This window comes from Pseudomonas sp. KB_12 (genome assembly GCF_052114545.1).
GTDB lineage: Bacteria > Pseudomonadota > Gammaproteobacteria > Pseudomonadales > Pseudomonadaceae > Aquipseudomonas > Aquipseudomonas brassicacearum.
In genome coordinates this window covers 1-56,312 of record NZ_JBFREY010000017.1, presented here as the reverse complement: position 1 = coordinate 56,312, position 56,312 = coordinate 1, and the positions used below count along the sequence as shown (strand labels likewise).

The following is a 56,312-nucleotide window of genomic DNA, read 5'->3' as shown; positions in this document are numbered from 1 at the left end:
CGGCTTTTTTTTTCAAGGAGGTACCAGATTATCGCATGGGCGGTTTTGTTGCCGTAAGGAACTCATTTGATAATCTTAGTAATGTTCTTCATCTGGCGGAGTTGGTAAATACATGCGGTCACTGCAAATTATCTGCATACGATGAGGATTTCGACTTTGCTATTTTTTCTGGGGATTATTGCCGTGCTCTAATAAGAAAGTCAGATGGTTTTTTTTCTATGGCAATACCATTTCATATTGTTGATGACGGGGAGAAAGTCTCTTTTAACTTTGATCTCGTGGGGATCGAGGTGAGTGGTAGTTTCATATCTATTATGCGTAATGCAATACTTACATCTAGGCAGGGAATACCATGTCATGATGAAATAGTTTATTCGATAGCTACAGATTTCGGATTTGAAATTGCCGATGCGTTATTGTATTACGATGCGTTTCTCGCTTTGATTGCGGATGATCATGGGTACTTTCGATTTGATGATGATCCAGATAACGAAAATGGCGAAATTCACCCCAGATACCATTTTGATTTTTTTTATAAAAACACTTCGTCTATTAAAATCGGTACTGATAAAGCAGTAGATATTAATTGCTTTTATTCTCTTTTTGATGGGGCTTTGCCGAAGAAATATCTTAGAGCGTGATTAGTTATTAAAGACGGACATTCAGGCCTTTTTTTCAGCTAGAGGAAACCTGCGAGTCTGATAACCCGTGTAGGGAGGCGGCCCCTAGGAAGGTCCCATGATTCCAGGCTTCGCCCAGCTGGCCTGAAGTCGCTTACTAGGTCAGAGCGGATGATCTGGATCACGAGCGAGCCAAAAGAGACGCGCAACTCCGTGGTGGTGGCGCGTACTGCTCCGCTGAAGGCCACAGTCTGGCATGGGGCACGGGGGCTTTCAGATAGCTGGAAATTGGGTGTTCCATGTGTTCCACCAGGGCTGGAAGCTCCGGTTTACAAGGGTTTCGCTGGTGGAACACCGAAAATGAAAAAACGGCACACAAGCTAAGTGGTACACGTTTGGTGTTCCGCCTAGGGGCTCCGGTTTTGGAATATCACCGCTTCAGCGGTGATAGGTACGGGTCACGCTACTAACAATTCCTCGATAGAAAGTGCCTGTGCCATTTCAAGGATTTTGCGATGGGTGATGTGTTTGGGACCCATTGGGGCCTGCAAAGGGACGTTGAGATCCTCCAAGTTGCTATAGCGACGCCCGAGCGCTTTCTCTGTCGCGGTGAACTGTGCGGCGACTTTAGTAAAGTTTTGCGCCGCCTTGTCCAAGCGTTCTGCCCAGAGTAGGCGTGCCGCGTTCAACTGATCTTGACGATAATCTGCAAGGCGCTGCTTCGCGTCTGAGATCGCAACATCCAATTTCTCGATCTCGGTCGTTAACGTAGCCAGAAGCGTATTGAGTCCACGTTTACCTTGAGCGGCTTGTGTCATTGCTTCCGATGCTTGCTTGAGAGCGTTTTCGGCACGCTCTTCGGCTGCGTCGTCACCGTCGGCCAATGCTGCTGGGTATGTGTCGGCAGCACGTTGTTCAGCGGTTTGAGCCTTTTCGATTTCGCCGCGTTGTTCCCGTTGTGCTTTCTCAAGCTTGGAAGAGATTTTCGTGCGTTTATCTTATGGCTTCTTGAGCTCGCCTTTTCTCTTCATGACTGAGGCTTGCGGCTTCACTTCAGCCTTTGAAATCCGACAAAACAAACGAAGTACAACTTGTAAGATAAACCTCAACCCTCTTCAACGACGGCATCACCTCGCTACATGACTCGGTCCGCTCCCCCTCAGCCTCTCGAATCAGGCTAACGGTATATCCGCCCTCGACCCGCCGCAGGGTGCCGACATATTTAACTGCACGACCCTGTTCGTCACTCAACGACGTAGCGATCAGGTCCTTCTCCGGCAAGGGTTGCTCCGTTCGCGTCATCAGTGCCTTACGCTTCGTGGCGTAATCCTTCGCGGCGAGCGCGCCGACAATCGCGACGGCGATCCAGAAGAGCATTTCCAGGTTGCTCACCATTCGCCGTTTCGCTTCATGGGTTTCGGTTAGCCAACTGCCTATCGCTGCGATGATGTCGTCCATGGATTGCCCGCGTAGGAGTGTGTTCTGGCTGTTAAGTCTGCAACGCGGAGCGTCGCGGGATGCGTTACCACGCGGAGCGTGGGAACGAGCGCTGGGGGTTATAGAATATCTTTCACGTAACTGTTAAGCGCGATGAGCGGAGCATGAAGGTCGTCTATCGTCTGCACTGCGTTGAAATCCGCAGCCAAACGATGCAGTTCTCGGCCCAGCACTGTATCCATCCCGCCAATCGCCCCTAACGCTAAATCCAGGCATCGACCGATTTCGCCCTGAATCCCAGCCACATCGCCCCGTCGTATCAACAACTCAAACACCTCACGGTCGCAACTGCCCATCAATGGATCATCCCGCAGAATCGGGCTGTGGCCTTCCGTTTCATAAGCCAGCTTGAGGGAGTAAAGAGCGACCGTTTCCAGCAGCAATTCCATGGGGTGAAATCCTTAGTGACTGGGTGGGGAGGGTGGGGTGATGGTTTATGTCTTGGATTTGGCTGTTCGGGGTATTGGTGAGGGTGGTGACTTTTTTGTGAGCGCTTCGCGCTCAAGCGGGAGCAAGCTCCCTCGCCACAGGTTCTTCTCCTGCCACAGGATCTTCCCCTACCGCTGGTTTTTCCCTGCTACAGGTTCTTCTCTACCACCGGGGTGCTTCCTTGTTCCCAGGTTCTTCCTTGCCACAGGTTCTTCCTCTCCATGGGGTTGGCTATGGGGGGCCGCTTCGCGGCCCAGCGGGGATAAATCCCCTCGCCACAAAGAGGGGCGGGTATAAATCCTCTCACCACAAAGGGGAGTGGGGTGGGAATAAATCCCTTCACCACACAGGGGGGTGGGGATAAATCCCCCTCACCACAAAAGCGCGTGGGGGTTGGGTGGGATCTGCATTACCCGCAGAAAACCACTTTCCTACAGACGAAAAAAAAGACCTTGAATTTCAAGGTCTTTCTTTAAGATGGTGCCCCGAGGGAGACTCGAACTCCCACTCCTTTCGAAAACGGATTTTGAATCCGCCGCGTCTACCAATTCCGCCATCAGGGCTCAATGGCGGCGAAGTATAGAGAGGTGACTACCGTTGGTCAATCACGTTTCATGGTGAATTTTTGATATTTCCGCTAGACTTTCCGGCCCTGCTAGACGAACCCCATCATGCGTGTTGCTGACTTTACCTTCGAACTCCCGGATTCGCTGATCGCTCGCCACCCTCTGGCCGAGCGTCGCGCCAGTCGACTGTTGACCCTGGACGGGGTCAGCGGTGCCATGGCTCACCGTCAATTCACTGATTTGCTTGAGCATTTGCGCCCGGGCGATTTGATGGTGTTCAACAATACCCGGGTGATTCCGGCGCGCTTGTTTGGCCAGAAAGCCTCCGGCGGCAAGCTGGAGATTCTGGTGGAGCGGGTGCTGGACAGCCATCGCGTGCTGGCCCATGTGCGGTCGAGCAAGTCGCCCAAGCCCGGTTCGTCGATCTTGATCGACGGCGGCGGTGAGGCGCGGATGGTGGTGCGGCATGATGCGTTGTTCGAGCTGGAATTTGCCGAAGAGGTGTTGCCGCTGCTCGACCGTGTCGGGCACATGCCGTTGCCTCCTTATATAGACCGCCCGGACGAAGGTTCGGACCGCGAGCGTTATCAGACCGTGTACGCCGAGCGCTTGGGGGCGGTGGCGGCGCCGACGGCGGGGCTGCATTTTGATCAGCCGTTGCTGGAGGCGATTGCCGCCAAGGGCGTGGAGACGGCGTTCGTGACGCTGCACGTCGGCGCCGGGACGTTCCAGCCGGTGCGCGTGGAGCGCATCGAAGACCACCACATGCACAACGAATGGCTGGAAGTGAGCCAGGAAGTGGTCGATGCCGTGGCGGCCTGTCGCGCGCGCGGCGGGCGGGTGGTGGCGGTGGGGACCACCAGCGTGCGCTCCCTGGAAAGCGCCGCGCGCGATGGCGTGCTCAAGCCGTTCAGTGGCGACACCGATATCTTTATCTACCCGGGCCGGCCGTTTCATGTGGTCGATGCCCTGGTCACCAACTTTCATTTGCCTGAATCCACGCTGTTGATGCTGGTTTCGGCGTTCGCCGGTTATCCCGAAGCCATGGCCGCCTACAAGGCCGCCGTCGAGCATGGATACCGCTTTTTCAGCTACGGTGATGCGATGTTCATCACCCGTAACCCCGCGCCCCGCGGACCCGAGGAAACAGTATGAGTCGCACCTGTCGCATGTCCTTCGAGTTGCTCGCCACCGATGGCAAGGCTCGTCGCGGTCGTCTGACCTTCCCCCGCGGTACCGTGGAAACCCCTGCGTTCATGCCGGTGGGCACCTACGGCACGGTCAAGGGCATGCTGCCGCGTGACATCGAGGCGATTGGCGCGGAAATCATCCTCGGTAATACCTTCCACCTGTGGCTGCGCCCGGGCATGGAAGTGATCAAGGCTCACGGCGACCTGCACGATTTTATGCAGTGGAAAGGCCCGATCCTGACCGACTCCGGCGGCTTCCAGGTGTTCAGCCTGGGCGCGATGCGCAAGATCAAGGAGGAGGGCGTGACCTTCGCTTCTCCTGTGGACGGTTCCAAGGTGTTCATGGGGCCGGAAGAGTCGATGCAGGTGCAACGCGACCTGGGCTCGGACATCGTGATGATCTTCGACGAATGCACGCCGTACCCGGCCGATGAAGACGTGGCGCGGGTGTCCATGGAGCTGTCGTTGCGCTGGGCCCAGCGCTCGAAGAACGCCCATGGCGAGAACACCGCGGCGCTGTTCGGCATTGTGCAGGGCGGCATGCACCGCGACCTGCGCATGCGCTCGCTCGAAGGCCTGGACAAGATCGGCTTTGACGGCCTGGCGATTGGCGGCCTGTCGGTGGGCGAGCCCAAGCACGAGATGATCAAGGTGCTCGATTACCTGCCGGGCGAAATGCCGGCTGACAAACCTCGTTACCTTATGGGCGTTGGCAAACCGGAAGATCTGGTTGAGGGTGTGCGCCGCGGTGTGGACATGTTCGATTGCGTGATGCCAACCCGTAATGCCCGCAATGGGCATCTGTTCATCGACACTGGTGTGCTGAAGATCCGTAACGCGTTCCATCGCCATGATGATTCGCCGCTGGATCCGACCTGCGATTGCTACACCTGCCAGAACTTCTCCCGCGCTTATCTGCATCATTTGGACAAGTGCGGCGAAATGCTCGGCAGTATGCTCAATACCATCCACAATTTGCGCCATTACCAGGTGCTTATGGCTGGTTTGCGCGAGGCTATTCAACAGGGTACATTGGCCGCCTTTGTCGAGGCCTTCTATGCCAAGCGCGGGTTGCCTGTACCGCCCTTGGACTGAGTTTTCCGATCCCTAGATTCAATACTTGCAACTGGAGTGCTAAATGAGCTTTTTTATCTCTAATGCCATGGCTGACGCGGCTGCACCTGCTGCTGCCGGCCCTATGGGCGGCGGTTTCGAGTGGATTTTCCTGGTCGGCTTCCTGGTCATCTTCTACCTGATGATCTGGCGTCCACAGGCCAAGCGCGCCAAAGAGCAGAAGAACCTGCTGAGCAACTTGCAGAAGGGCGATGAAGTGGTCACCACCGGCGGCATCGCAGGCAAGATCACCAAAGTGGCCGATGACTTCGTGGTACTGGAAGTGTCCGACACTGTTGAAATGAAGTTCCAGAAGGGCGCTATCGCGGCCACGCTGCCAAAGGGCACGCTGAAAGCGATCTAAGTAACAACTTCTATTCAATCGACGGGGCGCGCAAGGCGCCCCGCGTCATAAGCGGGCGGCGTGATGCTGAACAAATACCCTCTGTGGAAATATGTACTGATCCTGGCGGTGCTGGCGGTCGGTCTGATTTATTCCGCTCCCAATCTATACCCGGATGACCCGGCCATTCAGGTCAGTGGCGCAAGCACTGCGCTGCAGGTCACCCAGGCCGATCTGGACCGTGCGAGCGCTGCGCTCAAAGCGTCCAATATCGACGTCAAGGCTGCGTCCCTCGCCGAAAACGGCAAGGGCGGCCTGTTGCGTCTGGCCAAGGCCGAAGACCAACTGCCAGCCAAGGACGTGGTGCGCAAGGCGTTGGGCGACGATTACGTTGTGGCCCTGAACCTGGCCCAGACCACCCCGCAATGGCTGCGCAAGCTCGGCGCGCATCCGATGAAGCTGGGTCTGGACTTGTCCGGTGGTGTGCACTTCCTGCTGGAAGTGGACATGGAAAAAGCCCTCGACGCGCGGATGAAAGTCTACGAAGGCGACGTCAAGAGCTTGCTGCGTAAAGAGCGCGTGCGTTATCGCAGCCTGCCGCAACTCGACGGTGCCATTCAGCTGGGCTTCAGCGATACCGATACCCGCGAGCAGGCTCGTGCGCTGATCCGCAAGAACTTCAATGATTTCGACGTTGTGCCGGCCGACCTCAATGGGCAGGCAGTGCTGCGTCTGGCGATGACCCCGGCCAAGCTGGCGGAAATCCGCGAATACTCCATCAAGCAGAACTTGACCACGGTGCGTAACCGCGTCAACGAGCTGGGTGTGGCCGAGCCGATCGTGCAGCGCCAGGGCGCCAACCGCATCGTGGTTGAGCTGCCAGGCGTGCAGGACACTGCCGAAGCCAAGCGTATCCTCGGCAAGACTGCCAACCTGGAATTCCGCCTGGCCGCTGAGCCGGGTGCTTCCAAGGCCACTTCCGAGAGCTTCGAGTTCCGCGAGGGCAATCGTCCGGCGGCGCAGATCGAGCGTGGCCTGATCATCACCGGTGACCAGGTGACGGACGCCAAGGCGGGCTTCGACGAGCAGGGTCGCCCTCAGGTGAACATTCGCCTGGACGGCCATGGTGGCGAGCTGATGAACCGCGCTACGCGCAGTAACGTCGGTCGCAGCATGGCGGTGATCTTCATCGAGCAGAAGCCGACCACCACTTACACCAAGCAAGTGGTCAACGGCGTCGAGAAAGACGTCGCGGTGCAGACCTTCAAGGAAGAGAAAAAGATCATCAGCCTGGCGACCATCCAGTCGCCACTGGGCAGCCAGTTCCGCATCACCGGCCTGAACGGCCAGGGTGAATCCTCGGAACTGGCCCTGCTGCTGCGTGCCGGTGGTCTGGCCGCGCCAATGTACTTCGCTGAAGAGCGCACCATTGGCCCGAGCCTGGGTGCCGACAACATCACCAAGGGTATCGATGCTTCGCTGTGGGGCATGCTGTTCGTGTCGCTGTTCATCATGGCCATCTACCGTTTCTTCGGCATCATCGCCACCGTCGCGCTGGCGGTGAACATGGTGATGCTGCTGGCCCTGATGTCGCTGCTGGGCGCCACGCTGACCCTGCCGGGTATCGCCGGTATCGTGTTGACCATGGGTATGGCGGTGGACGCCAACGTGCTGATCTTCTCGCGGATACGTGAAGAGATCGCCGCGGGCATGACGATTCAACGGGCAATCAACGAAGGCTTCGGCCGGGCATTCACCGCGATCCTCGACGCCAACCTGACCACGTTGCTGGTCGGCGGGATTCTCTTCGCCATGGGCACCGGCCCGGTCAAGGGCTTCGCAGTGACCATGTCCCTCGGGATCTTTACCTCGATGTTCACGGCCATCATGGTGACCCGCGCAATGGTCAACCTGATCTTTGGCGGTCGTGACTTCAAGAAGTTGTGGATTTAAGGGGCTGCCATGTTACGTACAATCAACTTCATGGGCGTTCGCAACATTGCGTTCGGCGTCACATTGTTCCTTACCGTACTGGCGTTGTTCAGCTGGTTCCACAAGGGTCTGAACTACGGCCTGGACTTCACCGGCGGTACGCTCATCGAGCTGACCTACGAGCGTCCGGCCGACGTCACCAAGGTGCGTGAGCAACTGGCGTCGTCGGGCTACAGCGATGCCATCGTGCAGAGCTTCGGTGCGACTACGGACCTGCTGGTGCGCATGCCGGGTGCAGACCCGCAGCTGGGTCACCAGGTGGCCGAGGCCTTGCAGAAGGCCGGCGGCGACAACCCGGCCCAGGTCAAGCGCGTCGAGTTCGTCGGCCCGCAAGTGGGTGAAGAGCTGCGCGACCAGGGCGGCCTCGGCATGCTGATGGCGCTGGGCGGCATCCTGATCTACCTGGCCTTCCGCTTTCAGTGGAAGTTCGCGGTGGGCGCGATTGTCTCGCTGATCCACGACGTGATCGTGACCGTGGGCATCCTGTCGTTCTTCCAGATCACCTTCGATTTGACGGTGCTGGCGGCAGTGTTGGCGATCATCGGTTACTCGCTCAACGACACCATCGTGGTGTTCGACCGGGTGCGTGAGAACTTCCGTGTGCTGCGCAAAGCGTCCTTGATCGAGAACATCAACATCTCGACCACCCAGACCCTGCTGCGGACCATGGCGACGTCGATCTCCACCTTGCTGGCGATTGCTGCGTTGTTGTTCTTTGGTGGCGACAACCTGTTCGGTTTCTCCATTGCGCTGTTTGTCGGTGTGTTGGCGGGTACTTACTCGTCGATCTACATCGCCAACGTGGTGCTGATCTGGCTGAACCTGAGCACCGAGGACCTGATTCCTCCTGCGGCCACCGAAACGGAAGTGGACGACCGCCCGTAAGGCTCCGGTTTTCACCCGTCACTGCTGAAAAGGCGCGAGTTGAACTCGCGCCTTTTTTTATGCTCCAAGGCTGGGAGAAGCGCGGATTAATCCGCTTGTGATGGTCAGGAGGTTCAAGTGAACAAATCGATGCTGGTTGGTGCGGTATTGGGTGCTGTCGGTGTAACAGCCGGTGGTGCGGTCGCCACCTACAGCTTGGTAAAAAGTGGTCCTGAGTATGCGCAAGTATTGGCCGTGGAGCCGGTCAAGACCCAAATCAAGACCCCGCGTGAAGTGTGCAAGGACGTCACCGTGACTCGGCAGAAGCCAGTCCAGGACCAGCACCAGATCGCCGGTACCGTCCTGGGTGCCGTAGCCGGTGGCCTGCTGGGCAACCAGATCGGCGGCGGCACCGGTAAGAAAATCGCCACCGTGGCGGGTGCGGCCGGTGGTGGTTATGCCGGTAACAAGATTCAGGAAGGCATGCAGGAACGCGACACCTACACCACCACCCAGACTCGCTGCAACACGGTCAATGACATCAGCGACAAGGTGGTCGGCTACGACGTTCGCTACATGCTCGACGGCAAAGAAGGCAAAGTCCGCATGGACCGCGACCCGGGCAACCAGATCCCGGTGAACAAGGAAGGCCAACTGATCCTGGGCCAGAACGAACCGGCCCAGTGATCCAACCGCTATGAAAGAAGCACCCTTCGGGGTGCTTTTTTTGTGCCCGCATTTCATGCCCCACCTCAACCCCCCCTGTGGGAGCGAGCTTGCTCGCGATAGCGGTGGGTCGGCTTTCAAGGATGTTGAATGTGCCGGCCTCTTCGCGAGCAAGCTCGCTCCCACAGTGGATCTCCAGTGGATATAAACCTGTGCCCGACCCCAAGTCCCTTGTGGGAGCGAGCTTGCTCGCGATAGCGGTGGGTCAGCTTGCATCAATGTTCAGGGTGTCATCCATTGTGGCGAGGGAGCTTGCTCCCGCTCGGTTGCGCAGCGACCGCAAGATCTTGGGTCTGCTGCGCAGCCCAGCGGGAGCAAGCTCCCTCGCCACAGTGTCCACATCTGAGCTGGGTGGTGTGAGGCAGGCATAAAAAAAGCACCCCGAAGGGTGCTTTTTCTGTAGCCGGTTGCTTAGCGCTTCAGCGAAGCCGGCAGGTGCGGCTGGATGGCGGTGAGCACAGCCTTGAAGCATTTGGTGTTGCCGGCAACGATGTGGCCTTTTTCAAGGAAGTCGTGGCCGCCGGTGAAGTCGCTCACCAAGCCACCGGCTTCCTGGATCAGCAGGGCGCCAGCAGCCATGTCCCATTCGGACAGGCCCGATTCCCAGAACGCATCGAAACGGCCAGCGGCCACATAAGCCAGGTCCAGGCTCGCAGCGCCGGCGCGGCGGATGCCGGCGGTCTGGCCGACCAGGGCGCGGAACATGCCCAGGTAGTTGTCCAGGTTGTCCATCTGGTCATCGCGGAACGGGAAGCCGGTACCCAGCAGGGCGCCGTCCAGGCTGGTGCGGCCGCTGACGCGCAGGCGACGACCGTTCAGTTGGGCGCCACGGCCACGGCTGGCGGTGAATTCTTCCTGGCGAACCGGGTCCAGCACAACGGCGTGTTCCAGGCGACCACGGTATTTGCAGGCGATGCTGACAGCGAAGTGAGGAATGCCGCGCAGGAAGTTGGTGGTGCCGTCCAGCGGATCGATGATCCACAGGTACTCTTCGCCTTCGATGCCAGTACCGGCGTGCATGCCGGTCTCTTCACCGAGGATGGAGTGGTTTGGGTAAGCCTTGCGCAGGGCGTCGACGATCTTTTGCTCGGCGGCGCGATCAACCTCGGACACGTAGTCCTTGGCGTCTTTTTCATCGACCTTGATGGTATCCAGGCGCTCGATGGAGCGGAAGATCAGTTCACTGGCGCTGCGGGCGGCGCGCAGCGCGATATTCAGCATGGGCTGCATGGATGTGTCACCTAAGGTTGTTAAAGAAAGCCGCGCATTCTATCAGAAAGTTTTCTCAGGAGAAGGTTGGTGTTCGCTTTCATAGCTTAACGGTAGGTGCTTATGTAAGATTTGCTCCCTTTATCGTGTTCGAGAGCGCCTCCCTTGTTGCAGAACATTCGTGTCGTCCTGGTCAATACCAGCCATCCGGGTAACATCGGCGGAGCTGCGCGGGCCATGAAGAACATGGGCCTGTCGCGCCTGGTGCTGGTCGAACCGCGCTTGTTTCCCCATCACGAAGCCGACGCCCGGGCCTCCGGCGCCGGGGACATCCTCGCCAACGCGCAGGTCGTCGCCACCCTGGAAGACGCCCTGGTGGGGTGCAACCTGGTGCTCGGCACCAGCGCCCGCGACCGGCGTATCCCCTGGCCGCTGCTCGACCCCCGCGAATGCGGCAGCAAAGTGGTCGAGGAAGCCGCGCAAGGCTTTGAGATCGCCCTGGTGTTCGGCCGTGAAGACTCCGGCCTGACCAATGACGAGCTGCAGCGATGTCACTTTCACGTGCATATCCCTTCCGACCCCGAGTTCAGTTCCTTGAACCTGGGGGCGGCGGTGCAGGTGTTGAGCTATGAAGTGCGCATGGCTTGGCTGGCAGCCGAAGGCAAGCCCAGCAAAGTCGAAAAAACCGAGGTCACGTCGCCGCGCAGTGAGACACTGGCGACCATGGACGAGCTGGAACGGTTCTTTGAACACCTGGAGCAGACCCTGGTGGACATCGAATTCCTCGACCCGGAAAAGCCGCGACACTTGATGGCGCGCCTGCGTCGGTTGTACGGACGAAGCTCGGTCAGCCGGGCGGAGATGAATATATTGCGCGGCATCCTCACGGAAACCCAGAAAGCGGCCCGTGGCGAGCTGATTAAGCGGAAGAAATAAAATGTTCGAACGTTTGCGTGAAGATATCCAAAGTGTTTTCCATCGTGACCCGGCGGCGCGCAATGCCTTTGAAGTGCTGACCTGCTACCCAGGGATGCACGCCATCTGGATCCACCGCCTGTCCGGCGCCTTGTGGAACATGGGTTGGAAGTGGCTGGCGCGGCTGGTCTCGAACTTCGGGCGCTGGCTGACCGGGATCGAGATTCACCCTGGCGCCAAGGTCGGTCGCCGCTTCTTCATCGACCACGGCATGGGCATCGTCATCGGCGAAACCGCCGAGATCGGCGACGACGTGACCCTGTACCAGGGCGTGACCCTCGGCGGCACCAGTTGGAACAAAGGCAAGCGCCACCCGACCCTGGAAGACGGCGTGGTGGTGGGGGCCGGTGCCAAGGTGCTCGGGCCGTTCACGGTAGGGGCGGGGGCGAAGGTCGGCTCCAACGCCGTGGTAACCAAGGCCGTGCCGCCTGGCGCGACCGTGGTGGGTATTCCGGGGCGGATCATCGTCAAGTCCGATGACGAGCAGGACGCCCGCCGCAAGGCCATGGCCGAGAAGATTGGCTTCGACGCCTACGGTGTCGGCGAAGACATGCCCGACCCGGTCGCCCGCGCCATCAACCAGTTGCTCGATCACCTGCAGGCCGTCGATGGGCGCCTGGAGGGGATGTGCGGCGCCCTGAAGGACCTGGGCAGTAATTACTGTGCCAAGGACCTGCCTGAACTGCGCGAGGAAGATTTTGCGTGTGTGAAGGACAAGGATGAGACCCAGGCTAGCTGAAACCCTGCTGGCCTCATCGCGAGCAAGCTCGCTCCCACAGGGGGTCTGGGGTGTACACGAATTGTGCATCCACCACCCCCCCTTGTGGGAGCGAGCTTGCTCGCGATAAACGATAACGCGGTATAGCTGGTCGCCGCCGACCAGCCTTTGTTATGATGCGCGCGCTCTTTCGCGGGTAAACCCGAGTAAAGCACTAGGTCTTATACTTGACTTAAATACTCGGGAATTGCATACTCGCCCCCATTCCGAACTCCGTGGTAATTGTCCATGCGACTGACTACAAAAGGCCGATACGCCGTGACCGCAATGCTGGATCTGGCATTGCATGCGCAGCACGGGCCGGTGTCCCTGGCCGATATCTCCGAGCGCCAGGGCATTTCCCTGTCCTACCTTGAACAGCTGTTCGCCAAGCTGCGCCGCAGCAACCTGGTTTCCAGCGTTCGCGGCCCAGGCGGCGGCTACCAGCTGTCGCGCGACATGCAGGGCATCCAGGTCGCCCAGGTGATCGATGCGGTGAACGAATCGGTCGATGCGACCAAATGCCAGGGCCTTGGCGACTGCCATGGCGGCGATACTTGCCTGACCCACCACTTGTGGTGCGACCTCAGCCTGCAGATTCACGAATTTCTAAGCGGTATCAGCTTGGCTGACCTTGTAACTCGCCGTGAGGTGCAAGAAGTAGCCCAGCGTCAGGACCAGCGCCGTTGCAATAGCAAGGCGCCGCACCTGGACAAGATTGAAGCGTCCGCCGTCGAATGACTGCCGTAGAGCACGCGGAACGCCAGCCAGCCTGATTTAGGAGAAAGTCCATGAAATTGCCGATTTACCTTGATTACTCTGCGACCACCCCGGTTGATCCGCGTGTTGCGCAAAAAATGAGTGAATGCCTGCTGGTCGACGGAAACTTCGGTAACCCGGCGTCCCGTTCCCACGTGTTTGGCTGGAAGGCCGAAGAGTCGGTCGAAAACGCCCGTCGCCAGGTCGCTGACCTGGTCAACGCCGACCCGCGTGAAATCGTCTGGACCTCCGGTGCTACTGAATCCGACAACCTGGCAATCAAGGGCGTCGCGCATTTCTATCACACCAAGGGCAAGCACCTGATCACCTCCAAGATCGAGCACAAGGCTGTCCTGGACACCATGCGCCAACTGGAGCGTGAAGGCTTCGAAGTCACCTACATCGAGCCAGGTGAAGACGGCATCATCACTCCAGCCATGGTCGAAGCCGCTCTGCGCGACGACACCATCCTGGTTTCGATCATGCACGTGAACAACGAAATCGGCACCGTCAACGACATCGCCGCCATCGGCGAGCTGACCCGCTCCAAGGGCGTCCTGTTCCACGTCGACGGCGCGCAGTCCACCGGCAAGGTCGACATCGACCTGTCCAAGCTGAAAGTCGACCTGATGTCGTTCTCGGCCCACAAGACCTACGGCCCTAAAGGCATCGGCGCCCTGTACGTCAGCCGCAAGCCGCGTGTTCGCATCGAAGCGACCATGCACGGCGGCGGTCACGAGCGTGGCATGCGTTCCGGTACCCTGGCGACCCACCAGATCGTCGGCATGGGTGAAGCCTTCCGTGTAGCCAAGGAAGACATGGCTGCCGAGAACGTGCGCATCAAGGCCCTGAGCGACCGCTTCTTCAAGCAGGTCGAGCACCTGGAAGAGCTCTACGTCAACGGCAGCATGATCGCCCGCGTACCGCACAACCTGAACCTGAGCTTCAACTATGTTGAAGGCGAGTCGCTGATCATGGCACTCAAGGATCTGGCCGTGTCGTCCGGTTCGGCGTGCACCTCGGCATCGCTTGAGCCTTCGTACGTGCTGCGCGCCCTGGGCCGCAACGACGAACTGGCCCACAGTTCGATCCGCTTCACCTTCGGCCGCTTCACCACCGAAGAAGAAATCGATTACGCCGCGCAGAAAGTCTGCGAGGCCGTTACCAAGCTGCGCGCTCTGTCGCCGCTGTGGGACATGTACAAAGACGGCGTCGACATTTCGAAAATCGAGTGGGCGGCGCACTGAAGAAGTCGCCACCAGAGCGACTCACTGATGAGGATTGAAGCAAATGGCATATAGCGAAAAGGTCATCGACCACTACGAGAACCCGCGCAACGTCGGCAAGATGGACGCGCAGGATCCTGATGTCGGCACCGGCATGGTCGGCGCCCCGGCGTGCGGCGACGTGATGCGCCTGCAGATCAAGGTCAACGAGCAAGGCATCATCGAAGATGCCAAGTTCAAGACCTATGGCTGCGGTTCCGCCATCGCGTCCAGCTCCCTGGCCACCGAGTGGATGAAGGGCAAGACCCTTGATGAAGCCGAAACCATCAAGAACACCCAGCTGGCCGAAGAACTGGCCCTGCCGCCAGTGAAGATCCACTGCTCGGTACTCGCCGAAGACGCCATCAAGGCCGCCGTTCGCGATTACAAGCAGAAGAAAGGCTTGATCTGATCCGCGCATTGGTAAGGAGTTTTCATGGCTATCCAGATGACAGAAGCGGCAGCTAACCATATCCAGCGCTCACTTGCGGGGCGCGGCAAGGGCGAGGGTATCCGCCTGGGTGTTCGCACCACGGGCTGTTCTGGCCTCGCCTATGTACTGGAATTCGTCGACGAAGTGGGCGAAGACGATCAGGTGTTCGAGAGTCATGGTCAGAAAGTGATCATCGACCCCAAGAGCCTGACGTACCTGGACGGCACCGAACTGGATTTCGTCAAGGAAGGGTTGAACGAAGGCTTCAAGTTCAACAACCCCAACGTGCGCGGTGAATGTGGCTGCGGCGAAAGCTTCAACATCTGAGGCGGCTTGTGGGTACTCCTTGTCATTTTGCGTTGTTCCAGATGCAGCCTGCGTTCCAGCTGGATCTCGAGCAGTTGTCCGCGCGTTACCTTGAATTGGCCCGTGGCGTCCATCCCGACCGCTTTGCCGATGCTTCCGAGGCGGAGCAACGGCGGGCGCTCGAGCAGTCGGCGAACCTCAACGAGGCTTACCAGACGCTCAAGCTCCCGGCCAAGCGCGCGCGTTACCTGCTCGCCATCAGCGGTCATGAGTTACCGCTGGAGGTCACGGTCCATGATCCCGAGTTTCTTTTGCAGCAGATGCAGTGGCGCGAAGAACTCGAGGACCTGCAGGACAGCGCCGACCTGGCCGGTGTCGCGGTATTCAAGCGTCGCTTGAAAGACGCCCAGCAAACACTGAACGAAAGCTTCGCAGCCTGCTGGAACGATGCCGCGCAACGCGAACAGGCCGAACGCCTGATGCGGCGCATGCAGTTCCTCGACAAGCTCACCTACGAAGTGCGCCAGCTCGAAGAGCGCCTCGACGATTAACCCAGTGCCGCTCCGGTCGCACGCCTGATTACAGATAAGTCCTGATTACGATGGCCCTACTGCAGATCGCCGAACCCGGCCAAAGTCCACAACCGCACCAGCGTCGCCTGGCTGTCGGGATCGACTTGGGTACCACCAATTCCCTGGTCGCTGCCTTGCGCAGCGGTCTTTCCGAACCGCTGGCCGACGAGCAGGGGCGGGTGATCCTGCCGTCCGCCGTGCGCTATCACGCTGATCGCGTTGAAGTGGGTGAGTCGGCCAAGCTGGCCGCCGCCACCGATCCGTTGAACACCATCGTCTCGGTCAAGCGCTTGATGGGTCGTGGTCTGTCCGACGTCAAGCAACTGGGCGACCAACTGCCGTACCGCTTCGTCGGTGGCGAATCCCACATGCCGTTCATCGAAACCGTACAGGGCCCGAAAAGCCCGGTAGAGGTTTCCGCCGACATCCTCAAGGTCCTGCGCCAGCGCGCCGAAGCGGCATTGGGCGGTGAATTGGTGGGTGCGGTCATCACCGTGCCGGCCTATTTCGATGACGCCCAGCGCCAAGCCACCAAGGACGCGGCCAAGCTCGCGGGCCTGAACGTGCTGCGCCTGCTCAACGAGCCGACGGCTGCTGCGGTCGCGTATGGCCTGGACCAGCATGCCGAAGGCCTGGTCGCCATCTACGACTTGGGTGGCGGTACTTTCGATATTTCGATCCTGCGCCTGACCGGCGGTGTCTTCGAAGTCCTGGCCACCGGTGGCGACAGCGCCCTGGGCGGCGATGACTTCGACCATGCCATCGCCGGCTGGATCATCGAGCAAGCGGGTTTGTCCGCCGACCTCGACCCGGGTGCGCAACGTCATCTGCTGCAAACCGCCTGCGCGGCCAAGGAAGCCTTGACCGACGCCGCCACGGTTGAAGTCGCTTATGGCGACTGGAAAGCCGCGCTGACCCGCGAAGCCTTCGATGCCCTGATCGAACCCATGGTCGCTCGCAGCCTCAAGGCCTGCCGCCGTGCCGTGCGCGATTCCGGCGTGGAGCTCGAAGGCGTCAAGGCCGTGGTCATGGTCGGTGGTTCGACCCGCGTACCTCGTGTTCGCGAAGCCGTTGCCGAGGCCTTTGGCCGCCAGCCGCTGACTGAAATCGACCCGGACCAGGTGGTTGCCATCGGCGCCGCGATCCAGGCCGATACCCTGGCTGGCAACAAGCGCGATGGCGGCGAACTGCTGCTGCTCGACGTGATTCCGTTGTCCCTGGGGCTGGAAACCATGGGCGGCCTGATGGAGAAGGTGATTCCGCGTAACACCACCATCCCGGTTGCTCGCGCCCAGGACTTCACCACCTATAAAGACGGCCAGTCGGCCATGATGGTCCACGTGCTGCAAGGCGAGCGTGAGCTGATCAGCGACTGCCGCTCCCTGGCTCGCTTCGAATTGCGCGGCATCCCGCCGATGGTGGCGGGCGCGGCGAAGATTCGCGTGACCTTCCAGGTCGACGCCGATGGCTTGCTCAACGTCTCCGCCCGCGAACTGGGTTCAGGCGTGGAGGCGAGCATCCAGGTCAAGCCGTCCTACGGCCTGACCGACGGCGAAATCGCCAAGATGCTCAAGGATTCCTTCCAGCATGCCAGCGACGACAAGGTAGCGCGTGTGCTGCGCGAGCAACAGGTCGACGCCCAGCGCCTGGTCGAAGCCGTGCAAGCCGCCCTCGAAGCCGACGGCGAGCGTTTGCTCGACGCTGAAGAGCGCATGGTCATCGAGCTGCAGATGCAGGAACTGTCCGAATTGATCAAAGGCACCGATGGTTATGCCATCGAGCAGCAGACCAAGCGTCTGTCGCACGTCACCGACGCCTTTGCTGCCCGCCGCCTGGACTCGACGGTGAAAGCCGCCCTGGCGGGGCGCAACCTGAATGAAATCGAGGAATAACTGATGCCGCAGGTGATTTTTCTGCCCCACGAGAAGTTCTGTCCGGAGGGCATGGTCGTGGAGGCTGAGCCGGGAATCTCCATTCTCGAGCTGGCCCATGAGCACCATATCGAGATAGAGAGTGCCTGTGGTGGCGTCTGCGCTTGCACGACGTGTCATTGCATCATTCGTGAGGGCTTCGATTCGCTGGAAGAGGCTGACGAGTTGGAAGAAGATTTCCTCGATCGGGCCTGGGGCCTGGAAGCGCAATCGCGCCTGAGCTGCCAAGCCATCGTCGGCACCGAAGACCTGACCGTCGAAATCCCGAAATATTCGCTTAACCATGCGGCCGAAGCGCCGCACTGATGGTGACACTGTCATGAGCTATGGTTGGAATGATGTACAACGCATCGCAGAAGAACTGGCCGAAGCCAAGCCGGACGTGGATCCGCTGAAGGTCAATTTCGTCGATCTGCAGCACTGGATCATGGAGCTTCCCGGTTTCGACAGTACCTCTGGCCGTTGTGGCGAGAAGGTCTTGGAAGCGGTCCAGGCGCTCTGGATCGAAGAAATCGACTGATCGACCTGGCAGGTTAGGCAATACCCCTGAACCCGCGTATAATTCGCGGGTTTAATTTTTCGCAAATTACCGTTTCTGGAGTTACACCATGGCTGTTCAACGTACTTTCTCCATCATCAAGCCTGACGCCGTTGCTAAAAACGTGATCGGCAAGATCGTTACCCGCTTCGAAGACGCTGGCCTGCGCGTTGTAGCTTCGAAAATGAAGCAACTGTCCAAAGCCGAAGCCGAAGGCTTCTACGCTGAGCACAGCGAGCGCGGTTTCTTCGGTGAGCTGGTTGCTTTCATGACTTCCGGTCCGGTTGTCGTTCAGGTACTGGAAGGCGAAAACGCTATCGCTCGCAACCGTGAGCTGATGGGCGCTACCAACCCTAAAGAAGCTGCTGCTGGCACCATCCGTGCTGACTTCGCTGAGTCCATCGACGCCAACGCCGTTCACGGTTCGGACTCCGAAGCCGCTGCTGCTCGCGAAATCGCTTACTTTTTCGCTGCTACTGAAGTAACCACTCGCTAAGCATTGGCTTAAGAGTGAAGGTGAATCCATGACTACATCGACTGTTAAAACCAATCTGCTGGGGCTGACCCAGCCGGAAATGGAGAAATTCTTCGACTCGATCGGGGAGAAGCGTTTCCGTGCCGGTCAGGTGATGAAATGGATTCACCACTTTGGCGTCGACGACTTCGACGCCATGACGAATGTCGGCAAGGCCCTGCGCGAAAAGCTCAAGGCTGTTGCCGAAATTCGCGGCCCCGAAGTGGTCAGCCAGGACATTTCCAGCGACGGCACCCGTAAGTGGGTGGTGCGCGTGGCGTCCGGCAGCTGCGTCGAGACCGTCTACATTCCCCAGGGCAAACGCGGCACCTTGTGCGTTTCGTCCCAGGCAGGCTGTGCCCTGGATTGCAGTTTCTGCTCCACCGGCAAGCAAGGCTTCAATAGCAACCTCACCGCCGCCGAAGTGATCGGCCAGGTGTGGATTGCCAACAAATCCTTTGGCAGCGTCCCGGCGACCGTCGACCGTGCCATCACCAACGTGGTGATGATGGGCATGGGTGAGCCGCTGCTGAACTTCGACAACGTCGTTTCCGCCATGCACCTGATGATGGACGACCTGGGCTACGGCATCTCCAAGCGCCGCGTGACCCTGTCCACCTCCGGCGTGGTGCCGATGATCGATGAGCTGGCCAAGCACATCGACGTCTCCCTGGCGTTGTCGCTGCACGCACCCAATGACGCATTGCGTAACCAATTGGTGCCGATCAACAAGAAGTATCCGCTTAAGATGCTGCTCGAGTCGTGCCAGCGCTACATGTCGTCCCTGGGCGAAAAGCGCGTGCTGACCATCGAGTACACGCTGCTCAAGGATGTGAACGACAAGGTCGAACACGCGGTCGAGATGATCGAGCTGCTCAAGAACATCCCGTGCAAGATCAACTTGATCCCGTTCAACCCGTTCCCGCATTCCGGTTACGAGCGTCCGAGCAACAACGCGATTCGTCGCTTCCAGGATCAGCTTCACCACGCTGGCTTCAACGTCACCGTGCGCACCACCCGCGGCGAAGACATCGACGCTGCCTGTGGCCAATTGGTAGGACAGGTACTGGATCGTACCCGTCGCAGCGAACGCTACATTGCCGTGCGTGAGTTGAACGCTGCGGACGATGCGGTGCAAAACGCTGCGAACAGTCACTAAGAGAGGAACTCTATGTCCCTGCGCTTCGCGCTCGTCTTGCTGTTGGCCGGCCTTTGTTCCGGTTGTGTCCTGTCGGGTGACTACAACCCGATGAGGACCAGCAAAGGGCGCGACGAGGCACGTGTGGCCTACGTGCAGCTGGGCATTGGCTACCTGCAGCAGGGCATGACCGAACGGGCCAAGGTGCCGCTCAAGAAAGCCCTGGAACTGGACGATTCCGACCCGGATGCCAACGCGGCCCTGGCCCTGGTGTTCCAGGCCGAGATGGAGCCGGAGCTGGCCGACCAGCATTTTCGCAAGGCGCTGTCTGCCCGCCCGCAAGACGCACGGATCCTGAACAACTACGGCAGCTTTCTTTTCGAGCAGAAACGCTACAAGGACGCCTACGAGCGCTTTGAGCAGGCCGCCGCCGACACCCTTTACCCTGAGCGTTCGCGGGTTTTCGAAAACCTCGGCATGACGGCCGCACAGCTGGGCCAGCGTGATCTGGCCCGCCAGCAGCTGGAAAAGGCGCTGCGGCTCAACCGCCAGCAACCGCGGGCGCTGCTGGAAATGGCTGAGTTGTCCTACGAAGACAGGCATTATGTGCCCGCGCGTGACTACTACGAGCGTTTTAGCCTGCTGAGTGAGCAAAATGCACGTAGTCTATTGCTCGGCGTTCGGCTGGCACATGTGTTTGAAGATCGCGACAAGGCTGCAAGCTACGGCCTGCAACTCAAAAGACTCTATCCCGGTACGCCGGAATATCAGCAATACCTGTCGGAGCAATGATGAAAGCGGCGCATCCCGAAGTTGTAGCAGCGACTCGCGTAAATCCTGGTGAGACCCTGCGTCAAGCCCGCGAAAGCAATGGTTGGTCGCTGGCCGAAGTGGCCCTCAAGCTCAATCTCACCGTGGCTTCCCTGGGCAATCTGGAAGCGGGCGCGTTCGACAAGCTGCCTGGACATACCTTTGCCCGGGGCTATATCCGCGCCTATGCCAAGTTGCTCGGCATGGACCAGACCGTGCTGGTCCAGCAATTCGATCAATACACCGGTTCCGATGCCCAGGGCAGCAGCGTGCACAGCCTGGGTCGCATCGAGGAGCCGGTTCGCGTTTCCCACACCATTTTGCGAATCGTCAGCCTGTTGCTGCTGATCGCGGTGATTGGTGGCGGTTTTGTCTGGTGGCAGGACCAGGCGTCCTTGCGCAGCAAGGAGCCGGTCGCCATGAACCCTGAGCACGTAGAAGTCGAAGGCGCCGACGGCACCACCCAGATCCATCCGCTGGACGAGCCGGAAGACCAGGCTGTCGTCGAAGGCCAGGCCGAGGGCGAAACCGCCCTGGCGTTGCCACAGGGCCAGGACGCCGATGCCGAAGCGGGTGCCGAGCCGGCTGCTCCAGCCCCTGCGCCAGCTGCACCAACTGCGCCGGCTGCACCGATTGCCACGGCACCTGCCGTACCGAGCACGCCGGCACCGACCGCGGCTGCGCCTGCGACCCACGCCGCGCCAGTTGTTCCGGCAGCTCCGGCGGCCCCGACCGCGGCTCCAGCGGCAGGTGAAGGCCAGGTACAGATTCAGTTTGTCGCCGACTGCTGGACGCAAGTCACCGACGGCAACGGCAAGGTGCTGTTCAGTGGCCTCAAGCGCAAGGGCGACAGCACCGCCATCAACGGCAAGCCGCCATTTGCCGTGCGCCTGGGTTATGCCCGTGGCGCGCAGGTCAGCTACAACGGCCAGCCGGTCGACATCGCTCCGTTCACCAGTGGCGAGACCGCTCGCCTGAAGTTGGGTCAATAAGTCATGCACGGCGAATCTCCAATCAAGCGTCGCGAATCCCGAAAAATCTGGGTCGGCAACGTGCCCGTGGGCGGCGATGCGCCTATCGCTGTGCAGAGCATGACCAACAGCGACACCAATGACGTGGCCGCCACGGTCGCCCAGATCAACCGCCTGGAAGCCGCCGGTGTCGACATCGTGCGCGTATCGGTGCCGGACATGGACGCCGCCGAGGCGTTCGGCAAGATCAAGCAACTGGTCAAGGTCCCCTTGGTGGCCGACATCCACTTCGACTACCGCATCGCCCTGCGCGTGGCCGAGTTGGGCGTCGATTGCCTGCGCATCAACCCGGGCAACATCGGTCGCGAAGACCGTGTCCGTGCCGTGGTGGATGCTGCCCGCGACCGGGGCATCCCGATCCGCATCGGCGTGAACGCCGGTTCCCTGGAAAAAGACCTGCAAAAGAAATACGGCGAACCGACCCCGGCGGCGCTGGTGGAGTCGGCCCTGCGCCACGTCGAGCACCTCGAGCGCCTGAATTTCCAGGACTTCAAGGTCAGCGTGAAGGCGTCCGACGTGTTCATGGCCGTCGCAGCCTACCGCCTGCTGGCCAAGGAAATCGTCCAGCCGCTGCACCTGGGCATCACTGAAGCCGGTGGGTTGCGTTCGGGCACGGTGAAATCCGCCGTCGGCCTCGGTATGCTGCTCGCCGAAGGGATTGGCGATACCATCCGCATCTCGTTGGCGGCTGACCCGGTCGAGGAAGTGAAAGTCGGCTACGACATTCTCAAGTCCCTGCACCTGCGTTCCCGTGGCATCAACTTCATCGCCTGCCCGAGCTGCTCGCGGCAGAACTTCGATGTGGTCAAGACCATGAACGAACTGGAAGGGCGCCTCGAAGACCTGCTGGTGCCGCTGGATGTCGCGGTGATCGGTTGCGTGGTCAACGGGCCGGGCGAAGCCAAGGAGGCCCACATCGGCCTGACTGGCGGTACACCGAACCTGATTTACATCGACGGCAAGCCGTCGCAGAAACTGACGAATGACAATCTGGTGGATGAGCTGGAACGGCTGATTCGCCAGAAAGCGGCCGAAAAGGTCGAAGCCGACGCAGCGGTCATCGCGCGCGGTTAAGTCGAAAGATTAAGGAATACACGTGAGCAAGTCCCTGCAAGCCATTCGTGGCATGAACGACATCCTGCCCGAGCAGACGCCCCTGTGGCGCTATTTCGAGGGCACTGTGGCGCGCCTGCTGGATAACTACGGCTATCGGCAGATCCGCATGCCGATCGTCGAGTTCACCGAGCTGTTCAAGCGCTCCATCGGTGAAGTGACCGACATCGTCGAAAAAGAGATGTACACCTTCGACGACCGCAACGGCGACTCCCTGACCCTGCGCCCCGAAGGCACGGCGGCCTGCGTGCGTGCGGTGCTCGAACACGGCATCACCGGCGGCGGCCAGGTGCAGAAGCTCTGGTACATCGGCCCGATGTTCCGTCACGAGCGTCCGCAGAAAGGCCGTTATCGCCAGTTCCACCAGATCGGTTGCGAGGTGTTCAACCTCGATGGCCCGGACATCGATGCTGAACTGATCGTGCTGACCTGGCGCCTGTGGGGCGAGCTGGGCATCCGTGATGCGGTCAAGCTTGAGCTCAACAGCCTGGGCACCAGCGAGTCCCGTGGCCGCTACCGTGTGGCATTGGTGGAGTTTCTTGGCGCCCATCTGGACAAGCTGGACGAAGACAGCCAGCGTCGGTTGAAGACCAACCCTCTGCGGGTACTGGACACCAAGAACCCGGACACCCAGGCCGTACTGGTGGATGCGCCAAAAATGGCCGACTACCTGGACGAAGAGTCCCGTGTGCACTTCGAGGGCCTCAAGGCTCGCCTGGACGCCGCCGGCATTCCGTACGTGATCAACCCCAAGTTGGTCCGTGGCCTGGACTACTACAGCAAGACCGTCTTCGAGTGGGTCACCGACAAGCTCGGCGCCCAGGGCACCGTGTGTGCCGGTGGCCGCTACGACGGGCTGGTAGAGCAGATGGGCGGCAAGCCAACGTCCGGCGTGGGCTTTGCCATGGGCATCGAGCGCCTGGTGCTGATGCTTGAAGCCTTGGACAAGGTTCCCGAAGAACTGTCCCGTCAGGTCGACGTCTACCTGTGCGCCTTCGGTGAGGCTGCCGAACTGGCGGCCCTGACGTTGAGCGAGCGGATCCGCGACCAGTTGCCCAACCTGCGCCTGCAGATCAACGCCGGTGCTGGCAGCTTCAAGAGCCAATTCAAGAAGGCCGACAAGAGCGGTGCGCTGTACGCACTGATCCTCGGTGACGACGAACTGGCCCAACAAGTGGTAGGTTTCAAACCCCTGCGTGGCCAGGGCGAACAACAAAGCATTGCCTGGGATGCGCTTGCTGCACACCTGGCCACCTGCGTCGTGCAGGGTTGAAGCTGTCAAACAGCCGATTTAGCGATTAAGGAGTATTGGGGTGTCGAGTACCGAAGATGAACAGCTGGCGGATTTGAAGGACTGGTGGACGCGCAACGGCAAGCCGCTGGTCACTGGCGGCCTGTTGGCGCTGGTCATCGTGTTCGGCTGGCAGGCCTACCAAAAATACCAGAGCAACCAGTCGCAAGGCGCCTCGGTGCTCTACCAGCAATTGCTGGAAACCACCCTGACGCCGGACGGCAAGCCTGACGCGGCCCGCGTGGCGGACCTGGCCGGCAAGCTGGACAAGGAATTTGCTGGCACCGCCTACGCCCAATACGGTCGCCTGTTCGTGGCCAAGGTGGCGGTGGACAGCGGCAAGCTGGACGACGCGGCCACCGAGCTCAAAGGTATCGTCGACAAACCTGCCAACCCGACCCTGGGTGAAGTGGCGCGTCAGCGCCTGGCGCAGGTGCTGGCGGCACAGAACAAGACCGAAGACGCCTTGAAGCTGCTCGACGGTGATGCCGACAAGGCGTTCCTGGCGACCCGCGAAGAACTCAAGGGCGACCTGCTGGTACAACTGGGCCGTGCCGATGAGGCCCATGCGGCCTACCAAAAAGCCAAGGCTGCGCTGTCGGATGAAGCCGCAGTCGGTGGCCTGCAAATCAAGCTGGACGACCTGGCCAAAGGGGATGCGTGACGTGATCCGTTGGAAACATGCAGCATTGCTGGCTCTGGCCATTCTGGCCGCGGGTTGCAGCAGCAACAGCAAGAAAGAACTGCCTCCGGCCGAACTGACCGACTTCAAAGAAGAAGTCGTGCTGCAGAAGCAATGGAGCCGTTCCATCGGCGATGGCCAGGGCGAAACCTACAACATGCTGGTGCCGGCCATTGACGGCGACACCATCTATGCAGGTGATGTCACGGGCGTCGTGATGGCGATGGACCGTACCAACGGTGACGTCAAATGGAAGAAAGATCTTGAGCTGCCTGTTTCCGGCGCCGTTGGCGTGGGTTACGGCCTGGTCATGATCGGCACGCTCAAGGGTGAGATTGTCGCCCTGGACGCGAGCAATGGTGAAGAGAAATGGCGCGCCCGCGTGACCAGTGAAGTGCTCGCACCGCCGGCCACCAACGGTGACGTGGTGGTGGTCCAGACCCAGGACGACCGTCTGATCGGCCTGGATGCCGCTACTGGCAACCAACGCTGGTTGTACGACAGCACCCCGGCGGTACTGACCCTGCGCGGTACCAGCGCGCCGATCGTCACCAACCGCCTGGCGGTGGCTGGCTTGTCGACCGGTAAAGTGGTGGCCCTGGATATTTCCAACGGCGTGCCGGTCTGGGAACAGCGCGTCGCGATCCCGCAAGGTCGTTCCGAGCTGGAGCGTGTGGTCGACATCGACGGCGGCTTGCTGCTGTCTGGCGGCACACTGTACGTCGCCAGCTACCAAGGCCGCGTTGCAGCATTGGACCTGGAAAGCGGTCGTCCGCTGTGGCAGCGCGATGCGTCCAGCTACGCCGGTGTCGCCCAAGGCTTTGGCAGCGTCTACGTGAGCCTGTCCTCGGGCACCGTCGAAGGCGTTGACGAGCGTTCCACCACCGCCTTGTGGAGCAACGACTCCCTGGCCCGCCGTCAACTGTCGGCCCCGGAAGTGTTCTCCAGCTACGTCGCAGTGGGTGACCTGGAAGGTTACCTGCACCTGCTCAGCCAGGTGGACGGTCGTTTCGTCGGCCGTGAGCGCATCGACAGCGACGGCCTGCGTGCCCGTCCGCTGGTGGTGGGCAACATGATCTATGTGTATGGCAACAGCGGCAAACTGGAAGCCCTGACCATCAAGTAAGACTATGCTTGGGGCTAATCCCCCAAGCGGCCTTGTTCACAAGGTTTGCAGGGCTTGCACAGACTGCCCCGAGCACCAGCCGCTGCCTCGCAGCGGCTTTTGTATTTTCTGAAATAACGAAGTGGAGAGCCGCATGGTTCCCGTAATCGCCCTGGTGGGCCGACCGAACGTCGGCAAGTCCACCTTGTTCAACCGCCTGACCAGGACTCGCGACGCCATTGTCGGCGACTTGTCCGGTCTGACCCGTGATCGCCAATACGGTGAGGCCAAGTGGCAAGGGCGTACCTATATTCTGGTCGACACCGGCGGCATCTCCGGTGATGAACACGGCATGGACGAAAAAATGGCCGAGCAGTCGTTGCTCGCCATTGAAGAAGCCGATGTGGTGCTGTTCCTGGTAGACGCCAAGGCCGGTTTTACCGCCGCCGACCAGATGATCGCCGAGCATTTGCGCAAGCGTAACAAGCGTTCCTACGTGGTCGCCAACAAGGTCGACAACATCGACCCGGACATGGCCCGCGCCGAATTCGCACCGTTGGGCATGGGCCAGGCGATCCCGATCGCCGGTGCCCACGGTCGTGGCATCACCCAGATGCTGGAAATCGCCCTGGCTGATTTCCCCAAGGACGACGCAGAAGAACCGGAAGACGGCGAGGAAGAGATCGTTGCCGAAGGCGAGGAAGCCAAGCGCATTCCGGGTCCAAGCGAAAAAGACGGGATCAAGATCGCGATCATCGGCCGCCCGAACGTGGGCAAGTCGACGCTGGTCAACCGCATGCTCGGCGAAGACCGGGTCATCGTCTACGACCAGCCCGGCACCACCCGCGACAGCATCTACATTCCCTTCGAGCGTAACGAAGAGAAGTACACGCTGATCGACACCGCCGGTGTGCGCAAGCGCGGCAAGATCCACGAAGAAGTTGAAAAGTTCTCTGTGGTCAAGACCCTGCAGGCGATCAAAGACGCCAACGTGGTGATCTTCGTGATGGACGCCCGCGAAGGCGTGGTCGATCACGACCTGAACCTGCTGGGCTTCGCCCTGGAAGCTGGTCGTGCGCTGGTCATCGCGATCAACAAGTGGGACGGCATGACGCCGAGCGAACGGGACTTTGTGAAGATCGAATTGCAGCGTCGCCTGTTCTTCGTCGACTTCGCCGACATCCACTTCATCTCGGCTCTGCACGGCACGGGCGTGGGCAACCTCTACGCTTCGGTGCAGAACTCGTTCAAGTCGGCGGTGACCCGCTGGCCGACCAACCGCCTCACCCAGATCCTCGAAGATGCGGTCGGCGAGCACGCGCCACCGATGGTCAACAACCGTCGGATCAAGCTGCGCTACGCCCACTTGGGCGGTGCCAACCCGCCGATTATCGTGATCCACGGTAACCAGATCGAGAAGGTGCCCAAGTCGTACGTTCGTTACCTGGAGAACACCTACCGTCGCGTCCTGAAGCTGGTCGGCACGCCGATCCGCATCGAGTTCAAGGGCGGCGAGAACCCGTACGAAGGCAACAAGAACACGCTCACCGACCGCCAGGTCAACAAGAAGCGCCGCTTGATGTCGCACCACAAGAAGGCCGACAAGAAGCGCCGCGACAAGCGCTGATCCAGTCTTCTCTCAGGACCGCTTTTGTGGCGAGGGAGCTTGCTCCCGCTGGGCTGCGCAGCAGCCCCAAAGATGTACCTGCCACCGCAGTGCATCAGATGAAACCCAGGGGCTGCTTCGCAGCCCAGCGGGAGCAAGCTCCCTCGCCACAGAGTTTTCCTGCGATTCGGTGACAAGAAAAGGGTGCCCTTGGTGGCACCCTTTTTCATGCCCGGCGATTGGGCTATCCTCGAGCTCTCCCGCGCCGCACCAGAGCCGGGTGCAGAGCAGGGACACTCCATGATCACCAGCAAGTTGCCGAATGTCGGCATCACTATTTTCACCCAGATGTCCCAGCTCGCCGCGCAGACGGGCGCGCTGAACCTGTCCCAGGGATTTCCCGATTTCGATGGCCCGCAGGCCTTGCGCGATGCGGTCGGCCGACACATTGCCCAAGGCCATAACCAGTATTCGCCCATGACCGGCCTGCCGGCGCTGCGCCAGCAGATCGCAGCCAAAATCGCCCGCAGCTATGGCGCCAGTGTCGATGCCGATCAGGAAGTCACCGTGACCCCTGGTGCGACCCAGGCGATTTTCTGTGCCATCGCGGCGGTGGTCCACAGCGGCGACGAAGTGATCGTCTTCGATCCCAGCTACGACAGCTATGAGCCTGCCGTGCAATTGGCCGGTGGACATTGCGTGCACGTGCCACTGGGTCTGGACGACTTCGCCATCGACTTCGAGAAGCTCGGCGAAGCCCTGAGCCCGCGTACGCGCATGATCATTCTCAACTCGCCGCACAACCCCAGCGGCGCCCTGATCAGCCGCGCCGAACTGGATCAGTTGGCGACGCTGATTCGTGACCGTGACATCTACCTGGTCAGTGACGAGGTCTACGAACACCTGGTGTTCGACGGCGTCGCCCACGCCAGTGTCCTGGCCCATGAAGAGCTGTACCGCCGGGCCTTCGTGGTCAGTTCGTTCGGCAAGACCTACCACGTCACTGGCTGGAAAACCGGCTACGTGGTGGCGCCAGCGGCCCTGACGGCGGAACTGCGCAAGGTGCACCAGTACGTCAGCTTCTGCGGCGTGACGCCGTTGCAGTACGCCCTGGCTGATTACATGGCCGAGCATCCGGAACACGTCGATGAACTGCCGGACTTCTACCAGGCCAAGCGCGACCTGTTCTGCGATCTGCTGGCGCCGTCGCGGTTCAGCTTCAAGCGCGTGACCGGTACTTATTTCCAGTTGGTGGACTATTCGCAGATTCGCCCGGACCTGAATGACGTCGACATGGCGGTGTGGATGACCCGCGAGCATGGCGTGGCGACGATTCCGATCTCGGTGTTCTACCAGCATCCACCACAAGGCCAGCGCCTGGTGCGCCTGTGCTTTGCCAAACGCGAGGAGACGCTGCGCGAAGCGGCGGAAAAACTATGCGTGATCTGAGCACGTTGCCGGACCTCGACATTGCCCTGGTCCAGACCACCCTGGCCTGGCACGACCGTCGGGCCAACCTGGAACATTTCGACGCGCTGCTGGAGCAGGCGCGCGGGGCTGACCTGATCATCCTGCCAGAGATGTTCACCACAGGATTTTCCATGGAATCCGAGACCCTGGCGGAGCCGGAGAACGGCCCGACGCGCCAATGGCTCAAGGCCCAGGCGGCGAAGCTGGGCGCGGTGATTACCGGCAGTGTGATCATCCAGGCCGCGGACGGCAGCCATCGCAATCGCCTGCTCTGGGCGCGGCCGGATGGAGAAGTGCTGCATTACGACAAGCGCCATCTGTTTCGCATGGCGGGGGAGCACAACCACTACACCCCGGGTGAGCGACAGGTGCTGTTCGAGCTCAAGGGCTGGCGGATTCGTCCGCTGATTTGCTACGACCTGCGCTTCCCGGTCTGGAGCCGCGACGCCGAGGACACCGACCTGCTGCTGTACACCGCCAACTGGCCCGGGGCGCGGCGTCTGCACTGGAACCGGCTGTTGCCGGCCCGGGCGATCGAGAACCTGTGCTACGTGGCGGCGGTAAACCGTGTTGGCACCGACGGCAAGGGCTTCGCCTATACCGGTGACAGCCAGGTATTGGATTTCCAGGGCGAGAGCTTGCTCAGCGCCGGCGAAGCGGATGGTGTGTTCAAGGTGTGCTTGAACGCAGCGGACCTGGCGGCGTATCGCACGCGGTTTCCGGCGAACCTGGATGCCGATTCGTTCGAATTCATCTAACTGAAACGTTTCAACCCTTCAGGAACGGTGTTGCGTGCCGATAACCGGTCAGCCAAGGAGAAGTCCCTATGACCAGTATCAGCGCAACCACCGTCAACCCTTATCCATTGTCAGCCCCTAAAGTCTCCATCCGCGGCGCGGAAGAAGAGAAAGCGGTCAGTCCAGTGGCATCGACTGACAGCAGCGAAGACAAGGACAAGAAACTGGAAGTCGACACTAGCGGCGCAAACGTCGCCGGTGCGGGTGCCGAGGCGGGTGGCGACATCATCGAACAGCTGAAGAAGCAGATCGAACAGGCCGAGAAACTACTGGCCCAGCAGCAAGCGCAACTGGCCCGCGTGCAGAAGAGCCAGGCCAGCGAAGAGCAGAAAGCCCAGCAGGCCATGGCCCTCCAGACCCAGATCATGGGCACCCAGGCAATGCTGCAAACCCTGCGGGCGTCGCTGTTGCAGGCGATGACCATCTCGATCGATACCCATGCCTGATATTTGGGTTGCCTGACAGGCCGCTATCGCGAGCAAGCTCGCTCCCATAGGGGGCAGCGCCGCTATCCAAATGTGGGAGCGAGCTTGCTCGCGATGAGGCCCTACCAGACCACGCAAAACCATCAGCCAAACAAAAAGGCCCCAGGGTTCACACCCCAGGGCCTTTTTGCATTTCAGCCGAACGATCAGGCCGCTTTGGCTTCCGGCTGGCTCAGGGAGCGGTTCAGTGCACTGAACAGCGCCTTGAAGCTGGCGGTGGTGATGTTTTCATCGATGCCAACGCCGTGCACCGCACGCTCGCCGTTGACCCGCAGTTCGATGTACGCCGCCGCCTTGGCATTGGTGCCAGCGCCAATGGCGTGTTCGTTGTAGTCCATGATCTCCACCGGAATTGGCAGGCCGGCCACCAGCGCTTCCAGCGCGCCGTTGCCCTTGCCGCGCCAGTGCAGGTTGGTCTCGCCCTGGCCCTTGCTCGCCACTTCCACTTCCACGGCGCTGTTGCCGTTTTCTTCCTGCAGGCGATGGCTGACCAGCGCGTACGGAGTGTTGGCTTGCAGGTATTCACGCTGCAGCAAGGCGTGGATCTGCTGGGCAGTCATTTCCAGGCCCAGGCGATCGGTTTCGCGCTGTACCACCTGGCTGAATTCGATCTGCATGCGACGCGGCAGGCTGATGCCGTATTCCTGCTCCAGCAGGTAGGCGATGCCGCCCTTGCCCGACTGGCTGTTGACGCGAATCACCGCCTCGTAGCTGCGGCCAATGTCGGCCGGGTCGATCGGCAGGTATGGCACTTCCCACAGACCGTCCGATTTCTGCTGGGCGAAGCCCTTGCGGATGGCGTCCTGGTGCGAGCCGGAGAACGCGGTGTGGACCAGGTCGCCAACGTACGGATGACGCGGGTGCACCGGGATCTGGTTGCATTCCTCGACCACTTTGCGCACGCCGTCGATGTCGGAGAAGTCCAGCCCGGGGTTGATGCCCTGGGTGTAGAGGTTCAGCGCCACGGTTACCAGGTCGACGTTACCGGTGCGTTCGCCGTTGCCGAACAGGCAGCCTTCGACACGGTCGGCGCCGGCCATCAGGCCCAGCTCTGTAGCGGCCACGCCGGTGCCACGGTCGTTGTGGGTGTGCAGGCTGATCAGCACGCTGTCACGACGGGTGATGTTGCGGTGGAACCACTCGATCTGGTCGGCGTAGATGTTCGGCGTGGCGACTTCCACGGTGGCCGGCAGGTTGAGGATCACCTTGCGCTCTGGCGTCGGGTTCCAGACTTCGATCACTGCGTCGCAGACTTCCTTGGCGAATTCCAGCTCAGTGGCGCTGAAAGTCTCTGGCGAATACTCGAACTGCCACTGGGTTTCCGGCTGCTGCGCGGCGTATTTGACGAACAACTTGGCCGCGTTCACCGCGATTTCCTTCACGCCTTCCTTGTCCTGGTTGAACACGATGCGGCGGAACGACGGGCAGGTGGCGTTGTACAGGTGGACGATGGCCTTTTTTGCGCCGCGCAGGGATTCGAATGTGCGCGCGATCAGGTCTTCACGGGCCTGGGTCAGCACCTGGATGGTGGTGTCGTCCGGGATGTGGCCTTCTTCGATGAGGGTACGCACGAAGTCGAAGTCGGTTTGCGAAGCGGCTGGGAACGATGCTTCGATTTCCTTCACGCCCACCGCGACGAGGGTTTTCCAGAAGCGCAGCTTCTTGACCGCGTCCATCGGCTCGATCAGCGACTGGTTGCCGTCGCGCAGGTCGGAGCTGCACCAGATCGGCGCGGCGGTGATGGTCTTCGACGGCCAGGTGCGGTCCGGCAGGTTGATGGTCGGGAAAGCACGGTATTTGGAAGACGGGTCTTTGAGCATGCTCATGGGGAAATCCTTATTGTCGTGGCCGGAAAAAGGCGGCCTGCCGGTGGTTCGATGGGGGTGGCTTCACAGCCGGGACGAGGTGCCGCGATTCAGCCCGGCAGTCGTGCGCTGACGAGGCACAGGCTGCGGTGCTGGCGAAGCTGAATGAGGGTGTGAGAGGTTTTCATGCCTTCAACCCTAACCGCGTGGGGAGAGGATCGCAAGCAGTCGGAAAAAATTGAGAGAAGTTCTGCTTTTTGGTTGGTTTGCGAGATTTAATCGCGCATGTGTCAGGTATGAATGGCAGAAATTGCGTCGATGTTTTGAGCTTGGCAATTCGCGGGAGGGTGGTGATGCGGCTGCCGTCATCGCGAGCAAGCTCGCTCCCACAGGGGGCAGCGCCGCTATCCAAATGTGGGAGCGAGCTTGCTCGCGATGAGGCCAGTAGCGTCTCTATCCATTCAAGGCTGGAAAGCCCCGATGAAAATCGCCGGATCCACCCGCGCATCGTTCAGGCTGATGTTCCAGTGCATATGCGGCCCGGTCGCCCGGCCGGTGGCGCCGACCTTGCCCACCACGGTGCCCCGGGCGAGTTGCTGGCCGACCTTCACGTCGATTTTCGACATGTGGCAGAACATGCTGATGAAGCCCTGGCCATGGTCGACGAACACGGTGTTGCCATTGAAGAAGTAATTACCGGTGAGGATCACCTTGCCGGCGGCCGGAGTCTTGATCGGCGTGCCGGCGGGCACGGCGAAGTCCAGGCCGGCGTGGGGGTTGCGTTCTTCGCCGTTGAAGAAGCGGCGCACGCCGAACTTGCTCGACAGCGGGCCGTTGACCGGTTTGTCCAGCAACAGGTTGCTGGGGATGTTCGGGCTGAAGCTGCGGTAGGCCTTCAATTGCACCGCCAGTTCGGCGTCGATGCGCTTGAGGTCCGCCGGGTTCGGGTTGACCTGGCGTTTGTTCGCCAGGGTGATGTGTTGCTCGGGGTACTTCTTGTAGCCGACCACGAACGGCTGGGTGCCGCCGCCACTGCTGATCTGCTGGGTACCGGGCTGCACCGTCAGCGGGATGCCGACAATCGCCAGCCAGTTGTCCTGTTCCTTGACCACCAGCACCGGCTTGCCCTGGTAACTGGCTTTCGGTGTCTTGGCGGCGCTGCCCAGGTCCACCACGGCCACGCCGCCGGGCACCGGTTTGTTCAGCAGGCGGGTGATGTAACTGTCGGCGTGGGCGTTGAAGGCCAGGCACAGCAAGAGCAAGGGGGCGAGATATCGCGGCATGAATCAATCCAGTAAAGAAAGGGTGACCGGCGTCAGGTGATTGTCTTCGACCCGCACCAGCAATTCGCCTTCGCCGAGCTTGGCGGTCAGGCGCTGGCCGGTCTGGGTTTGCCCGGCACTGCGGATCGCCTGGCCGCGTTCGTCGAGCAAAATGCTGTAGCCGCGGCCGAGGGTCGCCAGGGGGCTGACGATGTGCAGCGTCTGCATCTGGTTGTGCAATTGCACGCGGCGGGTTTTCAGGCCTTCGCGCATGGCCCGGGGCAGGCGTTCGGCCAGGCTGTCCAGGCGCTGGCGCAGCAAGGCCAGTTGCCGGCCCGGATGTTGCCCGGCCAGGCGGGTTTCCAGGCGGATCAGGCGTTCGCGGCGGGTATTGAGGCTGCGTTCGAACGCCCGGCGCATGCGCATGTCCAGGTCGTCGAGGCGCTGGGCTTGCTGGCGCAGGCGTTCGCCGGGGTGGCGCAGGCGTCGGGTGAGGCCTTCGAGGCGCAGTTGATCGCGCATCAGCCGGTCACGCATGCGCATCACCAGCCGGCGATGCAGGCTTTCGACCCGACGTACCAGGTCGCCGGCATCCGGGGCCAGCAGTTCGGCGGCGGCGGACGGGGTCGGGGCGCGCACGTCGGCGACGAAATCGCTGATGGACACGTCGGTTTCATGGCCCACGGCGCTGACGATCGGCGTGACGCAGGCATCCACCGCCCGGGCCACGGCTTCTTCGTTGAAGCACCACAAATCTTCCAGCGAACCGCCGCCCCGGGCCAGGATCAGCGCATCGAAACCACGGGCGTCGGCCAGCTTCAGGGCGCGGACGATTTGCGCGGTGGCTTCGCGACCTTGCACGGCGGTGGGGATCAGCGTCAGGGCGATCTGCGGCGCGCGGCGGCGGAACACGCTGATGATGTCGCGGATCACCGCGCCCGTGGGCGAACTGATAATGCCGATGCGTTGCGGATGGGCCGGCAACGGCACCTTGCGCTCGGCACTGAACAGGCCTTCGGCACTGAGTTTTTCCTTCAAGGCATCGAAGGCCAGGCGCAGCGCGCCATCGCCGGCCGGCTCGACGGTGTCGAGGATCAGCTGATAATCGCCACGGCCTTCGAACAGCGAGACCTTGCCGCGCACTTTCACCGCCAGCCCGTCCTTCAAGGCCTGGCGCACCCGCGCGGCATTCTGCCGGAACAGCGCGCAACGCACCTGGGCGCCACTGTCCTTGAGGGTGAAGTACACATGGCCGGAGGCCGGGCGGGCGAGGTTGGAGATTTCGCCCTCGACCCAGATGTTGCTGAACACGTCTTCAAGCAACACCCGCGCACGGCCGTTGAGCTGGCTGACAGTCAGGACCTCGCGGTCCAGGCCCAGTCGGGCAAAGGGATCTTTAATCATGGGCGGCATGATAAGGGGATTCGCCGATGGTGTGCAGACAATTAGACCGGGTTGCCTGCATCGCGAGCAAGCTCGCACACAGGAGATCTATGTCGCACCGAAGATCAAATGTGGGAGCGAGCTTGCTCGCGATAGCGATAGGCCAATCACCACAAATGCTGGAAGTAATCCCCCGGATCTGGCTAAAGTCCCCGCTCTCCTCAGCAAGGAAGTGCCGGATGAATCTTCTCCCGTGGTTGGGTCAGTGGGCATTTGCCCCCACGCAATGGCTGGTGATCGGCTCGGCCATTGCCCTGGCCTACATCGTCTTCGGCATTGCTGGGTTCGGCACGGCGCTGGTGGCCGCGCCCATCCTGCTGTTGTTCATGCCGCTGTCGAAAATCGTCCCGCTACTGGTCTTGCTCGATTTCGTCGCGGCCTTCGGCAACTTGCTGCCCTCGCGCCGAGATGTGTCCCGGCCGGAGCTGCTGCGGTTGTTGCCGTGCATGGCGCTGGGCTGCACCCTCGGGGTGGTTTTCCTGCTCAACCTCAAGTCCGACCTGTTGCTGCTGCTGATGGGTGTGTTCATCAGTTGCTATGCGATCTATAGCCTGCTGATCAAGACCCGGCCGACACAGTTGTCAGCGCGGTGGGCGGTTCCGATGGGCACGGTGGGTGGGATGTTCGGCGCGTTGTTTGGCAGTGGCGGCTTTTTATATGCCATCTACCTGAACAGTCGCTTGCCCAAGGACGCGGCCCGAGCCACGCAAAGTGCCCTGATCAGTTGCAGCACCGTGGTGCGCCTGAGCCTGTTTATCGTGGCCGGGGTCTATGCCGAGCTACCCTTGTTGGTACTGGCGCTGTGTTTGTTGCCGGCCATGGCGCTGGGGTTGTGGGTAGGGCGTCGCTTGACCATGAAGATGTCGCGAGAGGCATTCGTGCGGCTGGTCACCTGGCTGGTGCTTGCCAGCGGCCTCGCGTTGATCGGGCGCTACCTGAGTGCTTGACCTGGCCCCGCCAGGGATTAAGCTGCCGGCCTTCGATCAGACCCTGCCAGGGAAACAGCCAGGCCTCGCCATGAACTCGCAAAGTATCATCGTTCCGAAAATTTCCACCCTGCCGGTCCACGAGCCTCGGGCCCGGGCGATCGTGCGCTGGCTGGTGCGCAAGAATATCGTCGAAGAACAACTGACCACCTGCGGGCGCACCGGCAATCGCATGGCCCACGCCATCGCCCCCGGTGCCCGTGAGGTGGTCTTGCATCCCGAAGCCTTGCCGTTCGGTGAGGCGATCAATGGCCTGGAGATCATCACCAAGCGCTGCATCTATACACCGGCCAAGGGCTTTCTCGAAGAGGCCGGTTGCGCCGAGTGCCGCAAGGAAGTCGGCGAAGCGCTGTTCGAAAGTCTGGAAGACTGGATGCCGGCGCGCACCGACAACTTCACTTGCCCTGAATGCGCTCATGAAGACGACATCAACGGCTTCCTGTTCCTGCAGCCCTGCGGCTTTTCCAACCTGGGGTTCATCTTCAACAATTGGCTGGAGGCGGGGTTCAAGCAGGACTTTCTCGATGAATTCGCCGATTGGCTCGACCAACCGGTGAGTTGGGTGAAGGTGGAGTTGTAGCGTGAGGAAATAGGCAATCCCTGTGGCGAGGGAGCTTGCTCCCGCTGGGCTGCGAAGCGGCCCCAAGATGTTTGCGGTCGCTGCGCAACCGAGCGGGAGCAAGCTCCCTCGCCACGGGTTCGGTGTATGGCCGGAGTGCAATTATTAGCCCCGTCAATCAGCCCGGCAATAATAGACAGAGTTTTACATTGAGCCAGACGGGGTCCATGAGTATAATGGCGCGCTTCCATTTTCCCGCTCGGGAGCCCCCGCGATGCTGCGTATCAGCCAAGAAGCTCTGACCTTCGACGACATTCTCCTAGTGCCCGGTTATTCCGAAGTACTGCCTAACGAAGTCAGTCTCAAAACCCGTCTCACCCGTGGCATCGAACTGAATATCCCTCTGGTTTCCGCCGCCATGGACACCGTGACCGAAGCCCGTCTGGCCATTGCCATGGCCCAGGAAGGTGGTATCGGTATCATCCACAAGAACATGACCATCGAACAGCAGGCCGCCGAAGTGCGCAAGGTCAAGCGGTTCGAGGCTGGCGTGGTCAAGGATCCGATCACCATCGAGGCTGACGCCACGGTCCGGGATCTGTTCGAACTGACTCGCATGCACAACATCTCCGGCGTTCCGGTGCTGCACGATGGCGACCTGGTCGGCATCGTCACCTCCCGCGACGTGCGTTTCGAGAACCGCCTGGATGCCACCGTCCGCCAAGTGATGACGCCTAAAGAGCGCCTGGTCACGGTCAAGGAAGGCACCAACAAGGACGAAGTCCGCGAGTTGCTGCACAAGCACCGCATCGAGCGCGTGCTGATCGTCGACGACAAATTCGCCCTCAAGGGCATGATGACCGTCAACGACATCGAAAAAGCCAAGGCCTACCCGCTGGCCAGCAAGGACGACCAAGGTCGTCTGCGCGTCGGCGCTGCGGTCGGCACCGGCAAGGACACCGGTGACCGTGTCGCCGCCCTGGTCAGTGCCGGTGTTGACGTGGTGGTGGTCGACACCGCCCACGGCCACTCCAAAGGCGTGATCGACCGCGTTCGCTGGGTCAAGCAGAACTTCCCTGAAGTGCAGGTGATCGGCGGCAACATCGCCACCGGCGCTGCGGCCAAGGCCCTGGCCGAAGCCGGCGCCGACGCGGTCAAGGTCGGTATCGGCCCTGGCTCGATCTGCACCACCCGTATCGTTGCCGGTGTCGGCGTGCCGCAGATCAGCGCCATCGCCAACGTCGCCGCCGCCCTTGAAGGCACCGGCGTGCCGTTGATCGCCGACGGCGGTATCCGTTTCTCCGGTGACCTGTCCAAGGCCATCGTAGCCGGTGCCTCCTGCGTGATGATGGGTTCGATGTTTGCCGGTACCGAAGAAGCACCAGGCGAGATCGAGCTGTTCCAGGGCCGTAGCTACAAGGCTTATCGGGGCATGGGTTCGCTGGGCGCCATGTCCCAGGCCCAGGGCTCTTCCGACCGTTACTTCCAGGACTCCTCCGCGGGTGCCGAGAAGCTGGTGCCGGAAGGCATCGAAGGTCGCGTGCCGTACAAAGGCACCCTGAGCGCCATCATCCATCAACTGATGGGCGGCCTGCGTTCTTCCATGGGCTACACCGGCAGCGCCAACATCGAAGAGATGCGCACCAAGCCTGAATTCGTGCGTATCACCGGCGCTGGCATGGCCGAGTCCCATGTCCACGACGTGCAGATCACCAAGGAAGCGCCGAACTACCGCGTAGGTTAAGGCCTTCAGCAAAACGTTAATCACCGGGGCTGTTCATTCAGCCCCGAGTTGTTTCTGATTCACTACATGAGAATGAGTCATGGCCCTCGACATTCACGCTCACCGCATCCTGATCCTCGACTTCGGTTCCCAGTACACCCAGCTGATCGCCCGCCGCGTGCGTGAAATCGGTGTGTACTGCGAATTGCATCCGTTCGACATGGATGATGAAGCGATTCGCGAATTCGCGCCTAAAGGCGTCATCCTCGCCGGCGGCCCCGAGTCCGTGCACGAAGCCGACAGCCCGCGCTGCCCGCAAGCCGTGTTCGACCTGGGCGTGCCCGTCTTCGGTATCTGCTACGGCATGCAGACCATGGCTGAACAGCTGGGCGGCAAGGTCGAAGGTTCGGACCTGCGTGAGTTCGGTTATGCCCGCGTTGACGTAGTCGGCAAGAGCCGTCTGTTGGACGGTATCGAGGATCACGTCGACGCCGACGGCCTGTTCGGCCTGGACGTGTGGATGAGCCACGGTGACAAGGTCACCAGGATGCCGGAAGACTTCCACATCCTGGCCAGCACCCCGAGCTGCCCGATTGCCGGCATGTTCAACGATGATCGCCGTTACTACGGCGTGCAGTTCCACCCTGAAGTGACCCACACCAAGCAGGGCGGTCGCATCCTGTCGCGCTTCATCCTCGACATCTGCGAGTGTGAAGCCCTGTGGACCCCGTCGAAAATCGCTGAAGACGCCATTGCCCAAGTCCGTGCTCAAGTCGGTACTGACAACGTGCTGCTGGGCCTGTCCGGCGGTGTGGACTCCTCGGTGGTTGCCGCGTTGCTGCACAAGGCCATCGGCGACCAACTGACCTGCGTCTTCGTCGACAACGGCCTGCTGCGCCTGCACGAAGGCGAGCAAGTGATGGCCATGTTCGCCGAGAACATGGGCGTCAAGGTGATCCGCGCCAACGCCGAAGAGCAGTTCCTGAACAACCTGGCCGGCGAGTCCGACCCGGAGAAGAAGCGCAAGATCATCGGCCGTACCTTCATCGACGTGTTCGATGCCCAGTCCAACAAGCTGGACAACATCAAGTACCTGGCCCAGGGCACCATCTACCCCGACGTGATCGAGTCGGCCGGCGCCAAGAGCGGCAAGGCCCACGTGATCAAGTCCCACCACAACGTCGGTGGCCTGCCGGAAGAGATGAACCTCAAGCTGGTCGAGCCGCTGCGCGAACTGTTCAAGGACGAAGTGCGTCGCCTGGGTCTTGAGCTGGGCCTGCCGTACGACATGGTCTACCGTCACCCATTCCCGGGCCCGGGCCTGGGCGTGCGGATCCTCGGTGAAGTGAAGAAGGAATACGCCGACCTGCTGCGTCGCGCCGACCACATCTTCATCGAAGAACTGCGCAAGGCCGACTGGTACCACAAGGTCAGCCAGGCGTTCGTGGTGTTCCAACCGGTGAAATCGGTGGGCGTGGTTGGCGATGGCCGTCGTTACGCCTGGGTCGTGGCCCTGCGTGCCGTGGAAACCATCGACTTCATGACCGCGCGCTGGGCACACCTGCCGTACGAACTGCTGGAAACCGTTTCCGGGCGCATCATCAACGAAATCGAAGGCATCTCCCGCGTCACTTATGACGTGTCGAGCAAGCCGCCGGCGACGATTGAGTGGGAGTGAGGTTGACTCTCAACTATTTGATTTTATTGTAAAAAATAAGAACGGATAGTGATGTTCACTACAGCATCAATGGCGTTTTCAATGGCGCACATCGTACGTATGTGAGAGCGCTACATCGATACCATGTCCCGGATAAGGAGTGCCGACATGGTATCGAGAACGCTGCTCTGCAAATGGCTCTATACAGGCCTTCTTCTAGACGGTTCAGGGATCGAATGAAAACTTCTTTGGCGTTTCCATTAGCAATCACTTTCGCGCTTGTCATGACCGGCTGCAGCAGCCGTCAGGCGGGTGACCTTACTTCAGAGCCGGTCGTTCCACTGGCCATGAATGACCATCAAGCCAGCGTGACTTTCCGCACCATAGGCGGCGAGGGTGATCGTCCTGTCAGTTACACGTACGAGGATGCCAATACTGGACTTGTGAGTGCGGGTGAGCGGGTTTATGACTCTGCTTACTTCAAGCGCATACCGGCTTATCTGAAGAAAATCGCCGGTGGTACTGACAGCATCAGTAAGCTGGTCGAGTCGGATAAAACGGTGTACGTGAAAGGCGAGGTCAAGGACAAACCGTTTACCTTTAACGGTATTCCCATGCCGACGCCGTTTGACAAGGAGCAACCTGTTGCGCAGCAATTTACGCCGCAAGCCAAGAAGAATTACCTGGTTGAAACCGTGATCGCCGACACTTGGGTCATGACCGTGTACGAAGTCTCCGCAACGGGTGAACGCAAAACCATTGGTGTTCCAAAAAAAGATGCCGGCGCAAACTGACCGTGCAGGGATCTTTATGATCGTTATGTTCGAGTTGGAATGATGGCGCGGCCGGCGCTGACCGGTAGCCACTAGCGAGAAACACCCTGAAGCCCGCTTGCCCTCGGCGAGATCACCGCTGAGCACATCGACGAAATCTTCGAGACCAATGTGAAGGGCTTGATCTTCACGGTGCAGAAGGCCCCGCCGCTGATGGGCGAGGGCGGTTCGATCATCCTGACCGGATCCAGTGCGGGCACCACAGGCGCCCCGGCATTCAGCGTCTACAGCGCGAGCAAGGCGGCAGTGCGCAACCTCGCGCGGACTTGGGCAGAGGACCTGAAGGGCAGCGGCATCCGAGTGAACGTGCTGTCGCCCGGGCCGACGGCGACCGAACTGGCGAAGGCGGCGCTGGGTGAGGAAGGCATGAAGGTCTTCGCCTCGATGAATCCGCTCCAGCGCATGGCCGATCCGGCGGAGATCGGAGCAGTGGCCGCCTTTCTCGCATCGCCGGACAGCAGCTTCATGACCGCCAGCGAGGTCGCCGCCGACGGTGGCCTGGCGCAAATCTGACTCGTTACGCCCCATTCGATAGGTCGGAGCCTGTAAGACGTGGTAACCCATTTGGTGTGTGCAAGTGATGGGACTTGAAAGGCCCGCGTCATTGCCAGCCAAACACAAAACCGTGGCGAGGGAGCTTGCTCCCGCTGGGGTGCGAAGCGCCCCCAATCCAAGCTGACGGGGATCGGTCTGACACCCCGCGCTGACGGCTTTGGGCTGCAGCGCATCCCAGCATAGTCACCTTTCGCTACGATTCCCCGCCTCAACGGCACTGAGAAATGCTTACCATCTGTGGCGGTACCCAACGGGTATTTCGCCGGCATGGCGCGGAGTGCTGTCGCAATGTCCGCGAACCACTCCGTACCAAAGCTGCTGCCGAGCAAATGTGGCCGCTAAATGCTGGCGTTTGAAACCGATCTGTTTGGTTGTCATTTGACAACCTGACAGATCATGCGAATACTGGAGATCACGGATGACTCGTCCAACGCACCCGAAGAAAGAAATCGAAGAAACGCTTAGGTATGCCGAAGGGCAAGGGTGGCGCGTAGACGTTGGCGGCAGTCACGCCTGGGGGCGGGTTTATTGCCCGTACAAAGAGGTGGAATGCCGTTGTGGCGAGTTCTGTATCACTTCGATATGGAGCACGCCGAAGAGCCCTGGCAACCATGCGCGAGCCTTGCGACGCGTTGTGGACAATTGCACTGCGCATCGCAACCGACACGACGTTGATGGCGATGCTGAGGAATAGAACAATGGAATATATTTTTACCTTGAAATATCAGCTTGCTGACGACGGTTGTGCCATGGATGAACTGGTCGAGCGGCTGGGAGAAGCGGGCTGCGACGACGCCCTGGTCGGTATCGGGCAGCCGGGGCGTCTGGCGCTTGAGTTCACTCGCGAGGCGCCTGATGCGGTCAAGGCAGTGCTTAGCGCTCTGGCCGACGTCCATCGCGCGGTGCCGTCGGCCAAATTGATCGAGGTTGCGCCTGATTTGGTCGGGCTGACCGACGTTGCTGAGATCGTAGGTGTGTCTCGGCAGAACATGCGCAAGCTGATGTTGGCTCATCCAGGCAGCTTCCCGACGCCGGTGCATGAGGGCAGTACATCTATCTGGCATTTGGCAGACGTTCTGGGTTGGCTGCAGGCCAGGGGCAGCTATTCGCTTACCAAGGACGTGTTGGATGTGGCCCAGGTGGCGCTGCAGGTCAACGTTGCGAAAGAAGGCCGACGGTTGCCTGGTATGGCTTGCGAAGAGTGGGACGCTTTGGTTGGGTGACAGTGTTGGGGAGTCGCTGAAGTGGAGTTTCGATGACATGGGAGTGATCAACCCCCAGCACTGACCTGCGCCCACTAGCGTGCAGTACTAGGTTCGGACGACCGTAGGAAAGGGTTTTAGCCCATGCCAAAAGGCTGGCTTAGGCATTAGGAAGTTGTGCTTAAATGCCAACCTCTCCACCGTTGCTCTTGGCTTGTCCACGTTTGTCCGTCGCTCTCTGCACGTGAATGCGCAAAGCTGTCGGCCGCTCACAACAAGACTGCAAACTTCCATCCCAAGAACACCGTGCCGACAAACTCAGAAACGGTGTCACTGCCCTTATGTTCAAACGCATCCTGTCCGCTTTGAGCGGCAAGAAATCCAGCACGTCGACACCGGTTTCTTCCGCGCACGCTGATGCGCCGCCGCCCCAGCCGGACGAGGGTGAATTGATCACGGTCTACGACAGCTACGGTCGTGAGATGCAGATCACCCGCAACGAGTGGCGCAACAACGTCTTCCTGCCAAACCTGCGAGAGAAATGGAATTCTGCCGACGAACTCTACAGCCTGATTATCTCGGGTTTGAATGATGGCTTTGTCGCTGACTTGATTCCGGCCGCGGCACAACTGGTCGAGATCGACAGCAATCCCGAGCGCAGCCATGTCATCCAGGGCATTGTGCTGCTGGAGAACGGCCAACTCGATGCCGCCGAAAACGCGCTGCGCACGGGGATGGCGAAAGTGGGCGCGACAGGCACCTTGCTGACCAACCTGGCCAAGGTCTTCAGCGAGCGAGGTGAACCGGCGCTTGCCGATGAAACGCTTTGGCACGCGATCCAGGCTGACCCGAATCAAGAGAATGGCCTGCTGTGGTGGGCGGCCATTCAGCGGGAAAGGGCCGGCGAGGCGGGTTATGTCGAGGCGCTGCGTACCGTGGCTGCGTTGCCCGGCAGTTGGCGTGCGCCCTTGTGGTTGGCGCGTCATTGCCTGGAACAGAAGGACGTCGAGTCGGCACGCGGGTTTTACACGCAGGTGCTGACGGCGGGTACGTTCGACGGCAGCGCGCTGATGATGATCTCGGGCGACTTGGGTAACAACGGCCAGATTCCACTGATCATCGAGTTGGTCGAGCCCGTCTACGATGAGCACAAACACGACCCCATGGCCGGTATCAACTTGCTGCGCGCCTATCAGGAGCTTGGCCAAGCGGCCGAAGGCGAGGCGCTGCTCGCTCGCCTGTATGCCCTGGGTTTTGCGCCGATCAAAAGCCAGCTCGACCAGTTTGCCCAAGCCTTCCAGCAAATGCACAAGCAGGGCGCCCAAGGCGTGCCGGTGGATCCTGAAAACCTGCAGTTCGCGACGTTGGCATTGAGCCAGCCGATCTGGCACTACGGTTTGCGCAACGCCGACTGGTTCTTCGCGCAGAAACCGGAAGGGGCATCGGAAATCGGTTTCTTCGCACTGTCCAAAAGCACAGACGGGGCAGAACGCGCCGAGTCGCAACGGGAGGATGAACTGGGGCGCTTCTCGCGCGCGATTCCTCTATACCTGGCCGAAGCCGTGCACTACTGGAGCGACCATGTAGGCACGTGTTATATCCAAATCGTGGAAGGCGGCGGCCCGGTGTTATCGGGGAGTGAAGTCGACGGCCAAGCACTTTTCGATATCGTGCCGCCGACGATGAAGTCCTTCATCACCGGCGAGATCGGCTGTTCGGGTGACGGTGATCAAGCACTATGGCAGCTTTCCCTGAGCCTCTGGGACTGCGCGACCCGCACCCGGCAAACTACCGAAAGCGGCAGCGCGGTGAAGGCCGGCATCGGCGCTCTGGTACTCGACCTTGAGCAGCGCTTGCTTGCCCGCATTGGCCTGAGGCGCGAGACGCCCGTGGATTCGTTCTACCTGCATCCCACCGCCGAAGCCCTGCCGGTCTACCTGACCGAGCTGGGCCAGGCCTTCATGTTGACGCTGCTGGCGAACGGGCGCATGCCTAAATCCGCGATGTGGGGGGAGCGTGCCATGCTCGACTGGCCGCTGAACATGGCCCTTCATTGGCCCACGGTGGAAGTCGCCAAGCTGATGTACATCTCCGGGTTGGGCAAGGCCCACGATTACCAGTCGGACGTACTCGCCGAATACAAGGAGCGCAGCCTGCAGTGGCTGCGCGAGTTGGAGCAGGCGGGCAACCCTGCATCGCGCTTGGCGCCGTTGATATGGAAGGTGTTCGGTATGCAGGCGGAGCTACAGGATTACCTGCGCCACCTGCCTGAGGATACCAGTGCTGCGCACAAGGCCTGGCTGGAGCGGGTGAGCGAGGCTTAATGATCGACAAGTCGCTTGGAGACGGCCCAGGCGACTGACGGCATGGGCTGGCCGGTGTGCGTTCCAGGCGCGTTCTATACTCCGGGCACCCATTACGGCGACAGTCGCGCCGCAACAAGGAGCCAGCCATGAACGACACCCAACGACTCGCCGGCTTGCGCATGGTTTTGATCGTTGTCGGCCTGATCGCCGTCTTCGCGATCTGGCCGCTGATGAACCTGTGGCCGTCTGGCTGGGCGTGGCACAGCGGGCATTCCCACTATCCGTTGATGATTGTCGGAATCTACGCCACCCTCGGTGTGTTCCTGCTGATGGCGTCCCGCGATCCGATGAAACACCTGAGCCTGATCTGGTTCACCGTGTGGTCGAGTATCGTGCACGGCGCGATCATGGCCGTGCAGTCCTTCGACGTCGAGATGGATGGGACCCGGCATATGGGGCATTTACTCGGCGATGTGCCAGCGCTGTTCATCGTCGCGGCGGCGCTGGCTTTTTTCATTCCACGCGGTAGCCCTACGCGCTAGCCGCCTCGAGTGGCGGTGATGGTGCTCCCTTCCGGATTTCGAGCATTTCGGCACAATTGTCGAGCGTTTCGGCACACTGACCATTTGGCGTTCAACCTAGACTCTGGCTTCATTTTCAGCCTCAAACGGAGTCGCGATGAACATCAGATCAATCCTGCCTGCACTTTCCATGGCTGTGGCATTCAGTGGCTACGCGGCCGACTTTTCACTGACCAGCCAGGACATTGCTGACAATCGCCCATTGACCCAGCGGGAAGTGTTCCAAGGCTTCGGTTGCGAAGGCGGCAACACCTCGCCGCAGCTTTCCTGGATAAACGCCCCCACCGGCACTAAAAGCTACGCGATCACGGTCTACGATCCCGATGCGCCGACGGGCAGCGGTTGGTGGCATTGGACGGTCTTTAACCTGCCCGCTTCTATCCACAGCCTGCCAAGTGGGGCAGGGCCGAGTTTGCCTGCCGGTGCAGTTCAAGGGCGAACCGACTTTGGTCAATCCGAGTTTGGCGGCGCCTGTCCTCCAGTTGGGGATAAACCCCATCGCTATCAATTCACCGTATGGGCATTGAAAGTCGATAAGCTAGCGCTCGACAACCAAGCCAGCGGGGCCTTGGTAGGGTACATGCTCAATGCCAACGCCTTGGCCAAAGCGACCATTACTTCAACTTACGGACGTTAAGCGCGATGCACCCTTGTGAGGGCATACAGCACCGGGAAAACATTATCGATGCGTGTGTCATTCGGGCGCGCCAGCCCCTGACCTTGTCAAGGGTGCCGGTGTTCGTGACGACTTTGTGTCGAGTACGCCAAGGGGAAAAGTTGTTGCAGTGGGATGGCCGGGAGATGCGCGCCGGGCCGCAACATCTGATACTGATGCCGGCCGGGCGCGAGTTGGGTCTCTCAAACTTGCCCGGCCCCCACGGCCACTACATCGCCGATGCGGTGACCTTTCCCGTCTCGACATTGCGCAGCTTCAGTACCCGTTATAGCCAGCAGATCATGAGCCGTCGGGGTGTACTGAAGAATGATTTATGCGTCCGCCTGGACAGGCACACGACACAGGCATGGGATCAGTTGCTGACTGCTATCAGGGACGACGCCCCTCAGGTATTACGCACACATTATGGGGAAGCGGTCCTCCTGGGCCTGTGCCTTGGCGGCCAGCTCGGGCCCTTGCTGATGGGGCGCGACGATCCACTTTGTGAGCGTGTGCAGCAGCTGGTAATGGGCAGCCCGCAGAGAGACTGGACGGTGGCGGACGTCGCACAGCACCTGAACCTGGGAGAGTCGACGTTGCGTCGCCAATTAACGAATGAGGGGAACAGTTTCCGCAATATTCTGGAGGGCGTTCGATTGGCGACCGCGTTGCAATGGCTGCAGACCACTTCTCGCCCCATCGGTGAAATTGCCGGGACCTGTGGTTACGCCTCGGCCTCACGTTTTGCAGTGCGCTTCCGCTCACGCTATGGGCTGTCGCCACGTGAATTGCGGGAAGGAATCTAAGCTTTCCCGAGGTCACCCTTGGAACACTGGACGGCATCAACATTAAGCGCCTTGGATGTCGAGACCCTGAAAGTTGAGCTGATGGGGACTGAGAAGACCTGTGGATAATTTCTATAGGTTTTTTCATTTTTGCAGCCCTTACCGTTTCTCATCTGCGGGTGTATCGTATTCGCCTTTTGCGGGCCCAACGGTTCGCCGCGGATTCAATAGGTGGTTGCGTTCATGTCCTTTACCCGTCGCCAAATACTCGGTGGCCTGGCCGGTCTTGTTGTCGTTGGCGTGGGTGCGGGAGGTGCGTCGCGGTACTGGCTGGGCAAGCGCGCCGATGCCGATGCCGGTCACGACTATGAATTGATCGCCGCACCGCTGGACGTCGAGCTGGTGGCCGGGCACAAGACCCAGGCCTGGGCGTTTGGCCCCTCGGCGCCGGGCACCGAGCTGCGGGTGCGCCAGGGCGAATGGTTGCGGGTACGCTTTATCAATCACTTGCCGGTCGCCACCACCATTCATTGGCACGGGATCCGTTTGCCGCTGGAGATGGACGGTGTGCCGTATGTCTCGCAATTGCCGGTGTTGCCGGGCGAATATTTCGATTACAAGTTCCGCGTGCCAGACGCCGGCAGCTATTGGTATCACCCTCACGTCAACAGCAGCGAAGAGCTCGGGCGTGGGCTGGTGGGGCCGTTGATCATCGAAGAGCGTGAGCCCACCGGCTTCAAATACGAGCAGACCCTGAGCCTCAAGAGCTGGCATGTGGACGAGCAGGGCGAGTTCGTCGCGTTCAGCATTCCCCGTGAAGCGGCGCGTGGCGGCACGGCTGGCCGGCTGGCGACCATCAACGGCGTGGCGCAAGCGGTGATTGACCTGCCGGCCGGGCAGATCACCCGGGTGCGCTTGCTCAACCTGGACAACACCCTGACGTACCGCATCAACATCCCAGGCGTTGAAGCGCAGATCTATGCGCTGGACGGCAACCCCATCGAACCGCGCCCGTTGGGCAAGGAATACTGGCTTGGCCCGGGCATGCGCATTTGCCTGGCGATCAAGGCACCGCCAGCCGGCGAAGAGTTGTCGTTGCGCAATGGTCCGGTGCGCCTGGGGACCTTGCGTTCGGTGCCTAACAGTGACGCGCCGAGCCAATGGCCGCCGGCGCTGCCGCCCAACCCGGTGTCGGAGCCGGACCTGGCCAATGCCGAAAAACTCAACTTCAATTTCGAATGGGTCGGCTCGGTGTCGGTCAATGTCGACAATGGCAAGCCGCCGAGCCTGTGGCAGATCAACGGCAAGGCCTGGGACATCACCGACAAGACCTGCGCCGACCGTCCGATCGCCACGCTGAAGAAAGGCCAGAGCTACATTTTCGAATTGAAGAACATGACTCAGTACCAGCACCCGATCCATCTGCACGGCATGAGCTTCAAGGTGATCGCGTCGAACCGGCACAAGGTCGTGCCGTATTTCACCGACACTTACCTGCTGGGCAAGAACGAGCGGGCGCAGGTGGCGCTGGTGGCGGATAATCCAGGCGTATGGATGTTCCACTGCCATGTGATCGACCACATGGAAACCGGCCTGATGGCCGCCATCGAGGTGGCTTGATGCGCCAGATTCGCCCTGCCAGGATCATCGACCGTAGCCGTGACCAGGACTTCATGCGCGAAGCCCTGGCCCTCGCCGCACAAGGCGCAGCCCTGGGCGAAGTGCCCGTGGGCGCGGTGCTGGTGCAGGACGGCGAGATCATCGGACGCGGCTTCAACTGCCCCATCAGCGGCCACGACCCCAGTGCCCACGCGGAAATGGTCGCCATCCGCGCCGCCGCCCAGGCGGTGAGCAACTATCGCCTGCCCGGCAGCACCCTTTACGTGACGTTGGAACCGTGCAGCATGTGCGCTGGCCTGATCGTCCATTCGCGTATCGCCCGGGTCGTCTACGGCGCCCTGGAGCCCAAGGCCGGCATTGTGCAGAGCCAGGGGCAGTTCTTCAGCCAGGACTTCCTGAACCATCGGGTGATGTACGAGGGCGGGGTGTTGGCCGAGGAATGCAGCACCGTGCTGAGTGAGTTCTTCAAGGCCCGAAGAGCCAAATCGCAAGGTTGAACACATACCCTTGTGGCGAGGGAGCTTGCTCCCGCTGGGCTGCGTGTAGGAGCTGCCGAAGGCTGCGATCTTTTGATCTTGATCTTTCGCTCTCCACTCAATTTGCAGTGGAAAGATCGCAGCCTCGTTGCACTCGACAGCTCCTACGGGCGCAGCCGAGCGGGAGCAAGCTCCCTCGCCACAATGATTGGCAGCCCTTAAGTGAGCAGGTTGCTCTCCCACAGAGGGGGCGGGCGATTTACTTACGCGCCACAATCACCGCCCGCATCGGCGCCGGCAGCCCTTCGATGGTTTTGCTGTGGTCGGCGGGATCGAGGAAGTCGCTCAGCGACTGATACTTCATCCACTCGGTGCTGCGCTGTTCCTCTACGGTGGTCAGGCTCACGTCCACGCAACGCACATCGCTGAACCCGGCGCGGCGCAGCCAGCGCTCCAGGGCCGGGACCGACGGCAGGAACCACACGTTGCGCATCTGCGCGTAGCGGTCTTCGGGCACCAGCACCTGGTGTTCGTCGCCCTCGATCACCAGGGTTTCCAGCACCAGTTCGCCGCCCTTGACCAGGCAGTCCTTCAAGGCCAGTAGGTGCTCGATTGGCGAGCGACGATGGTAGAACACGCCCATGGAAAAAACCGTGTCGAAACCTTCCAGCTCTGCTGGCAGGGCCTCGAAGGGGAACGGCAAATGCCAGGCGTTGGGCTGCGACAGGTAGCGCTGCACCGCCTGGAACTGGCAGAAGAACAGCCAGTTGGGGTCGACGCCGATCACCGTGTCAGCCCCGGCGCCGAGCATCCGCCACATGTAGTAGCCGTTGCCGCAGCCCACATCGAGGATGCGCTTGCCTTTCAGGTCCAGGTGCGGGGCCACCCGTGACCACTTCCAGTCCGAGCGCCATTCGGTGTCCACGTGCACGCCAAACAGGTCGAAAGGACCTTTGCGCCATGGCGACAGGCCCATCAACGCGGTACGCATTTGCGCACGGGTTTCGTCGGAACAATCGGTGTCGAGCGTCAGACCATTCAGCAGGTCGACCGTGGTGGGTTGCAAGGCGGGCAGCGCATCGAGCGCGCTTTGCCAGCGCTCCAGATCGCCATGGCCCTTTTCCATCTTGCTGTCGAGTTGCGTCTGCAGTGTCGCGGCCCAATCGGCCAGGGGCGTGCCGGCCAGATGGCGGGCGAGGGGGGACAGATCAATCATGGCAGGGCAATCAACGAGGCGAAGTTAAGACACTGGAACCACGGCACGACTTTCGAGAACCCGGCCGCCAGCAGGCGTTCGCGGTGTTCTTCGAGGCTGTCGGGCTTCATGACGTTTTCGATGGCGCTGCGTTTCTGGGCAATTTCCAGCTCGCTGTAGCCGTTGGCGCGCTTGAACGCCACGTGCAGGTCGGTGAGCAGGGCATGTTCCTCGGCATCGTTGAACCGCAATTTTTCCGACAGGATCAGGGCGCCACCCGGCAGCAAGGACTGGTGGATGCGGCTCAACAGCGCGGTGCGCTGGTCCGGCGCGATGAATTGCAGGGTGAAGTTCAGTGCCACCACCGAGGCCGGCTGGAACGTCAGGGCGAGGATGTCGCCTTCGATCACTTCCACCGGCAGCAGCTCCTGGAACATCGAGTCCTGGCCGTTGAGGTATTCGCGGCAGCGCTCGACCATGGCCGCCGAGTTATCCACAGCGATTACCCGGCAACCGTCGGTGCGCACGTGGCGGCGCAGGGCCTGGGTCACGGCGCCCAGGGACGAGCCCAGGTCGTAGAGCACGCTACCCGGCTGGGCGAATTGCGCGGCGAGCACGCCGAGGTTTTCGACAATGGTCGGGTAACCCGGCACCGAACGCTTGATCATGTCCGGAAACACCCGCACTACGTCCTCGTTGAAGGCGAAGTCCGGCACTTGGGCCAGGGGTTGGGCGAATAGGCGATCGGGATCTTTGCTCACGGCGGTTCCAGCGGCATGGGTGGTGAAAAGGCCGGCATTTTAACCAAAAAACCTGTGGGAGCGAGCTTTGTGGGAGCAAGGCTTGCCCGCGATAAAGGCACCGTGGTCTATAGCAAGACCACATTATCGTTCATCGCGGGCAAGCCTTGCTCCCACAGATCCTTGCTCCCACAGAGCTTTGTTCCCATATTTATCTTTGTTCAGTGTGGCTTTTGGGTAAACGCCGACGCCGTAATCCCCCACTGGCCCAGCCAGTAACTGACGATGATCAAGTAAGGCGCGGCATGGAAGGGCTGCACGAACCGGTTGATGCCGATCAGGCTGTCGGAGAACACAAAGGCCAGCGCCCCGGCGGCGGCCAGCCAGGCCGAGCGTTTCGGCACGCCGGTGCCCAGCCGCGCCAACGCTCGCCAAAGCATGGCGCTGATGGCCAGGCCGTAGACAATCACCGGCATCAGCAACGGCCCGAGGCCGTTCGACACCAGGATCCCCAATAGCACCGCACCGATGCCCAAGGCCAGGGCCAATGGCAGCAGCGCCGGGCGGCGGCAGTCGCTGAGGTAGGCTTTCAGGTAGGCCAGGTGCGCCAGCAGAAACGCGCCAAGGCCGAACACGAACAGATCCCCCGGCCAGGCCAGCAACACATCACCCACCAGCGAAAAAATCAACCCGAGGCTGATCCAGCGCCGATAGTCACTGGGCGGCGCATCGTGCAGCCAGCCGAGCAGGGCCAGGACCGGCATGGGCTTGACCAGCAGGCACAACAGCGTGGCGTGCACGCTCAGGCCGTACAGGTAGGTGGCTGCGCCCATCAGTGCCAGGATCAGCCAGCCCACGGTCAGTTCACCGCAATGGCGCAGTCGAAAGTTTCTACAGGCGGCACTTCCGGGGCCCAGGGCTGTTGATAAGTCAGGCGCAAGCGCCCGGTGCCGGCGCTGAACGCCTGGAAGCGCCAGGTCGAGACGCCCGCGGCGCCGACGATGCCGGCGTCTTCCGGGTTGCGATAAACCTCCGGCCCCAAGCCTTTGAGCACGCCACCGGCCGAATCCTGGATCGCCCAGCGATAACCGGTAGTGGGGTTGCTGGGCAGGCTCAGGATCAGGTTCTGCCCGTTATTGAGCCTTACCGGGCACTGGCTCAGCTTTTCCACGGTCACGTTGTTGCTGGTTTGCGTGGCGCAGGCGCTCAACAGGGCGAGGCTGAGGGGGACGAGCAGGCGGGTGGGGGACATAAGGGTGGTGGCTCCGGCATTCACGACGAACGGCGAGCATAACCGAAGATGCTACTGGGTGTGTCAGCTAGGCATATGTTGTTGCTGATGCCGCCATCGCGGGCAAGCCTTGCTCCCACAATGGATCTTTGTTGTACACAAAATCTGTGAGCGACATTTAATCCTGTGGGAGCAAGGCTTGCCCGCGATGGGGCCCGCACAAGCGCTAGAGGAACATCAGAACAACACCTTCGCCACATCCGCAAACCGCTTGGCAAAGTGCACCGTGACACCTTCCTTGAGGTAGTCCGGCAGTTCTTCGAAGTTGCCTCGGTTGGCTTCCGGCAGGATCAGTTCGTTGATTTTCTGCCGCCGCGCCGCGATGACCTTCTCGCGCACCCCGCCAATCGGCAGGACGTGCCCGGTGAGGGTCAGTTCGCCGGTCATGGCCACGCCTTTTTTCGGCGGCTGGTTGCGGGCCAGGGACAGCAACGCGCTGGCCATGGTCACGCCGGCGCTCGGACCATCCTTGGGCGTGGCGCCTTCCGGTACGTGCAGGTGAACGAAGGCCTCGTCAAAGAACTTCGGATCGCCGCCAAATTGCTTCAGGTGCGAACTGACGTAGCTGTGGGCGATTTCCGCCGATTCCTTCATCACGTCCCCCAGTTGCCCGGTCAGCTTGAAGCCGCGATTGAGGGTGTGGATGCGCGTCGCTTCGATCGGCAAGGTCGCGCCGCCCATGCTGGTCCAGGCCAGGCCGGTGATCACGCCGATGCCGGACAACACCTGCTCGTTGCGGAACACCGGTTTACCCAGGGAGGCTTCGAGGTCTTTCGGCCCGAGCTTGATCACGGCCTTGGGGTCGTCGATCAGCTTCATCACCGCCTTGCGCACCAGTTTGCCCAGCTGTTTCTCCAGCTGTCGCACCCCGGCTTCACGGGCATAGCCGTCGATCAGCGCCTTGAGCGCGCTGTCGTTGATACTCAGGCTGCCCTTGGACACGCCGGCCTTGGCCAGTTGCTTGGGCCACAAGTGACGCTTGGCGATGGCGACTTTTTCTTCGGTGATGTAGCCCGACAGGCGGATCACTTCCATCCGGTCCAGCAGCGGGCCGGGGATCGAGTCCAGGGTGTTGGCGGTGCAGACAAAGAGCACTTTCGACAGGTCCAGGCGCAGGTCCAGGTAGTGGTCGAGGAATTCGACGTTCTGCTCCGGGTCGAGGGTCTCCAGCAGGGCCGAGGCCGGGTCGCCCTGGTAGCTCTGGCCCATCTTGTCGATTTCGTCGAGCATGATCACCGGGTTCATCACTTCGACATCTTTCAGCGCCTGCACCAGCTTGCCCGGCTGGGCGCCGATGTAGGTGCGCCGATGGCCCTTGATCTCGGCTTCGTCGCGCATGCCGCCGAGGCTGAAGCGGTAGAACGGCCGCCCCAGGGATTCGGCGATGGATTTGCCGACGCTGGTCTTGCCCACGCCCGGCGGGCCGACCAGCAGCACGATGGAACCACTGATCTCGCCTTTGTAGGCGCCGACGGCGAGGAACTCCAGGATGCGGTCCTTGATGTCGTCCAGGCCGGCGTGGTGCTGGTCGAGCACCTTGCGCGCGTGCTTGAGGTCAAGCTTGTCCTGGCCATACACGCCCCACGGCACCGAGGTTGCCCAATCCAGGTAATTGCGGGTGACGGCATATTCCGGCGAGCCGGTTTCCAGGATCGAGAGTTTGTTCATTTCCTCTTCGATGCGCTTCTGCGCCTGGGCCGGCAGCACCTTGCCTTCGAGCCGCTGCTCGAACTGTTCGATATCGGCGCTGCGGTCGTCCTTGGTCAGCCCCAGCTCCTGCTGGATGACCTTGAGCTGCTCCTTGAGGAAGAACTCGCGCTGATGTTCGCCGATCTTGTTGTTGACCTCGGCGGAAATCTCTTTCTGCAACCGCGCCACTTCGACTTCCTTGCGCAGCATCGGCAGGACTTTTTCCATGCGCTTGAGCATGGGCACGCAGTCGAGCACTTCCTGCAGCTCATTGCCGGTGGCGGAGGTGAGCGCAGCGGCAAAGTCGGTCAGCGGCGAAGGGTCGTTGGGGCTGAAGCGGTTGAGGTAGTTCTTCAGCTCTTCGCTGTACAGCGGGTTGAGCGGCAGCAGTTCCTTGATCGCGTTGATCAGCGCCATGCCGTAGGCCTTGACCTCATCGGTCGGCTCGCTCGGCTGGTGCGGGTATTCGACTTCCACCAGGTACGGTGGGCGATGGTGCTTGAGCCAGGTGCGAATACGCACGCGGGTCAGGCCCTGGGCGACGAATTGCAGCTTGCCGCCTTCCCGGCTGGCGTGGTGTACCTTCACCAGCGTGCCGTACAGCGGCAGTTTCGAGGTGTCGAAATGGCGCGGGTCTTCCTGGGGCGAGTCCATGAAGAACAGCGCCAGGGAGTGATGGTCGGACTTGGCCACCAGCTCCAGGGTCTCGGCCCACGGTTCTTCGTTGACGATGACCGGCAGCACCTGGGCCGGGAAGAACGGACGATTGTGGATCGGGATGATGTAGACCTTGTCCGGCAAATTCTGGCCAGGCAGGGCCAGGCCGGTACCGGAGGAGGTGTGTTCGATGTGTTCGGAGTCAGCGTATTCGTTGATGGCTTCGGTCGAGTGCTGGTCGCTCATGGGGCACCTGCGCAATGGGGTATGGGTCTTAGATGGGGCAGGTGGGGGGTGGTTTCAATGGCGGGTGATTGTTAGCGGTTATTTCATTGACCGGTTTTACCCCGTAGGAGCTGCCGAGCGAAGCGAGGCTGCGATCTTTCCCCTGACGCTTGAATCTCAAGCGAAAGCTCCAAAGATCGCAGCCTGCCGGAGACGCGTCAGGCGACCCGGTTCAAGTCGTTATGACGCGTCTCCTTCAAGCACAGCACGGCGATCACGCTAAGCAGTGCGGCCGTTGAAACGTAGCCCCCGACATAACTCAAACCACCCATCGCCACCAGTTTCTGGGCGAAGAACGGCGCGGCCGAGGCGCCGACGATGCCGCCCAGGTTGTAGGCCGCCGAGGCGCCGGTGTAGCGCACGTGGGTCGGAAACAGTTCTGGTAGCAGGGCGCCCATGGGGGCGAAGGTCACGCCCATCAGGAACAGCTCGATGCACAGGAACAGCGCCACGCCGCCGGTCGAGCCGTGGGTCAACAAAGGTTCCATGAGGAAACCCGAGGCAATCGCCAATACGCCGCCGACGATCAGTACCGGCTTGCGCCCGTAGCGGTCGCTGGCCCAGGCCGACAGGGGCGTAGCAGCGGCCATGAACAGCACGGCAAAGCACAACAGGCCCAGGAAGGTCTCGCGGCTGTAGCCGAGTGTGGACACGCCGTAGCTCAGGGAAAACACCGTCGAGATGTAGAACAGCGCGTAACACACCACCATCGCCGCCGCGCCCAGCAAGGTTGGCGCCCAGTACTGGCTGAACAGCTCGACCAACGGCACCTTCACTCGCTCCTGGCGGGCCATGGCATTGGCGAACACCGGGGTTTCGTGGAGCTTGAGCCGCACATAGAGGCCGACGATCACCAGCACGGCACTGAGCAGGAACGGAATCCGCCAGCCCCAGGCGCGGAACTGCTCGTCGTCAAGGGTCATGGCCAGGGTCAGGAACAGCCCGTTGGCCGCCAGGAAGCCGATGGAGGGCCCCAGCTGGGGGAACATGCCGAACCAGGCGCGCTTGCCCTTGGGCGCGTTCTCGGTGGCAAGCAGCGCCGCACCGCCCCATTCACCGCCCAACCCCAGGCCCTGGCCGAAACGCAGCACGCACAGCAGGATCGGCGCCCAGGCGCCAATGCTGGCGTAGCCCGGCAGCACGCCGATGAGGGTGGTGCAAACGCCCATCAGCAGCAGGGACGCCACCAGCGTCGACTTGCGCCCGATCCGGTCGCCGAAATGGCCGAACAGCGCAGAGCCCAGCGGGCGGGCAAGGAAGGCGATGCCGAACGTCAGGAAGGACGACAGCATCTGTGCCGTGCCTGAGGTTTGCGGGAAGAACACCGGCCCGATCACCAGGGCCGCAGCCGTGGCGTAGACGTAGAAGTCGTAGAACTCGATGGCGGTGCCGATGAAGCTCGCGGTGGCCACGCGGGTGGCCGAATTTGTCGGCTGGGCAGACACAGCCTCGTTGCAGGTAGCGGTCGTCATGCGGTTATCCCTGACAGTCATGTGCTCCATTGGAGCGAATTATTATGGTCGAACACCCAGGGATGTGGGCGGATATCCTTTCGCTGTGTCGGGTAGGAACAGTCGCAGGACTGATGCGGATTTTGCCGATGGTCGGGCCGGAACCGGCTGGGTGCGGATAAGCACGGGGTTCGGGCGGGGCTGGGTAAGCGGGTTGAGTATAGGAAGGAGGCTAACGAATCAACAAGAGAGCTGGCCCACAATAACGGCGCTTGCGATGAGCTTTTGTGGCGAGGGAGTCCCCGCCGCGTCGCCGACGCTGCGCTGTCGCGCAGCAAACAAGTGCTCGGCTTAAGATTGGGTGCGCGCGGGGAAAGAGGCCGTAGCTATCACTGGTGTGTCAGCACCCGCGAGGGAGAGTGGCCGGCA

The 56,312-nt window shown here is 60.9% G+C and carries 55 protein-coding genes, 1 tRNA gene and 1 pseudogene (1 of these 57 running past the window's edge); 43 read left to right on the top strand and 14 right to left on the bottom strand.

Features of this window, described 5'->3' with window-relative positions; all coding sequences use genetic code 11:
* Nucleotides 1-641, top strand: the 3' portion of a protein-coding gene (locus tag AB4Z20_RS15810) for a hypothetical protein (protein WP_442090198.1). 4 nt of this gene lie to the left of the window's left edge; 641 of the gene's 645 nt are visible here — the last part of the coding sequence; its start codon lies off the left edge, out of view; its stop codon occupies nt 639-641.
* A gap of 437 nt (nt 642-1,078) precedes the next feature.
* On the opposite strand, the gene AB4Z20_RS15805 is transcribed toward AB4Z20_RS15810, so the two are convergent.
* From AB4Z20_RS15805 to AB4Z20_RS15790, 4 genes are all read right to left on the bottom strand, one after another.
* Nucleotides 1,079-1,504, bottom strand: a complete 426-nt coding sequence (locus tag AB4Z20_RS15805) for a hypothetical protein (protein ID WP_442090197.1) — start codon at nt 1,502-1,504, stop codon at nt 1,079-1,081.
* Nucleotides 1,505-1,673: 169 nt separating this feature from the next.
* Entirely contained in the window at nt 1,674-2,078 is a 405-nt protein-coding gene (locus AB4Z20_RS15800; RefSeq protein WP_442090196.1) for a hypothetical protein, read from the bottom strand.
* 98 nt (nt 2,079-2,176) lie between these two features.
* Nucleotides 2,177-2,506, bottom strand: a complete 330-nt coding sequence (locus tag AB4Z20_RS15795; RefSeq protein WP_442090195.1) for a hypothetical protein — start codon at nt 2,504-2,506, stop codon at nt 2,177-2,179.
* Between the two features lie 518 nt (nt 2,507-3,024).
* Nucleotides 3,025-3,109: transfer RNA gene (locus AB4Z20_RS15790), tRNA-Leu, on the bottom strand.
* A gap of 108 nt (nt 3,110-3,217) precedes the next feature.
* On the opposite strand from AB4Z20_RS15790, the gene queA reads away from it, so the two are divergent.
* From queA to AB4Z20_RS15760, 6 genes are all read left to right on the top strand, one after another.
* Nucleotides 3,218-4,267: a tRNA preQ1(34) S-adenosylmethionine ribosyltransferase-isomerase QueA gene (gene queA, locus AB4Z20_RS15785; protein WP_442090194.1), complete on the top strand. Its 1,050-nt coding sequence runs from the start codon at nt 3,218-3,220 to the stop codon at nt 4,265-4,267.
* A gap of 14 nt (nt 4,268-4,281) precedes the next feature.
* Nucleotides 4,282-5,397 carry a tRNA guanosine(34) transglycosylase Tgt gene (tgt, locus tag AB4Z20_RS15780; protein ID WP_161951757.1) on the top strand — a complete coding sequence of 372 codons (1,116 nt, stop codon included), beginning with the start codon at nt 4,282-4,284 and terminating at the stop codon, nt 5,395-5,397.
* Nucleotides 5,398-5,440: 43 nt separating this feature from the next.
* A complete protein-coding gene (gene yajC, locus AB4Z20_RS15775) occupies nt 5,441-5,779 on the top strand; it encodes a preprotein translocase subunit YajC (protein WP_003197982.1) in 339 nt (112 codons plus the stop codon).
* 63 nt (nt 5,780-5,842) lie between these two features.
* A complete protein-coding gene (gene secD, locus AB4Z20_RS15770) occupies nt 5,843-7,711 on the top strand; it encodes a protein translocase subunit SecD (RefSeq protein ID WP_214511308.1) in 1,869 nt (622 codons plus the stop codon).
* Between the two features lie 9 nt (nt 7,712-7,720).
* Nucleotides 7,721-8,635 carry a protein translocase subunit SecF gene (gene secF / locus AB4Z20_RS15765; RefSeq protein WP_214511309.1) on the top strand — a complete coding sequence of 305 codons (915 nt, stop codon included), beginning with the start codon at nt 7,721-7,723 and terminating at the stop codon, nt 8,633-8,635.
* A gap of 117 nt (nt 8,636-8,752) precedes the next feature.
* Nucleotides 8,753-9,301, top strand: a complete 549-nt coding sequence (locus AB4Z20_RS15760) for a glycine zipper 2TM domain-containing protein (RefSeq protein WP_003197986.1) — start codon at nt 8,753-8,755, stop codon at nt 9,299-9,301.
* 450 nt (nt 9,302-9,751) lie between these two features.
* Here AB4Z20_RS15760 and suhB read toward each other — a convergent pair whose 3' ends face one another.
* On the bottom strand, nt 9,752-10,570 hold the full coding sequence (gene suhB, locus AB4Z20_RS15755; protein ID WP_003185165.1) for a type III secretion system regulator SuhB: 819 nt from the start codon (nt 10,568-10,570) through the stop codon (nt 9,752-9,754).
* Between the two features lie 144 nt (nt 10,571-10,714).
* Between suhB and trmJ the strand changes: the two genes are divergently transcribed.
* The 22 genes from trmJ (at nt 10,715) to AB4Z20_RS15645 (ending at nt 30,088) form a co-directional block, all read left to right on the top strand.
* Nucleotides 10,715-11,485 carry a tRNA (cytosine(32)/uridine(32)-2'-O)-methyltransferase TrmJ gene (gene trmJ / locus AB4Z20_RS15750; RefSeq protein ID WP_442090193.1) on the top strand — a complete coding sequence of 257 codons (771 nt, stop codon included), beginning with the start codon at nt 10,715-10,717 and terminating at the stop codon, nt 11,483-11,485.
* 1 nt (nt 11,486) lies between these two features.
* The gene (gene cysE / locus AB4Z20_RS15745) at nt 11,487-12,263 is read left to right on the top strand and encodes a serine O-acetyltransferase (protein WP_003197992.1); all 777 of its coding nucleotides are present in this window, start codon (nt 11,487-11,489) and stop codon (nt 12,261-12,263) included.
* A 267-nt stretch (nt 12,264-12,530) separates the two neighbouring features.
* Complete coding sequence (iscR, locus tag AB4Z20_RS15740) at nt 12,531-13,022, top strand: Fe-S cluster assembly transcriptional regulator IscR (protein WP_003185160.1); 492 nt, start codon at nt 12,531-12,533, stop codon at nt 13,020-13,022.
* 50 nt (nt 13,023-13,072) lie between these two features.
* The gene (locus AB4Z20_RS15735; RefSeq protein ID WP_214511310.1) at nt 13,073-14,287 is read left to right on the top strand and encodes an IscS subfamily cysteine desulfurase; all 1,215 of its coding nucleotides are present in this window, start codon (nt 13,073-13,075) and stop codon (nt 14,285-14,287) included.
* A gap of 43 nt (nt 14,288-14,330) precedes the next feature.
* Nucleotides 14,331-14,717, top strand: coding sequence for a Fe-S cluster assembly scaffold IscU (gene iscU / locus AB4Z20_RS15730; protein ID WP_003185157.1), 387 nt, complete (start codon nt 14,331-14,333; stop codon nt 14,715-14,717).
* Between the two features lie 24 nt (nt 14,718-14,741).
* Nucleotides 14,742-15,065 carry an iron-sulfur cluster assembly protein IscA gene (gene iscA / locus AB4Z20_RS15725; RefSeq protein WP_003185155.1) on the top strand — a complete coding sequence of 108 codons (324 nt, stop codon included), beginning with the start codon at nt 14,742-14,744 and terminating at the stop codon, nt 15,063-15,065.
* A gap of 8 nt (nt 15,066-15,073) precedes the next feature.
* On the top strand, nt 15,074-15,595 hold the full coding sequence (gene hscB / locus AB4Z20_RS15720) for a co-chaperone HscB (protein WP_214511311.1): 522 nt from the start codon (nt 15,074-15,076) through the stop codon (nt 15,593-15,595).
* 50 nt (nt 15,596-15,645) lie between these two features.
* Entirely contained in the window at nt 15,646-17,508 is a 1,863-nt protein-coding gene (gene hscA / locus AB4Z20_RS15715; protein WP_442090192.1) for a Fe-S protein assembly chaperone HscA, read from the top strand.
* Between the two features lie 3 nt (nt 17,509-17,511).
* Complete coding sequence (fdx, locus tag AB4Z20_RS15710) at nt 17,512-17,853, top strand: ISC system 2Fe-2S type ferredoxin (RefSeq protein WP_039592120.1); 342 nt, start codon at nt 17,512-17,514, stop codon at nt 17,851-17,853.
* A gap of 13 nt (nt 17,854-17,866) precedes the next feature.
* Entirely contained in the window at nt 17,867-18,067 is a 201-nt protein-coding gene (gene iscX, locus AB4Z20_RS15705) for a Fe-S cluster assembly protein IscX (protein WP_003198004.1), read from the top strand.
* Nucleotides 18,068-18,155: 88 nt separating this feature from the next.
* A complete protein-coding gene (ndk, locus tag AB4Z20_RS15700) occupies nt 18,156-18,581 on the top strand; it encodes a nucleoside-diphosphate kinase (protein WP_063322853.1) in 426 nt (141 codons plus the stop codon).
* 28 nt (nt 18,582-18,609) lie between these two features.
* Complete coding sequence (rlmN, locus tag AB4Z20_RS15695; RefSeq protein ID WP_003198007.1) at nt 18,610-19,758, top strand: 23S rRNA (adenine(2503)-C(2))-methyltransferase RlmN; 1,149 nt, start codon at nt 18,610-18,612, stop codon at nt 19,756-19,758.
* Nucleotides 19,759-19,770: 12 nt separating this feature from the next.
* Nucleotides 19,771-20,529: a type IV pilus biogenesis/stability protein PilW gene (gene pilW / locus AB4Z20_RS15690; protein WP_063322851.1), complete on the top strand. Its 759-nt coding sequence runs from the start codon at nt 19,771-19,773 to the stop codon at nt 20,527-20,529.
* Nucleotides 20,529-21,539 carry a RodZ domain-containing protein gene (locus tag AB4Z20_RS15685; protein ID WP_258690402.1) on the top strand — a complete coding sequence of 337 codons (1,011 nt, stop codon included), beginning with the start codon at nt 20,529-20,531 and terminating at the stop codon, nt 21,537-21,539. The genes pilW and AB4Z20_RS15685 overlap by 1 nt, the downstream gene beginning before the upstream one ends.
* Nucleotides 21,540-21,542: 3 nt before the next feature.
* Nucleotides 21,543-22,652, top strand: coding sequence for a flavodoxin-dependent (E)-4-hydroxy-3-methylbut-2-enyl-diphosphate synthase (gene ispG / locus AB4Z20_RS15680; RefSeq protein WP_018607678.1), 1,110 nt, complete (start codon nt 21,543-21,545; stop codon nt 22,650-22,652).
* 22 nt (nt 22,653-22,674) lie between these two features.
* Nucleotides 22,675-23,964: a histidine--tRNA ligase gene (gene hisS / locus AB4Z20_RS15675; RefSeq protein WP_320389944.1), complete on the top strand. Its 1,290-nt coding sequence runs from the start codon at nt 22,675-22,677 to the stop codon at nt 23,962-23,964.
* A gap of 40 nt (nt 23,965-24,004) precedes the next feature.
* Complete coding sequence (locus AB4Z20_RS15670; protein WP_253471743.1) at nt 24,005-24,646, top strand: YfgM family protein; 642 nt, start codon at nt 24,005-24,007, stop codon at nt 24,644-24,646.
* Entirely contained in the window at nt 24,639-25,790 is a 1,152-nt protein-coding gene (gene bamB, locus AB4Z20_RS15665; protein WP_214511317.1) for an outer membrane protein assembly factor BamB, read from the top strand. The genes AB4Z20_RS15670 and bamB overlap by 8 nt, the downstream gene beginning before the upstream one ends.
* Before the next feature lie 133 nt (nt 25,791-25,923).
* Complete coding sequence (gene der, locus AB4Z20_RS15660) at nt 25,924-27,396, top strand: ribosome biogenesis GTPase Der (RefSeq protein WP_053178266.1); 1,473 nt, start codon at nt 25,924-25,926, stop codon at nt 27,394-27,396.
* Nucleotides 27,397-27,675: 279 nt separating this feature from the next.
* Entirely contained in the window at nt 27,676-28,824 is a 1,149-nt protein-coding gene (locus tag AB4Z20_RS15655; RefSeq protein ID WP_253471746.1) for a pyridoxal phosphate-dependent aminotransferase, read from the top strand.
* Nucleotides 28,812-29,603 carry an amidohydrolase gene (locus AB4Z20_RS15650; RefSeq protein ID WP_253471748.1) on the top strand — a complete coding sequence of 264 codons (792 nt, stop codon included), beginning with the start codon at nt 28,812-28,814 and terminating at the stop codon, nt 29,601-29,603. Before AB4Z20_RS15655 ends, AB4Z20_RS15650 begins: the two co-directional genes overlap by 13 nt.
* Nucleotides 29,604-29,671: 68 nt before the next feature.
* Entirely contained in the window at nt 29,672-30,088 is a 417-nt protein-coding gene (locus AB4Z20_RS15645) for a hypothetical protein (protein ID WP_253471750.1), read from the top strand.
* Between the two features lie 185 nt (nt 30,089-30,273).
* Here the strand turns inward: AB4Z20_RS15645 and leuA are convergent, their stop codons facing one another.
* The 3 genes from leuA to xseA all read right to left on the bottom strand — a co-directional run bounded on the left by leuA (nt 30,274) and on the right by xseA (nt 34,598).
* The gene (leuA, locus tag AB4Z20_RS15640) at nt 30,274-31,953 is read right to left on the bottom strand and encodes a 2-isopropylmalate synthase (RefSeq protein ID WP_024616419.1); all 1,680 of its coding nucleotides are present in this window, start codon (nt 31,951-31,953) and stop codon (nt 30,274-30,276) included.
* A gap of 440 nt (nt 31,954-32,393) precedes the next feature.
* The gene (locus AB4Z20_RS15635) at nt 32,394-33,215 is read right to left on the bottom strand and encodes a peptidoglycan DD-metalloendopeptidase family protein (protein WP_320389948.1); all 822 of its coding nucleotides are present in this window, start codon (nt 33,213-33,215) and stop codon (nt 32,394-32,396) included.
* A 3-nt stretch (nt 33,216-33,218) separates the two neighbouring features.
* A complete protein-coding gene (xseA, locus tag AB4Z20_RS15630; RefSeq protein WP_024616421.1) occupies nt 33,219-34,598 on the bottom strand; it encodes an exodeoxyribonuclease VII large subunit in 1,380 nt (459 codons plus the stop codon).
* Between the two features lie 218 nt (nt 34,599-34,816).
* Between xseA and AB4Z20_RS15625 the strand changes: the two genes are divergently transcribed.
* From AB4Z20_RS15625 to tadA, 14 genes and pseudogenes are all read left to right on the top strand, one after another.
* Nucleotides 34,817-35,584: a sulfite exporter TauE/SafE family protein gene (locus AB4Z20_RS15625; RefSeq protein WP_320389949.1), complete on the top strand. Its 768-nt coding sequence runs from the start codon at nt 34,817-34,819 to the stop codon at nt 35,582-35,584.
* Between the two features lie 70 nt (nt 35,585-35,654).
* A complete protein-coding gene (locus AB4Z20_RS15620) occupies nt 35,655-36,203 on the top strand; it encodes a sugar ABC transporter ATPase (RefSeq protein WP_214511323.1) in 549 nt (182 codons plus the stop codon).
* Nucleotides 36,204-36,456: 253 nt separating this feature from the next.
* Nucleotides 36,457-37,926 carry an IMP dehydrogenase gene (gene guaB, locus AB4Z20_RS15615; protein WP_024616424.1) on the top strand — a complete coding sequence of 490 codons (1,470 nt, stop codon included), beginning with the start codon at nt 36,457-36,459 and terminating at the stop codon, nt 37,924-37,926.
* Between the two features lie 79 nt (nt 37,927-38,005).
* Nucleotides 38,006-39,583, top strand: coding sequence for a glutamine-hydrolyzing GMP synthase (gene guaA, locus AB4Z20_RS15610; RefSeq protein ID WP_003198041.1), 1,578 nt, complete (start codon nt 38,006-38,008; stop codon nt 39,581-39,583).
* Nucleotides 39,584-39,798: 215 nt separating this feature from the next.
* Nucleotides 39,799-40,356, top strand: coding sequence for a hypothetical protein (locus AB4Z20_RS15605; protein WP_214511324.1), 558 nt, complete (start codon nt 39,799-39,801; stop codon nt 40,354-40,356).
* A gap of 90 nt (nt 40,357-40,446) precedes the next feature.
* A pseudogene (locus tag AB4Z20_RS15600) lies at nt 40,447-40,908 on the top strand (SDR family NAD(P)-dependent oxidoreductase); the annotation flags it as partial.
* A gap of 460 nt (nt 40,909-41,368) precedes the next feature.
* Nucleotides 41,369-41,644, top strand: coding sequence for a hypothetical protein (locus AB4Z20_RS15595; RefSeq protein ID WP_253471760.1), 276 nt, complete (start codon nt 41,369-41,371; stop codon nt 41,642-41,644).
* A gap of 4 nt (nt 41,645-41,648) precedes the next feature.
* Entirely contained in the window at nt 41,649-42,173 is a 525-nt protein-coding gene (locus AB4Z20_RS15590; protein ID WP_253471762.1) for a helix-turn-helix transcriptional regulator, read from the top strand.
* 320 nt (nt 42,174-42,493) lie between these two features.
* Nucleotides 42,494-44,476: a tetratricopeptide repeat protein gene (locus AB4Z20_RS15585; protein WP_442090191.1), complete on the top strand. Its 1,983-nt coding sequence runs from the start codon at nt 42,494-42,496 to the stop codon at nt 44,474-44,476.
* Nucleotides 44,477-44,604: 128 nt separating this feature from the next.
* Nucleotides 44,605-45,000 (top strand): DUF6632 domain-containing protein, encoded by a 396-nt coding sequence (locus AB4Z20_RS15580; protein ID WP_442090190.1) that lies wholly within the window; start codon nt 44,605-44,607, stop codon nt 44,998-45,000.
* Nucleotides 45,001-45,136: 136 nt separating this feature from the next.
* Nucleotides 45,137-45,676: a kinase inhibitor gene (locus AB4Z20_RS15575; protein WP_214511327.1), complete on the top strand. Its 540-nt coding sequence runs from the start codon at nt 45,137-45,139 to the stop codon at nt 45,674-45,676.
* Between the two features lie 5 nt (nt 45,677-45,681).
* Nucleotides 45,682-46,500 carry a helix-turn-helix transcriptional regulator gene (locus AB4Z20_RS15570; protein WP_214511328.1) on the top strand — a complete coding sequence of 273 codons (819 nt, stop codon included), beginning with the start codon at nt 45,682-45,684 and terminating at the stop codon, nt 46,498-46,500.
* 222 nt (nt 46,501-46,722) lie between these two features.
* Nucleotides 46,723-48,099 (top strand): multicopper oxidase family protein, encoded by a 1,377-nt coding sequence (locus tag AB4Z20_RS15565; RefSeq protein ID WP_253471770.1) that lies wholly within the window; start codon nt 46,723-46,725, stop codon nt 48,097-48,099.
* Complete coding sequence (gene tadA / locus AB4Z20_RS15560; RefSeq protein WP_253471772.1) at nt 48,099-48,596, top strand: tRNA adenosine(34) deaminase TadA; 498 nt, start codon at nt 48,099-48,101, stop codon at nt 48,594-48,596. The genes AB4Z20_RS15565 and tadA overlap by 1 nt, the downstream gene beginning before the upstream one ends.
* 238 nt (nt 48,597-48,834) lie before the next feature.
* On the opposite strand, the gene cmoB is transcribed toward tadA, so the two are convergent.
* From cmoB to AB4Z20_RS15530, 6 genes are all read right to left on the bottom strand, one after another.
* Complete coding sequence (gene cmoB, locus AB4Z20_RS15555) at nt 48,835-49,791, bottom strand: tRNA 5-methoxyuridine(34)/uridine 5-oxyacetic acid(34) synthase CmoB (protein WP_043042530.1); 957 nt, start codon at nt 49,789-49,791, stop codon at nt 48,835-48,837.
* Nucleotides 49,788-50,531, bottom strand: a complete 744-nt coding sequence (cmoA, locus tag AB4Z20_RS15550) for a carboxy-S-adenosyl-L-methionine synthase CmoA (RefSeq protein ID WP_253471778.1) — start codon at nt 50,529-50,531, stop codon at nt 49,788-49,790. The genes cmoB and cmoA overlap by 4 nt, the downstream gene beginning before the upstream one ends.
* Before the next feature lie 200 nt (nt 50,532-50,731).
* Complete coding sequence (locus AB4Z20_RS15545) at nt 50,732-51,367, bottom strand: lysoplasmalogenase (RefSeq protein WP_258690412.1); 636 nt, start codon at nt 51,365-51,367, stop codon at nt 50,732-50,734.
* Between the two features lie 2 nt (nt 51,368-51,369).
* Nucleotides 51,370-51,762 (bottom strand): protease inhibitor I42 family protein, encoded by a 393-nt coding sequence (locus tag AB4Z20_RS15540; protein ID WP_024617663.1) that lies wholly within the window; start codon nt 51,760-51,762, stop codon nt 51,370-51,372.
* A gap of 216 nt (nt 51,763-51,978) precedes the next feature.
* Complete coding sequence (gene lon, locus AB4Z20_RS15535) at nt 51,979-54,393, bottom strand: endopeptidase La (RefSeq protein ID WP_250886231.1); 2,415 nt, start codon at nt 54,391-54,393, stop codon at nt 51,979-51,981.
* A gap of 197 nt (nt 54,394-54,590) precedes the next feature.
* A complete protein-coding gene (locus tag AB4Z20_RS15530; RefSeq protein WP_253471782.1) occupies nt 54,591-55,904 on the bottom strand; it encodes an MFS transporter in 1,314 nt (437 codons plus the stop codon).
* Between the last annotated feature and the right edge of the window lie 408 nt (nt 55,905-56,312).

Bases quoted from the DNA above. Each gene is read 5' to 3' on its own strand.
- AB4Z20_RS15800 (WP_442090196.1), bottom strand. From the start codon at position 2,078: ATGGACGACATCATCGCAGCGATAGGCAGTTGGCTAACCGAAACCCAT.
- AB4Z20_RS15795 (WP_442090195.1), bottom strand. From the start codon at position 2,506: ATGGAATTGCTGCTGGAAACGGTCGCTCTTTACTCCCTCAAGCTGGCT.
- queA (WP_442090194.1), top strand. From the start codon at position 3,218: ATGCGTGTTGCTGACTTTACCTTCGAACTCCCGGATTCGCTGATCGCT.
- tgt (WP_161951757.1), top strand. From the start codon at position 4,282: ATGTCCTTCGAGTTGCTCGCCACCGATGGCAAGGCTCGTCGCGGTCGT.
- yajC (WP_003197982.1), top strand. From the start codon at position 5,441: ATGAGCTTTTTTATCTCTAATGCCATGGCTGACGCGGCTGCACCTGCT.
- secD (WP_214511308.1), top strand. From the start codon at position 5,843: ATGCTGAACAAATACCCTCTGTGGAAATATGTACTGATCCTGGCGGTG.
- secF (WP_214511309.1), top strand. From the start codon at position 7,721: ATGTTACGTACAATCAACTTCATGGGCGTTCGCAACATTGCGTTCGGC.
- suhB (WP_003185165.1), bottom strand. From the start codon at position 10,570: ATGCAGCCCATGCTGAATATCGCGCTGCGCGCCGCCCGCAGCGCCAGT.
- cysE (WP_003197992.1), top strand. From the start codon at position 11,487: ATGTTCGAACGTTTGCGTGAAGATATCCAAAGTGTTTTCCATCGTGAC.
- iscR (WP_003185160.1), top strand. From the start codon at position 12,531: ATGCGACTGACTACAAAAGGCCGATACGCCGTGACCGCAATGCTGGAT.
- AB4Z20_RS15735 (WP_214511310.1), top strand. From the start codon at position 13,073: ATGAAATTGCCGATTTACCTTGATTACTCTGCGACCACCCCGGTTGAT.
- iscU (WP_003185157.1), top strand. From the start codon at position 14,331: ATGGCATATAGCGAAAAGGTCATCGACCACTACGAGAACCCGCGCAAC.
- iscA (WP_003185155.1), top strand. From the start codon at position 14,742: ATGGCTATCCAGATGACAGAAGCGGCAGCTAACCATATCCAGCGCTCA.
- hscA (WP_442090192.1), top strand. From the start codon at position 15,646: ATGGCCCTACTGCAGATCGCCGAACCCGGCCAAAGTCCACAACCGCAC.
- fdx (WP_039592120.1), top strand. From the start codon at position 17,512: ATGCCGCAGGTGATTTTTCTGCCCCACGAGAAGTTCTGTCCGGAGGGC.
- iscX (WP_003198004.1), top strand. From the start codon at position 17,867: ATGAGCTATGGTTGGAATGATGTACAACGCATCGCAGAAGAACTGGCC.
- ndk (WP_063322853.1), top strand. From the start codon at position 18,156: ATGGCTGTTCAACGTACTTTCTCCATCATCAAGCCTGACGCCGTTGCT.
- rlmN (WP_003198007.1), top strand. From the start codon at position 18,610: ATGACTACATCGACTGTTAAAACCAATCTGCTGGGGCTGACCCAGCCG.
- pilW (WP_063322851.1), top strand. From the start codon at position 19,771: ATGTCCCTGCGCTTCGCGCTCGTCTTGCTGTTGGCCGGCCTTTGTTCC.
- AB4Z20_RS15685 (WP_258690402.1), top strand. From the start codon at position 20,529: ATGAAAGCGGCGCATCCCGAAGTTGTAGCAGCGACTCGCGTAAATCCT.
- ispG (WP_018607678.1), top strand. From the start codon at position 21,543: ATGCACGGCGAATCTCCAATCAAGCGTCGCGAATCCCGAAAAATCTGG.
- bamB (WP_214511317.1), top strand. From the start codon at position 24,639: ATGCGTGACGTGATCCGTTGGAAACATGCAGCATTGCTGGCTCTGGCC.
- der (WP_053178266.1), top strand. From the start codon at position 25,924: ATGGTTCCCGTAATCGCCCTGGTGGGCCGACCGAACGTCGGCAAGTCC.
- AB4Z20_RS15655 (WP_253471746.1), top strand. From the start codon at position 27,676: ATGATCACCAGCAAGTTGCCGAATGTCGGCATCACTATTTTCACCCAG.
- AB4Z20_RS15650 (WP_253471748.1), top strand. From the start codon at position 28,812: ATGCGTGATCTGAGCACGTTGCCGGACCTCGACATTGCCCTGGTCCAG.
- AB4Z20_RS15645 (WP_253471750.1), top strand. From the start codon at position 29,672: ATGACCAGTATCAGCGCAACCACCGTCAACCCTTATCCATTGTCAGCC.
- leuA (WP_024616419.1), bottom strand. From the start codon at position 31,953: ATGAGCATGCTCAAAGACCCGTCTTCCAAATACCGTGCTTTCCCGACC.
- AB4Z20_RS15635 (WP_320389948.1), bottom strand. From the start codon at position 33,215: ATGCCGCGATATCTCGCCCCCTTGCTCTTGCTGTGCCTGGCCTTCAAC.
- xseA (WP_024616421.1), bottom strand. From the start codon at position 34,598: ATGATTAAAGATCCCTTTGCCCGACTGGGCCTGGACCGCGAGGTCCTG.
- AB4Z20_RS15625 (WP_320389949.1), top strand. From the start codon at position 34,817: ATGAATCTTCTCCCGTGGTTGGGTCAGTGGGCATTTGCCCCCACGCAA.
- AB4Z20_RS15620 (WP_214511323.1), top strand. From the start codon at position 35,655: ATGAACTCGCAAAGTATCATCGTTCCGAAAATTTCCACCCTGCCGGTC.
- guaB (WP_024616424.1), top strand. From the start codon at position 36,457: ATGCTGCGTATCAGCCAAGAAGCTCTGACCTTCGACGACATTCTCCTA.
- guaA (WP_003198041.1), top strand. From the start codon at position 38,006: ATGGCCCTCGACATTCACGCTCACCGCATCCTGATCCTCGACTTCGGT.
- AB4Z20_RS15605 (WP_214511324.1), top strand. From the start codon at position 39,799: ATGAAAACTTCTTTGGCGTTTCCATTAGCAATCACTTTCGCGCTTGTC.
- AB4Z20_RS15595 (WP_253471760.1), top strand. From the start codon at position 41,369: ATGACTCGTCCAACGCACCCGAAGAAAGAAATCGAAGAAACGCTTAGG.
- AB4Z20_RS15590 (WP_253471762.1), top strand. From the start codon at position 41,649: ATGGAATATATTTTTACCTTGAAATATCAGCTTGCTGACGACGGTTGT.
- AB4Z20_RS15585 (WP_442090191.1), top strand. From the start codon at position 42,494: ATGTTCAAACGCATCCTGTCCGCTTTGAGCGGCAAGAAATCCAGCACG.
- AB4Z20_RS15580 (WP_442090190.1), top strand. From the start codon at position 44,605: ATGAACGACACCCAACGACTCGCCGGCTTGCGCATGGTTTTGATCGTT.
- AB4Z20_RS15575 (WP_214511327.1), top strand. From the start codon at position 45,137: ATGAACATCAGATCAATCCTGCCTGCACTTTCCATGGCTGTGGCATTC.
- AB4Z20_RS15570 (WP_214511328.1), top strand. From the start codon at position 45,682: ATGCACCCTTGTGAGGGCATACAGCACCGGGAAAACATTATCGATGCG.
- AB4Z20_RS15565 (WP_253471770.1), top strand. From the start codon at position 46,723: ATGTCCTTTACCCGTCGCCAAATACTCGGTGGCCTGGCCGGTCTTGTT.
- tadA (WP_253471772.1), top strand. From the start codon at position 48,099: ATGCGCCAGATTCGCCCTGCCAGGATCATCGACCGTAGCCGTGACCAG.
- cmoB (WP_043042530.1), bottom strand. From the start codon at position 49,791: ATGATTGATCTGTCCCCCCTCGCCCGCCATCTGGCCGGCACGCCCCTG.
- AB4Z20_RS15540 (WP_024617663.1), bottom strand. From the start codon at position 51,762: ATGTCCCCCACCCGCCTGCTCGTCCCCCTCAGCCTCGCCCTGTTGAGC.
- lon (WP_250886231.1), bottom strand. From the start codon at position 54,393: ATGAGCGACCAGCACTCGACCGAAGCCATCAACGAATACGCTGACTCC.
- AB4Z20_RS15530 (WP_253471782.1), bottom strand. From the start codon at position 55,904: ATGACGACCGCTACCTGCAACGAGGCTGTGTCTGCCCAGCCGACAAAT.